We start from the raw sequence: 53,089 nt of genomic DNA on the forward strand, positions 1-53,089 counted from the left end.
GCCGCCGTGCCGCCCGCGCCTGACCCCTTCGTGGACCTGCTGCCCGCCTCCGGCGTCAAGCTCACGCCGCGCCACTACAGCTATCTCAAGATCTCCGAGGGCTGTAACCACAAGTGCCGCTTCTGCATCATTCCCGACATGCGCGGAAAGCTGGCCTCGCGCCCGCACCGCGCGGTGCTGCGCGAGGCCGAGAAGCTGGTCGAGGCCGGCGTGAAGGAACTGCTCGTCATCAGCCAGGACACCTCGGCCTACCTGACCGACCGGGAGCGGCTGGGCGCGGAGGCGCCGATCACCCGCCTCGCCCGCGATCTGGGGAGCCTCGGCGCCTGGGTGCGGCTGCACTACGTCTACCCCTACCCGCATGTCCGCCAGCTGATCCCGCTGATGGCGGAGGGGCTGGTGCTGCCCTACCTAGACATTCCGTTCCAGCACGCCCATCCCGAGACGCTGAAGCGCATGGCGCGCCCCGCGGCGGCGGCGCGCACGCTGGACGAGATCGCGGCCTGGCGCGCTGTCTGCCCGGAGATCGCGCTGCGCTCCACCTTCATCGTGGGCTATCCCGGCGAGACGGAGGAGGAGTTCCGGACGCTGCTCGACTGGCTCGACGAGGCGCAGCTCGACCGGGTCGGGTGCTTCAAGTACGAGAACGTGGCCGGCGCGCGGTCCAACACCCTGCCCGGCCATGTTCCCGAAGAGGTGAAGGAGGACCGCTGGCACCGCTTCATGGAAAAGGCGCAGGCGATCTCCGAGGCGAAGCTCGCCGAAAAGGTGGGCTTGCGGCTGGAGGTGATCGTCGATGCGGTGGACGCCGAAACCGCCACCTGCCGCACGAAGGCGGATGCGCCCGAGATCGACGGCTGCCTCTTCATCGACGAGGGGCACGAGGGGCTGTCGCCGGGCGACATGCTGACCGTCGAGGTGGACGAGGCGGGCGACTACGATCTCTGGGGCCGGCGCGTCTGACCCTTTCCATGCGGCGCAGGCCGCTTACCTTTCGGCACGGACCAGCCATCGCAAGGAGAGCCCGATGTCCGACGCCCCCGAGATCGCGCAGAAAGCGCCCTACCCCGTCGAGGTGACCGCGGGAAAGAACTATTTCTGGTGTGCCTGCGGGCGTTCCTCCATGCAGCCCTTCTGCGACGGAAGCCACAAGGGCACGGACTTCGCCCCCATCCGCTACACTGCGGAAAAGGACGGCAAGGTCTTCTTCTGCGGCTGCAAGGCGACCGGGAACTCGCCGCTGTGCGACGGGTCGCATTCCCGCCTCTGAGCCTGCGACGGCGCGCCACTGGACCGGGCGGCACGGCCGGCTAGATCCTCGATCATGGCCGACGACGACGATATCCGCGTGCTCTACAACGGCGAATGTCCGATCTGCTCCGCAGAGATCGGGCACTACAAGGGCTATGCCGAGCGCAAGCGCCTGCCCATCCGCTTCGACGACCTGAACGGCCCCGCGCGCCGCGACTGGGGCATGACCGAGGACCGGGCCGCCCGCCGCCTCTACGTCCGGAAGGACGGCGAGGTGCACGGCGGCATCGACGGCTTCCTGCTGCTCTGGCGGGCGATGCCGCGCTACCGCTGGCTGGCGCGTATCGTCGGCCTGCCGGGGCTTCGACCCCTCGCCGCGCTGACCTATGACAAGGTGCTGGCGCCGCTCATCTACCGCTGGCACCTGCGGCGCAAGGCGCGGGCGCGGGCGCGGGCCTGAGCGAGCGGGTCCGAGCGATGCCGCCTTGCACCGGGACGCGGGGCGCGCCATCAAGCGCGCATGGCGAAGCTCTATTTCCACTATTCGACAATGAACGCGGGCAAGTCGACATTGCTGCTGCAGGCGTCCTACAACTACCGTGAACGGGGGATGAACACCTGCCTGCTGACCGCGGCGATGGACACGCGGGCGGGCGCAGGGAAGATCGGTTCACGCATCGGCATCGATGCGGAGGCCGAGGGCTTCGATGCGCAGGACGATCTCTTCGACCGGATCGCGAGACGACTGGAAAGGGAACCGCTTGCCTGCGTCTTCGTCGACGAGGCGCAGTTCCTGACGCCCGGACAGGTCTGGCAACTGGCCCGCGTCGTGGACGACCTCGACGTGCCGGTCATGTGCTACGGGTTGCGGGTGGACTTCCGTGGCGCGCTTTTTCCCGGATCCGCCACGCTGCTGGCGCTGGCCGACGAGATGCGCGAGGTGCGCACCATCTGCCACTGCGGCAAGAAGGCGACAATGGTGGTGCGCCGCGGCCCGGACGGCCGTGCGCTGCGCGAAGGCGCGCAGGTGCAGATCGGCGGGAACGAGACCTATGTGCCCCTCTGCCGCCGGCACTGGCGCGAGGAAATCGGGGACAGGATGCCAGGCTGAGCCGGGAACCAGGGAGCAGGGGAAACCGTTTTCCTTCCCGAAGCAAGGAGGAACGCCATGGATCGCCTCAGCCTCTACATCAGCATGCTCACCGGCTCCGTGCTCACCGGGGGCCTTGCGATCGCGGCCTTCAGTCTGGGCTACTACAACTGGATCGCGGTCGCGATATCTGCGGTTATCGGCTTCGTGCTGGCATGGCCGGTGGCTTATGTCATCTCGCAGCGGATCAAGAAACAGGATCCTGAATGGGATCCCGAAGCCGAACCGGGCGACTACGGTTACATCCCGCCGCGTGACGCGCCCGAGGTGTGACGGCGCAGAAGAATTTTCGATCGAAAATTCTTCGCAGCCATCCGGTCAGGGAAAGCGCGAATTTTCGGTCGAAAATTCGCGCCGCTCACACGGGGTTCGGCACAGGATTCCCGTCGAAAAACGCGATCAGGTTATCCACCGCCATCTGTCCCATGGCTTCGCGCACCTCGAGCGCCGCAGTGCCGAGATGCGGCAGGAGCGAGACCTGCTCCAGTTCCAGCAGGTCCTGCGGAATCTGCGGCTCGTGTTCGTAGACATCGAGACCCGCGCCCGCGATCTCTGCCGTCCGCAGCGCGTGGATCAGCGCCGCCTCGTCCACGATGTCACCGCGCGCCACGTTGACGAGGCGCGCATGCGGCGGCATCGCCTCGAAGATTTTCGCACCGATCATGTGGCGCGTCTCGGCACCGCCGGGAAGCGTCACCACCAGCACGTCGGCCCAGGCGGCGAGGTCCGGCAACTCGTGGCGCACGGCCGGAAAGTCCACCTCCCGCGCACGCCGGTTGAAATAGCCCACTTCCATGCCGAAACCGGCGTGACAACGCCGGCCGATCGCCTGCCCGATCCGGCCGAAGCCCACGATGCCCACGCGCTTGCCGGTGACGTGCAGCCCCAGAAGCTGGGTGGGATGCCAGCCTTCCCAGCGGCCCGCGCGCACCAGCCGCTCGCCCTCTGAGGCGCGGCGGCAGGCCATCAGGATCAGCATCATGCCGATGTCGGCAGTGGCATCCGTGACTGCGCCGGGCGTGTTCGTCACTGTAATGTCGCGCGCCTTCGCCGCGGCCACGTCGATGTGGTTGTAGCCCACGCCGAAGTTGGCGAGGATCCGGCAGCGCGGTTCGTCGAACTCGGCGAAGATCGCCTCGGAGAAGCGGTCGCCCAGCGTGGGCAACACCCCGTCGAAGAGCGCCAGCGCCGAGCGCATCTCCGACTCGCTCATCGGTTGAGTGCGCTCGCGCAGCTCGAGGTCGAAATGCTCTGCGGCCCGCGCGACGACCCGCTCGGGCAGCGGGCGGGTGATCAACACGCGGGTCATTGCAGCCGCGCACCGTCCGGCACCCGGCGGTCGGGGCCGATCAGCACGATCTCGCCGTTCTCGTCCGCGAAGCCCAGCACAAGCACCTCCGAGACGAACCTGCCGATCTGGCGCGGCGGGAAGTTCACCACCGCGGCCACCTGCCGGCCCTTCAGCGTATCGGGCTCGTAGTGGCCGGTGATCTGGGCCGAGCTTGTCTTCTCGCCGATCCCGGGGCCGAAATCGATCCAGAGCTTGATCGCGGGCTTGCGCGCCTCCGGGTAGGGCTCCGCCCGGCGCACGGTGCCCACGCGGATGTCGACCCTGAGGAAATCGTCGAAACCGATCTCAGCCATCGCGCAGCTCCCGCGACCGGCGCGCCGCCGCCGCGACGGTCCGGCGCATCAGCGGCGGCAGGCCGTGGTCCGCGTCCATCAGCACCTCGAGGCCTGCCTGCGTGGTGCCATTGGGGCTGGTGACGTTGCGGCGCAGGTGCGCGGGATCCTCGCCGGAAGTCTCGGCCAGCGCGCCTGCGCCTGCCACGGTGGCCCGCGCCAGTTGCAGCGCCAGGTCCGGCGCCAGCCCCTCGGACGTGCCCGCCGCCGCCAGCGCCTCGATCATGTGAAAGACATAGGCCGGGCCCGAGCCGCTGACCGCGGTGACGGCGTCCATCTGGTCCTCGGAGTCGAGCCGGACCACCTGCCCGACGGCCGACAGCAGTTCTTCGGCGAGGTCCAGGTGTGCGCGTGTCGCCGCGGCGTTGCCGACGATCGCGGTGATCCCGCGGCCCACCGCGGCGGGCGTGTTGGGCATGGCGCGCACGACCGGGGTGCCTGCGCCGAAGGCGCCCTCGAAGCGCGCCAGCGGTGTGCCGGCGGCCACCGAGATCATCAGCGTGCCGCTGCCGCCGAGAGCCGCAAGGCGCGGCAGCGCATCGCCCATCATCTGCGGCTTGACGGCAATCAGCGCCACGGCCGGTTCGTCCGGCAGCCCATCGTTCAGATGCACGCCCTGCGCGGTCAGCCAGTCCGAGGGCCGTGGCTCGATCACGCCAACCGAGGCGGGCGGTAGCCCGCGGGCCAGCCAGCCCTCCAGCATGGCGGACCCCATCTTGCCGCATCCAAGAAGCAGCAGCCCGCGCCGGGCGATGTCGTCGAATGGCATGGTCCCTCCCGCCGTGCAGGGATCCGGGCCAGTGTTACGCGCGGCCGTAGGCCTCTGCAATGGCGACCTGCAGCGCCTCTTCGGGGCTGCGCCCGCCCCAGGCGACGAGCTGGAAGGCCGGATAGTAGCGCTCTGCCGTGAGCACGGCCGCGGCGATCATGGTGTCGATCTGCTCCGCGCTGGCCATCTGCCCGCCGGCCAGCACGAGGCCGTAACGCCAGATCATCAGCTTCTGCTCCGCCCACCAGGTGAAGGCGCCTGCCCAGCAGCGGTCGTTCACCGCGTTCAGCGAGGCGACGAGCGCCTCTTCCCGGTCCTCGGGCGGCTCCATCTCGAAGGTGCAGATCAGGCGGAGCGTCTCGTCGTGGGCGGACCACGCGAGGGTCAGCGAGTAGGTGCGCCACTGCCCCTCGACCGCCATCGCGATCTGGTCGTCGCCCACGCGGTCGAAGTCCCACGCGTTGTGCTCGGCCAGATGCTCGACGATGTCGATCGGGTGCAGATCGTCCTCGATGTACTGCTCGGCTGCGGACATGGCGCCACCTCTCTGCCTGTGCGCGGAGGGCGGAAGCGCCCCCCAAGCGCTTGGTGCCTGCTCAAGGAGCGGCGGGTCGTTGCCCCGCTCCTTACAAGATATGGTGCTGTGCCGGGGACGCACTGTAAAGCGATATTTTCGTGACTCCTGCAAAGTATTGTGTTGGCGGACGACGACGCCGCCAGATCGGGCGGCGCTCATCGGCCCTTTCCGGCCTCTTCGCGACGGCGAAGCGAGGACGGCCCGCGCGGGCCGGAGGAGCGGGCAGGCTCAGGCCGGCGCAGGAGCCGCCGAACGCGCCGGGCGATCCGCGCGCTTCTCGCCGAGCATCAGCAGCGCGGGCGTCACGACCAGCGTCAGCACGGTCGCCACCACCAGCCCGCCCGCAATGGAGGAGGCAAGCTCGGTCCACCACTGCGTCGAGGGTGCACCATAGACCACCTCGCGCCGGAAGAAGTCGATCGAGACGCCGATCACCATGGGCATCAGGCCAAGCGCGGTGGTGACCGAGGTCAGCACCACGGGCCGCAGGCGCTGCGCGCCCGCGCGCAGCGCGGCCTCGAAGGGGGTCTGCCCCTCCCGTCGCAGGAGGTTGTAGGTGTCGATCAGGACGATGTTGTTGTTCACCACGATTCCGGCCAGCGCGATCACCCCGATGCCGCCCATCACCACGCCGAAGGGGCGGCCTGTGACCAGCAGCCCCAGCATCACGCCCGCGACCGAGAAGACGATCGCGGACATCACGACAAGCGCCTGGAAGTAGCTGTTGAACTGCAGGACCAGCACGGTGAACATCAGGACCACCGCAACGACGAAGGCCACGGCGAGGAACTGCGCCGCATCCTGCTGCTCCTCCGCCTCGCCCGCGAAGCTCCAGCTCACGCCCTCCGGCAGGTCGGTGTCCTGCAGCGCGCTTCGCAGCGCGGCGATCTGGTCGTTGACCAGCAGCCCGGGCGCCACGTCGGCGGCGATGGTGACCACGCGGCGCTGGTCGATGCGGTTGAGCGTTCCGGTGCGCGGCACGGGCTCGAAGCGCACGAAATTGCCGATCGGCACGAGGCCCTGCGCAGTGGGAACCCGCAGGCTGCGCAACTCCTCGAGGCTGCGGCTTTCGGAGGGAAAGCGCACGCGGATGTCCACCGAGCCGTCGGCATAGGACGGACGATAATCCGCCACCGTGATGCCGCGCGTCAGCAGTTGCACCGCCTGTCCCAGCAGCGTCACGTCGGCGCCGAAGCGCGCGGCCTGGCTGCGGTCGACCTGCAGGCTCCATTCGACGCCCGGAAGCGCGCGGGTGTCGGTGATGTCGGTGAACCCGCCGATCCGCTTCATCTCGGCCAGCACCTGCTCGACCGCAGCCTCCTGCGTGCCGGGGTCGGCGGCGCGCAGTTCCAGCTGCACGGGCTTGCCCTGTGCCGGGCCCTGCTGCTGCGACTGCACCTGCACCTCGATGCCGGGGATGCGGCCCATCTCGTCGCGGATGTCGGCGCCGATCTGCTCGGCCGGGCGGCGGGTGTCCCACGGCGCAAGCTCCAGCTGGATGGTGCCGATGATCTCCTCGTCCTGGCGCTGCGTGTTGCCGGTGCGGGCATAGACCGAGTCGATTCCCGCAAAATCCATCAGCCGGCGCTCGACCTCGCGCACCAGGGTGTCCTGCTCGTGGATCGAGAAACTGTCGCGCGCGCGCACCGTGACCTGCATGAAGTCGGGCTCGACCTCGGGGAAGAAGATCACGCCGCGCCCGTATTCGGCGTAGGCGGCGACCGAGCCGATCAGCAGCGCCACGGCCAGGCCCAGCACGGCCAGCGGGCGCACCACAGCCCATTCGACGAGCCGTGCGTAGCGCCCCGTCCAGCCGCCCGCACGGCGCGGGTCGCCCTGTTCGGATTCGTAAAGCACGCGCTTGGCCGCGGCGGTCTGCGGCTGGGCGCGGCCGATGAGGCCGCCGAGGACGGGAATGAAGATGAGCGCCATCGCAAGCGAAGCGGTGAGCGTCAGGATCACGGTCAGCGGCAGGAAGCGCATGAACTCGCCAACCGTGCCGGTCCAGAACAGCAGCGGAAAGAACACGCTCAGCGTCGTGACGGTCGAGGCGATGATGGGCAGGGACATCCGCCTGGCGGCCACGGCATAGGCCGCGGGCGGCGCGAGCCCCTCCTGCAGCTTGCGGTCGGCAAGCTCCACGGTGACGATGGCGCCGTCCACCAGCATCCCCACCACCATGATGAGCGCGAAGAGCACGACGATGTTCATCGTCTCGCCCATCGCCCAGAGCGCGCCGACCCCGGTCAGGAAGGCGCCGGGGATGGCGAGCCCCACCAGCAGACCGGGCCGCCAGCCCAGCGCCCAGATCACCACGATCATCACCAGCAGGATCGCGGCGATGACGTTGGCCTCGAGGTCGCTGAGGATGTCGCGCACATAAACGGACTGATCCTGCATGTAGTCCACGCGCACCGAGTCGGGCCAGTCTTCGGCCGCCTCGTCGATGCCGGCCTTGGCGCGTTCGACCGTCTCGATGATGTTGGCGCCGACGCGCTTCTTGATCTCCAGCGCCAGCGCCGGCTGCCCGCCGATCCGGGCAAAACCGGACGGATCCTCGAAGCTCCGTCTGATCGTGGCAACCTCGGAGAAGGTGACGACCGTGTCGCCACGCACCTTGACGGGCAGCTCCATGACGTCCTCTGCGTCCTCGATCAGCCCGGGCACCTTCAGCACGATGCGCCCCGCCCCGGTCTCGATCGCGCCCGCGGCGATCAGGCGGTTGTTGCGCTGGATCTGTCCGATCAGTTCGTCGAATGAGATGTCGTAGGTCTCGAACACCGTGGGGTCGATGACGACTTCGAGCAATTCGTCGCGCGCCCCGCCGATGTCCACCTCCAGCACGCCGGGCAGCGCCTCGAGCCGGTCCTGCATCTCGGTGGCAAGCTGGTTGAGCGTGCGTTCCGGCACCGGGCCCGACAGGATAGCCGTCAGCACGGGGAAAAGCGCGGTGTTGACCTCGTTCACCGTGGGTTCGGTGGCATCGTCGGGCAGGTCGCGGCGGGCGCGGTCCACCGCCTCGCGCACGCTGTCGAGCGCCTCGTCGCTGTCGAAGCCCGCGTCGAACTCCAGCGTGACGGAGGCGGAGCCCTCGCGCGCGGCGGCGCTCATCTCCGTCACGCCGGTGATGCTGGCAAGCTCGGTCTCCAGCGGCTCGATCAGAAGGCGTTCGGCATCCTCGGGCGAGATGCCCTCGAGCGTGGTGATGACGTAGATCACCGGAATCGGCACCTCGGGCGCCGCCTCCTTCGGGATCTGGATGTAGGCGACGGTGCCGAAGGTCAGCAGGAAGAGCAGCACCATCACGACCACGCGGGCGCGCGAAAAGGCGGCGTCGATGACCCCGTGCATCACTGGCTCTCCGGTGCGGCAGGCGTGTCGAGCAGCCGCTCGCGCATCCGGCCGATGTCCAGCTCGCTTTCGGGCCGCGGTTCGACCGTCTCTCCGTCCGAGACGAAACCCTGGCCCACGGTGATGATGCGCGCCGGGTCGGGCAGCCCGGTGACCCAGATGCCCTCCGTCCCCGCGCGCACGATCGTCACGGGATGGAACTCGACAGTGTTCTCGTCCGTGACCGTCTTGATGCCCAGCCGGCCCGCCGGGTCGAGCGACAGGATCGCGGGCGAGAGGAAATGCGCCTCGACCTCCTCGCGGGGGATGCTGACCTGCGCGCTGATGCCTGCGGGGATCGCCCGGTCGTCGTTGGCGACCTCGATCTCGGCGGCAAAGGTGCGCGTCTGTGGATCGGCGGCGGCACCGACGAAGGCGACCGTGCCGTCCCGCGTCTCGCCGGTGATGAAGCGGACCTCGGCCTCCTGGCCTTCGCGGATGCCGCGCAGCTCCTGCTGCGGGATCCGCACGGTGACGCTGAGCGGCGTAAGATCGACGAGGCGCGCGGCCGGGTTGCCGCCGCTGATGAACTCGCCCTCCTCGATCTCGAGCGATTCGATCCGCCCGGCAAAGGGGGCGCGGATGGTCGTGTCCTCCAGCGCCTCGCGTGCATTGGTCAGCTGTGATTCGGCCGCCGCCAGCGCCGCGCGCGCCTGCGCCAGCCGGTCCGCCGTGGCCACGCCGCGATCGAGCAACGTCTGCGCGTTCTCGAACTCCCGCAGCGCGCGGTCGTACTCTTCCTGTGCGCGGTCGAGCTCGGCCTGCGCGCGCGCAGGCGCGATCCGGCCGATGACCTGCCCGGCCTCGACAAGGTCGCCCTTGTCGACGGGCACCTCGGCGATGCTGCCGGTCGCTTCGGCCAGCACGCGCGTGTCGCGCTCGGGCTCCGACTGTCCTTCGGCGACGAAGACCTGGCGCACGGGCTCTGCGGCGGACTCGCGCACCGCGACCTGGACCGGGGCGATGGTGCCGTCGTTGCCGGAGGCTGCCTGTTCGTCTTCGGGCGGCAGGATGAGTGCGCTGCCCAGCCACGCGGCAAGCGCCAGAGCCGCGACAAGCGCGATCCACCTCGATCGCCCGGCGCCGCGGTCGCCCTCGAACCGCAGCGGCTCGGGGCGCTCACGACCGGAGGCCGGGTCCGATTCGCCTGACATGCTCATCCTCCGCACCCTGCGTCGTCCCTGACTAGCATCGGCGCAAAACGATGTCACAACGACGGTGCCCCGAAACGCGTCCGGCAGCCGCGGTCAGGGACGAGAACGGGCCGGCCCGGCGGCCGGCCCGGCGGTGGTGGTCCCGCGTGCGGCGCGGGTGCGAGTCGACCTCAGTCCTCGCCTTCGTCCGCGGTGGAGGCGTTGAGCAGGCCGTATTTCTCCTCGCCCAGCTTCTCGATCAGATCGAACTGGGTCTCGAGGAAGTCGATGTGCCCCTCCTCGTCCGCGATAAGCTCCTCGAAGAGGTTCTTGGTCACGTAGTCGCCCACGCTGTCGCAGTGGTTGCGCGCCTCGATGTAGAGGGTGCGCGCCTCGTGTTCGGCCGCCAGATCGCACTCCAGCGTTTCCTTGAGCGTCTGGCCTATCCGCAGCGCGTCGAGCTTCTGCAGGTTCGGGTGCCCCTCAAGGAAGATGATCCTCTCGATGAGCCGGTCGGCGTGGTGCATCTCCTCGATGCTTTCCTCGCGCGACTTGGCTGCCACCTTGCCGTAGCCCCAGTCCTCCTGCAGCCGGTAGTGCAGCCAGTACTGGCTGACCGCGGTCAGTTCGCTGCGCAGCGCCTTGTTGAGATATTCGATGACCTTGTCGTCGCCCTTCATCATGCCCTCCTTACGCGCGTTGCCGCGTGAATGGGCCATAGAAGGAAGAGGCGCAAGCAAGAAGTGCCCGCATCGCGACGGCTGCGGGACGCTCCTGAAACAGTGTGGCGGGGCGAACCGGGGCGCTCCCCTATTTCGTGCCGGCGGCCGCCCTGGCCTTGCGAAGCCCGCGCAACTGGGCAGGCACCCCCGTGGCCGGATGCGATTCGAGGGTATTCATGAAGAGCGGCAGACAGCCGCCGCAGTCGGCCTTCTTGCCGAGGGCGCGATAGACCTTGCCGGGGGTGACGAGCGTGTCGGGGTCGGATGCGCGCATCCAGTCCACCGCGCGGCGGATTTCATCCTCCGAGATGTTCATGCAGTGGCAAACGATCATCCGGCTCTCCCTTGCGGCCCTGCGGCCCCGTCGTCTGGCCTGCGGCACCCACAGCCGCAGGAAAACTCGTCGCGCTCCCGATCCGTTCCGACCTTGATGAAGATCAAGGCGGCCCGGCGCGCTCCTGCGTTTTCTCTGCAAAACAGCGAGTCGCGCTGCCGGTCGAGGCAAATCTGACTACGGCAGTCGGAAAAGTCAATCCCGACTTATTCGCTCGGAGATCGCCGGCGACCCGAAGCCCGCAGCGCCGCGTGCGACAAGGCCGGCAGGGCGCAAGGGGGGGGCGGCATGGCGAAGTGGCTGATCGTCACCGATCTGGACGGCACCCTGCTCGAGCACGAGACCTATTCGCACGCCCCGGCGGAGGCCACGCTTGACCGGTTGCGCGCGGCCGGCGTGCCCGTGGCCTTCGCGAGTTCCAAGACCGCGGCAGAGATCGTGCCGCTGCGCGCCGAGCTGGGCTTTGCCCATGTTCCGGCCATCTGCGAGAACGGCGGCGGGCTGGTGCCGCCGGGCAGGGATGCCCTGCCGGATCGTTCCCGCCACGCCCGCCTGCGCGCCGCGCTCGCTGCGCTGCCCGCCGCGCTCCGCGCTCCGTTCCGCGGCTTTTCCGACATGGACGTGGACGCTGTCGCCGCGGCGACGGGCCTGCCGCCCGACGCAGCCGCCCGCGCGCGCGACCGCGCCTTTACCGAGCCGGGCCTCTGGACGGGAACGCAGGCGGACCGCGGCGCGTTCATCGAGGCATTGGCGGCGCAGGGCGTGACGGCGCGCGAGGGGGGCCGCTTTCTCACTCTCGGGTTCGGACACACCAAGGCGGAACGGATGCACCAGATCGCGGACGAGATGGGATGCGAGCGTCTCCTCGCGCTGGGCGATGCGCCCAACGACATCGAGATGCTGGAGGCAGCGGACCGCGCCGCCATCGTCGCCAACCCGCACCGCGCGCCGCTGCCCGCCCTGGGCGGCGAAGCCACGGGACGCATCCTGCGCACCGACCTGCCCGGCCCGGCGGGCTGGTCGCGGGCGGTGGAACGGATACTATCGGAAGAAGGCGTCGCCTTCTGACGCCCGCATTTCAGAAAGATTTCAGGAGCCCGGCCTTGGCGGATTTTCACCAGAACGGACAGGTGGCCACCCTGCACGACCTGCGCAGCGTCTCGCCTGACGCGCTCACCCATGCCGTCACCACCTTTTCGCGCGACCGTCCCGCGACGCTGATCCTGCCCTCGCTCTATTCCGAGCTTGAGGGCAATGCGCTGCCGCTCATCCTCGACGAGTTGGCGCAGGTGCCCTATCTGAAACGCATCGTCATCGGCCTCGATCAGGCGGATGCGGCGCAATTCGCCCACGCCGTGCGCTACTTTTCCCGGCTGCCGCAGGATCACGTCGTGATCTGGAACGACAGCCCCCGCCAGCGCGCGCTGGGCGACCGGCTGAAGGCGCACGGCCTCTACCCCTCCGAGCCGGGCAAGGGCAAGAACGTCTGGTCCTGCATGGGCTACATGCTGGCCCGGCGCGACACATGGGTCGCCGCGGTGCACGACTGCGACATCCTCACCTACTCGCGCCACATGCTGACGCGGTTGATCTACCCGGTGGTGAACCCGAACTTCTCCTACCAGGTGTCCAAGGGCTTCTACCCCCGGCTGGGCGAGGGCAAGATGAACGGGCGGGTCACGCGCCTGCTGGTCTCGCCGCTGCTGATCGCGCTGCGCAAGGTGGTGGGGGACAGCGACTATGTCGATTTCCTGCGCAGCTTCCGCTATCCGCTGTCGGGCGAGGTGGCGCTGCGCACCGCCATCCTGCCCGATCTGCGCATCCCCTCGGACTGGGGCCTCGAGATCGGCATGCTGAGCGAGGCCTGGCGCAACCTGGCGCCCAAGTCGGTCTGCCAGGTCGAGATCTCGGATGCCTACGACCACAAGCATCAGGCGCTTTCGCCCGAGGACGCGGCCACGGGGCTGAACCGCATGTCCACCGACATCTGCAAGGCGATCTTCCGCAAGCTCGCCGCCGACGGCACCGTGTTCACCCAGAACACCTTCCGCACGCTCAAGGCGGTCTATTACCGCTCGGCGCTCGACATGCTGGAAAGCTACTACAACGATGCCGCGATGAACGGCCTGACCATGGACCGCCACAAGGAGGAGCAGTCCGTCGAGCTTTTTGCCGAGAACATCATGCGCGCCGGACAGGCCTTTCTCGACAACCCCTTCGAAACTCCCTTCATTCCCACCTGGTCGCGGGTCAACGCCGCCGACCCGGAACTGCTGACCGACATGCTGCGGGCGGTGGAGGAGGATCTGGCGGAGGTGCGCTGAGCGGATCGTCCGAAGCCCGGCCTTTGCCATGCCCCGCCCCCCACAGCGTCCCGCGTTCCACTACCTGCCCGGCAAGACCGTCTGCCCGGACCTCTTCCGCCGACCGGACGGGACCTTCGGCTTCGAGGAATACCGGCGCGAGCCGGAGGACGGGCGGGGCCGGTTCGTGATCGGGCATCACGGGCACCGGGTCTCCGACAGCGAGGCCGCGGCGCTTGCGGCGGCGCGGCGGGACATGGCCCGGCTGGACAGGCTGCCGGGCTGACCGGCGCAGGACCGCCGATTTCTGACAATATTGCTCAGGTATGCTTGACAGGAGGCCTTGTGCGGGATTATCCGACTGAAACACTAGGCTTTGGCGCGCAGCGCGAACCCAAGCCGCCTCAACCGAAGGAAGCAGAGATGACCGCAATCAGATCCCTGATCGCCACCGCCGCCCTGGGGCTGTCGGCGCTCGCCGCCACGGCCGACGAGGACGATGTGCAGCACTACGCCATTGAGCCCTCCGAGACGCTGGAGCAGGCGCTGACCAACTTCACCGAGTACAACGCCAAGGTCCGCGACGTGCTGGAGCGCGAGGATCTTTCCGTCGCCGACATGGAGGAGATACACGAATACACCTACACGATCGAGGCGGCGCTGGCGAAGATCAACGAGGAGTTCGGCGCCCTGCCCGAGACGCTGGAGGCGCTGCACCTGGCCTCCGAGGCGCACGACGCCGACGAGGTGCGCAGCCTTGCAGAGACCTACTTCGAGACGGCAGGCGAGCTTTCGGAGTGACACCCGGACGCCGGATCAGCCCCGATTGCTGATCCAGCGGCACTGGTAGGGGGCGAGGCGGATCGCAGGCCCCACGGATGCGATCCGCTCGCCCGACAGCAGGTCGCACCAGTCCTCGCCGTCGATCAGGTTGATGGCCGAGGGCTCTATCTCGACCGTCTCGCCGCTGACGTTGTGCAGCGCAAAGACCGACTGGCCGCGGTCGAGGCTCTGCCGCCACAGCCCGAACACGCGCTCGTCGAGTTGCAGGGTGAACTGCGTGGCGTTCGGGTGGAAGGCCGGCTGCCGGCGGCGCACGCCCATGCGCCGCCGCAACTCGCCCAGCGCGCGGGCCTGGCGGCTTTCGGGATCGTCGAGCCGCGTCTGCAGATCCGGATAGTGCCAGCGGTGGCGGTTGATCGCGCGTGCGACACCCGTCTTCTGCACCCCCGCGTGGTCGTTGCCCGTGGCAAGCAGCGCATGGATGTAGAAGGCCGGGATACCCTCCAGCGCCATGACGATGGTCTGCGAGCACAGGAAGCGCTCCATGTGATGCGCCGTCTCGCCCGCGCAGGTGGCGCCCATCGCGTCGAACCAGGTGATGTTGATCTCGTAGGGCGTCTCGCTCCTGTCGGGAGCGGTGCGCATCGACACGAGGCCCCCCTGCCCCGTCGCGCAGTCGATGCTGCGCGCCACCTCTTCGGGGGGCAGGATGCCTTCGGCCGGGCGCATCCCGATCCCGTCGTGGCTGGCCGAGAAGTTCAGATAGGCGCAGCCCAGCTGCGCGGGCGGCATCCCCTGCTGCCAGCGGATCAGGTAGCGCGCGGTTCCTGACTGCAGCGCGTGCAGCAGCAGCGGCGGCAGCGAGAAGTTGTAGACGACATGCGCCTCGTTGCGGTTGCCGAAGTAGCTGAGGTTCTCGGCCTTCGGCACGTTGGTCTCGGTCACCAGGATCACGGGCTCGACGGCGTAGTCGCACAAGAGCCGCATCAGCCGCACGATCGCGTGGGTTTCGGGCAGGTGGATGCAGGGCGTGCCCACGACCTTCCACAGGAAGGCCACGGCATCCAGCCTCAGGATGCGCACCCCGTTGTCGATGTGCAGCCGCATGATCGCCAGGAATTCCAGCAGCACCTCGGGATTGCGGAAATCGAGGTCGATCTGGTCGTGGCTGAAGGTGCACCAGACGTGGGCGGGGCCGGCCGCCGTCTCGACCCGGCGCAGCAGCGGATGGGTGCGCGGGCGGACGACAAGGCTGAGGTCCTCGCCCGGATCGGCCTCCATGAAGAAACGGTCGTAGGGCGAATGGCCCTGAAGATAGGCGGTGAACCAAGGCCCCTGGCTCGAGACATGGTTCAGCACCAGGTCGGACATCAGCTTGAACTCGGCCGCGATGCGCCGGATGTCCGACCAGTCGCCCAGCGTGGGATTGACTGCGCGGTAGTCGGTCACGGCAAAACCGTCGTCCGAGGTGAAGGGAAAGAACGGCAGGATATGCACACCGTCCACCGTGCCGCGCAGGTTTCGGTGCAGGAAGTCGCGCAACAGGTCCAGCGGCTTGTGCACCCCGTCCACGATGGAGTTGCCGTAGGTGATGAGCAGCGCGTCCCTTTCCGACCAGAAGTTGTTGGAGGGCACGCGCGCCCGGCGCCGGCGCGGGCGCTCGCCGGGCCAGAAGGCCTGCGTGATGCGCGCGGCCAGATCGGCGCGGTCGGCTCGCGGATAGATCGCCGCGATCAGGTCGTGAAGGCGGGCCTCGAAGCTCAGGGACATGCGGTGTGCGGGCTCGGTCTGCGGATCGCTGGCCAGCATAGTGCTTCCGTCACCAAGCCCAAGCCCCCGTTGCGAATTTCATTGGCGCACAGGGATTGATCAAAAGACCCTGAAACCGCTGCCCGTTTCGGCAGGATACCCCGTCCCGACCGGCACCAGCATTTTCCTCGGCGCGGGGCGACGGCTTGATGTGCGGGGGAAGCGGGGACTGCGATGACGAACGCCTTCAACGAGATGTACGCCGGCGGCGCCCTGCGCGCGCCCTATCGCGCGCTGGAGAACTGGCAACAGACCATGCCGGCCGAGTTGCGTCATCTCAAGCAGACCGAGGCAGAGGCCCTGTTCCGCCGCTTCGGCATCACATTCGCAGTCTATGGCGAGGGCGGCGACCCGGACCGCCTGATGCCCTTCGACATGTTCCCGCGGGTCTTTACCGCCCCGGAATGGCGGCGGCTGGAGCGCGGCATCAAGCAGCGGGCGCGCGCGCTCAACGCCTTTCTCGCCGACATCTACGACCGGGCCGAGATCCTGCGCGCGGGCCGCATCCCCGCCGGGATCGTGCACCGAAACGAGGCCTACGAGATCGCCGTCGCGGGCTTCCGCCCGCCGCTGGGCGTCTATTCCCATGTGGTCGGCATCGACATCGTGCGCACCGGACCGGACCGGTTCCATGTGCTGGAGGACAACTGCCGCACACCGTCCGGCGTGTCCTACATGCTGGAGAACCGCGAGATCATGATGCGGATGTTTCCGCAGCTCTTCCAGGAGATGCGGGTCGCGCCGGTGGACGGCTACGCGCGGCTGCTCAAGCGCACGCTCGCCTCGGCCGCGCCGGCGAAATGCACGGGCGACCCCTGCATCGTCGTGCTGACCCCGGGCGCCTACAACTCGGCCTATTACGAGCACAGCTTTCTCGCCGACCTGATGGGCGTGGACCTGGTCGAGGGGCAGGACCTGTTCGTCGAGGGCGATTTCGTCTGGATGCGCACGACGGAGGGGCCGCAGAAGGTGGACGTGATCTATCGCCGGATCGACGACGCCTTTCTCGACCCGCTGTGCTTCCGCCCCGACAGCGCGCTGGGCGTGCCGGGGCTGATGAACGTCTATCGCTCGGGCGGCGTGGCGATCTGTTCGGCCCCCGGCGCGGGCGTGGCCGACGACAAGGCGGTCTATGTCTACGTCCCCGAGATGATCCGCTTCTACCTCGGCGAAGAGCCGCTGCTGGACAACGTGCCGACCTGGCGCTGTTCGGAGCCCGACGATCTGGCCTATGTCCTCGACCGTCTGGGGGAACTGGTGGTCAAGGAGGTGCATGGCTCGGGCGGCTACGGCATGCTGATCGGCCCCAGGGCGGATACAGCCACGCGCGAGGCTTTCGCCGCCAAGCTGCGCCAGAACCCGGCGAACTACATCGCCCAGCCGACGCTGGCGCTCTCCACCTGCCCCACCTTCGTGGAGGAGGGGATCGCGCCGCGCCACGTGGACCTGCGGCCTTATTGCCTTGTGGGCGAGACGGTCGAACTGGTGCCCGGCGGGCTGACGCGGGTGGCCCTGACCGAGGGCTCGCTGGTGGTCAACTCCAGCCAGGGCGGCGGGGTCAAGGATACCTGGGTGATCGCGGAATGAGCCCATGCTGAGCCGCACCGCCGCCAATCTTTTCTGGATCGCCCGCTACCTCGAGCGCGCCGAGACCACCGCGCGGCTCATGGACGTGGGCCACCGCAACGCGCTGCTGCCCAATACCGGCGGCGGCTTTCGCAACGAATGGGGCGCCATCCTGCAGGCGATGGGCGCCGCCGGCCGCTTCGCCGAGAAATACGGGGACGAGACGCGGCAGCGCGACATCGAGACCTTCCTGTTCTTCGATCTCGACAATCCCGCTTCTGTGGGCAGTTGCCTGGGCGCCGCGCGCGAGAACGCGCGCATCGTGCGCACCGCGCTCACAACGCAGGTCTGGGACGCGATCAATGGCGCCTGGCAGGAATTTCACGCAATGCAGCGGCGCGAGCGGTCGCAGCTCGCCCTGCCCGACCTTGCCGACTGGACGCTGCGGATGACCGCGCTGGTGCGGGGCAGCATCGAGGCCACGCAGCTGCGCGACGACGGCTACCACTTCCTCAACATCGGTTATGCCATCGAGCGGGCGGACAACACGGCGCGCTTTCTCGACGTGAAATACTTCGTCCTGCTGCCGTCGATCAGCTACGTCGGCTCGGGCCTCGACACCTATCAGTGGACGACGCTCCTGCGCGCGCTCTCGGCGCACCGCGCCTACAACTGGGCCTACGGCGGCGAACTCACGGCATCGCGCATCGCGCATTTCCTGATCCTCAATCGCCTCTTCCCGCGCTCGCTGCTGAGTTGCGTGGGCACCGCCAACGACTGCCTCGACTCGCTGGCGCGCGGCTACGGCCGCGCCACGCCGGCACAGGACGCCTCGCGCCACCTGCTGGCCGGACTTGCAGAGGCCAAGGTCGAGGAGATCTTCGACGAGGGGCTGCACGAATTCCTGACCCGCTTCATCGCCGAGAATGCCGCGCTGGCGCAGGCGGTGCACGACGCCTACCTGACGGGGGAAGCGCGATGAGGCTCAGGGTCAGCCACGTCACGCGCTACCGCTTCGACGTTCCCGTGCGCGGCGTGGTGCAAAGCCACCGGCTGATCCCGGCCGAGTGCGAGGGGCAGAAAGTCCTCGACTGGCGGGTCGAGGTCGAGGGCGCGACCTGGGGCGCGGCGTTCCGCGACGGAGCAGGCGATCAGGTGCGCACCATGGTCCTGCGCGGCCCCGTCCGGGAGGTCGCGGTCGCCATCGCGGGCGAGGTCGAGACCACCGACACCGCCGGCGTCCTGCGCGGCCACCGCGAGGCGGTGCCGCCGCTGGCCTATCGCCGCACGACGCGCCGCACGCGGCCGGACAAGGCGATCGCGGCGCTTGTCCGCAGGGCACTGGAGGGATGCGACACGGCCCCCGATCTCGACCGCGCCCATGCCCTTGCCGCCGCCGTGGCCGACGCCATCGTCTACGCCCCCGGAGAGACCCACGCCCACACCACGGCCGCCGAGGCACTGGCGCAGGGTGCCGGCGTCTGTCAGGACCACACCCATGTCATGATCGCCGCGGCCAGCCTGGCCGGCATGCCCGCGCGCTACGTCACGGGCTATCTGCATGCCTCCTCGGAGGAGGGGGCGCACGAGGCCAGCCATGCCTGGGCCGAACTGCATGTCACGGGCCTTGGCTGGGTGGGCTTCGATGCCGCGAACAAGTGCTGCCCGAACGAACATTACATCCGGGTCGGCTCGGGCCTCGATGCCGAGGATGCGGCCCCCATCCGGGGCGTGACGCGCGGCGGCGCCGAAGAGTCGATGCAGGTCACGGTGGCGGTGGAGGCCGCGCAGCAATAGCGATTGCGGGACCGCGCGGGCGCGCCTAGCCTGCGCGTCAAAACGAGACCGAGAGGCGCGGGCGGAATGACCTATTGCGTGGGACTGCTGCTGAAGGCGGGGATGGTGCTGCTGGCCGATACCCGCACCAACGCGGGGCTCGACAACATCGCCACCTACCGCAAGCTCTTTACCTTCGAGGTGCCGGGCGAGCGGGTCCTGGCGATCATGACGGCGGGCAACCTGTCGGTCACCCAGACCACGCTGGCGCGGCTGACCGAGGCCGCAGAGCACCCCGAGGCGGACGAGACGCGCTCGATCCTCAAGGCGCCGACGCTGCTCAACGTGGCCGGCATCGTGGGGGATACGCTGTCCGATGTGACGGTCGAGCTTCAGGGCCGGATGGAGCGCATGGCGGGCCAGCAGGCCAGCGCCTCGATGATCCTGGCGGGCCAGCGCAAGGGCGGCCCGATGCGGATGTTCCTGATCTATCCCGAGGGCAACTTCATCGAGGCCACCGAGGATACGCCCTTTTTGCAGATCGGCGAGCACAAGTACGGCAAGCCGATCCTCGACCGCGTGGTGACGATGGACACCACGCTGGCCGAGGCGAAGAAGGCGGTGCTGCTGTCTATGGATTCCACCCTGCGCTCGAACCTCAGCGTCGGCATGCCGCTCGACATGGCCGTGATCGAGGTGGACGCACTGGCCGTGAGCGAACGCCACCGCATCGGCGCCAACGACGACCGCTTCGCGGCGATGAGCGCGGCCTGGAGCCAGGCCCTGCGGGACGCCTTCCAGCGGATCGCCTGGACCTAGTTCAGCCTCAGCCCCCGCGGCGCCGTCTCCTGCGGCAGGGCGGCCTCCTGCCACAGCGCCATGCCGGCCACTTCCGCCGCGGCGCAGATCGGCGCGGCGAGGTCCGCGCGCGCCAGGAGGCAGGCCATCAGCATCGCGTCCTCGCGCTCTCCGGCGCCGGCCGAGGCGATGATCCGGGCAAAGACCGCCTCGTCCGCGCCGACGCAGATGCAGCCCGCCGAGTGCCGCACCAGCGGGCGGCGCGGCTGCGTCAGGAGGAGCCGGCAGCAGGTGTCGAGCGCGCGGGTGCCGTCGGCGGCGCGCTTCCGGCCGATCTCGCGCTCCAGTTCCGTTGCATAGGCCGCCCATGACGCCGTGCCGTCGCACCACCGCCGCAGTCCGCGGACCGCACGCGCCTCGCCCGCGGTCAGACCGTCCAGCCGGCCCACCGGAACCCCGCCCGCGGCGCTCATCCGCGGCGCTCCCCGGACCAGCGGTCCAGCATCGTTTCCAGTGCCGGCGTGTCGGGCAAGGCCCCGTCCAGCGCCTGTGTCAGCACCTGTCCCCAGTCGGGCGGCAGGCGCGCCTCGCGCGGCGCGGCGGGACAAGGGTCTTTCGGTTCCCCATCGGTGGTCATGCGCGGTCTCCCGTTGGCGACGGTTGTACCCCAATGTCTGAGTGTTTCACTCGGACTTGTCAATCGCCATGGTGCAGGCGACGCCTTGCGGCGGCGGATACCGGCCGGAGCGCACAGGGAACGACCACATGCACGACGTCCGCGCACGGCCTTTTGCGGACGTCCGGCCACAGCGTCGGTCGGGGATCAGGAGGGCCTGGCAGGCTCCCGGGTTGCCTCGACAGCGGTGGGCGCGCGGCGGGACACGACCCAGTTCCAGCCAAGGATCAGCGCAATCGCCAGCGCGCCCGCGATCTCGAACCGGATATCGGGGTAGAAGATGCCGACGGTCGCGGGCACCATGGCCGCGCGCGAGACCCAGTCCATCCGGGTGAAGAGCCAGCCCTCGAGCGCGGCGGCGAAGGCCACCAGCGCGAGGATCGCGGTCAGCCCCGTCCAGAGCAACACGGGCAGCGGCCCGCCCTGGATGATCTCGGGGTTGTAGACCATGAAGAGCGGAATCAGGTAGAGGCCCTTGGCGAATTTCCACGCCTGCACAGAGGTCTCCAGCGGCTTCGCCCCCGCGATCGCCGCGCCCGCGAAGCCCGCAAGCGCGATGGGCGGCGTCACGTTGCTGTCCTGCGAATACCAGAACACCACCAGATGCGCGATCAGCAGCGGGATGCCGAACTCCTCCGTCAGCGCCGGCCCCACCAGGACGATCAGCACGATGTAGGCCGCCGTCACCGGCAGCCCCATGCCGAGCACGAGGCTCGCGAGCAGCACGAGGATCAGCGCAAGCAGCATGTTGCCGCCCGAGAAGGCCACCATCATCGACGAGAACTTCAGCCCCAGCCCGGTCAGCCCCACGACGCCCACGATGATGCCGGCCACCGCGCAGGCCATGCTGACCGCGACCGCGTTGCGCGCGCCGAGCGCGAGCGCGCCGAGGATCATCTGCACGCCGTTGCCCACCGCCTCCGTCACCCGCTCGACCGAGGCCGGCCTGCCAGCGCGCGGCTCGAACACGAAGATGTCGAGGCAGGCGCGCAGGCCCGCCACACCGATCACCGTCAGGATTGCCCAGAAGCCCACCCGCATGGGCGACAGGTTGTTGACCAGCAGCCAGACCAGCAGGAAGAGCGGGATGACGAACTGCCAGCCGTCGGCCATGACGCGGGCGAAGCGCGGAAGCTCGTCCTGCGGCACACCCTCCATCCCGCGCTTCATCGCCACGATGTGCACGAAGAGATAGACGGTCCCGAGATAGAGGATGGCCGGGAAGATCGAGAGCACGACGATGTCGATGTAGGGGATGCGCGTGTATTCCGAGATCAGGAAGGCGCCCGCCCCCATCAGCGGCGGCGTGATCTGCCCGCCGGTCGAGGCCGCGGCCTCGATGCCCCCCGCCTGCGCCGGGCGATAGCCCAGCCGCTTCATCAGCGGGATCGTGAAGGCGCCCGTGGTGACCACGTTGGCGATGGCCGAGCCCGAGATCGAGCCCATGCCGGCAGAGGCCAGCACCGCCGCCTTGGCCGGCCCGCCCGGCCGCTTGCCGGTGGCGGCATAGGCAAGGTCGATGAAGAACTTGCCCGCGCCGGTCACTTCCAGAAAGGCGCCGAAGAGCACGAAGATGAAGACATAGGTCGCCGCGACCCCCAGCGGCAGGCCGAAGATCCCCTCCTGCCCCAGGTAGAGCTGGCCCACCAGCCGCTCCAGCGAGTTGCCGCGATGCTCCAGGATGCCGGGCAGCCATTCGCCCAGCCAGGGCAATTCGCCCCGCGCGCCGGCCAGCGCGTAGAGAATCGCCACCACCCCGATGATCGTCATGCCGAGGCCCACGGCGCGGCGGCAGGCCTCCAGCACGGTGACGGTGGCGAGGATGCCCATCCAGATGTCGGTTTGCGACCAGAAGCCGGCGCGGTTGATGATCGCGTCGAGGTTCCACGCGATGTAGCCGCCCGAAGCCGCGCCCGCGGCAAGAAAGACGGCGTCCACCGCCCAGCCCAGCGGGCCGCGCGGTCGCTCGACCCCGGTCACCGGGTAGATCAGGAAGGCAAGGACAAGAATGAAGCTCAGGTGGATCGTGCGCTGGTAGAACAGGCCCAGCGGCTCGATCCCCGCACCGTAGAGCTGGAAGAGCGACAGCGCGATGCCGACAAGGAACACCGCAAGCGCCACCGCCCGCGGCTGGGTGCCTGTCGACTGGATCAGCGGGCCGCCTGTCGCGCCCGGTGGCGCAGCTGTCGGGGCGCTCTGGTTCATGCGCTCACTCCAGTCGCAGATAGACCCGCTTGCCCGCCGCCAGCGACGAAAGGCGATGCTGGCGGCCACCCAGGGTCAGCCGGTGGTCGGTCGAGGGTTGCCCGATCCGAACGGGCAGCGCGTCATCCGGCACCGGCTCGTCGATCCCCTCCAGCCAATAACCGCCCTCCGGCGCGTTCGCCAGCCGGCCGCCGCGGCCCTCGACCTCGCCCAGTCCGGCGGAGAAGTCGTGCAGGTAGGAGCGGGAAAGGATCATCCGGCCCTCGCGGTTCACGAAGCAGTCGGCGACATCGCCGCCCGTCACCGAATGGTTCCAGCTCAGGCACCACTCCGCGCCCTCGGGCGCGCGCTCGGTCAGCAGGACGCGCCTCTCCGCCGTCTCGACCGTCAGCGTGTCCGCCGCGGCCGGCAACGCCGTCAGGAGAAGGGCGGCCACCAGGGGCCGCCCTGCCCGTTTCCGCCTCACTCGCGGAGCCGGTCGGGGATCTCTGCCCCCGTCTCCTCGTAGTAGCGCAGCGCGCCCGGGTGCATAGGGATCGGCGTCGCGCCAAGCGCGAAGTCGACGGTGGTGTCGTTCGCCGCCGGATGCACCGCGATCAGCTCGTCCACGTTCTCGAACATGTTCATGGTGATCTGATAGGCCAGATCCTCGTCCATGTCGGCATGGACGACCAGCACGTTGGGCACCGCGATGGTCGGCACGGCCTCCTCGACGCCCTCGTAGATGCCGGCGCGGAGCGAGTAGGCCGCGAAGGTGCCATGCTGGTCGATGCCGGCCTGCACCTCCTCGTCCGAAAGCGGCACCAGCCGGATGTCGCGCGTGGCGGCAAGGTTCATGATCGACGAGGTCGGCGGCCCCACGGACCAGAAGCCCGCGTCGATGTCGCCGTCGCGCAGCGCATCCGCCGTTTCGTTGAAGTTCAGCCGCTGCGCGTCGATGTCGTCATAGGTGATGCCGTTGGCTTCGAGAATGCGGCGCGCGTTCACCTCCGTGCCGGAGCCCGGCGCCCCGACCGAGACGCGCTTCCCCTCGAGGTCCGAGAGGCTTTCCACGCCGCTGTCGGCCAGCGTCACGATCTGGATCGCGTTGGGATAGATCGAGGCGAGCGCGCGCGCGTCCACCGCGCGGCCCTCGAACTGGCCGTTGCCCTCGTAGGCGTCAACCACGGTGTCGGCCAGCGCGATGGCAAGGTCGCTGTCCCCGCGCGAGATCAGCGCCATGTTCTCGACCGAGGCGCCGGTCACTTCGGCGGTGGCCGAGGCCCCGTCGATGTGCTTGCCGATCAGCTCGGCCAGGCCGCCGCCGTAGGGATAGTAGGTGCCGCCCGTGCCGCCGGTCGCGATCGACAGGTCCTGCGCCTGCGCAGTCCCGCCAATCGCCACGGCCGCCGCCGCGGCGAGTATGAAGTGTCGCATGGGTATCCTCCCGTTTCTGGAAGCGGTCGCGCCGTGGCGCTCCTGCCCCTCGCCTTGTGCGCCCCTAGAACAAGACCCATGGCCCGCGATGTCAAGCGCGCGCCTCAGACGGCAAGCGGCCCGACCCGGTTCGCGATCTCGCGCCTGAGCGAATAGACCGTCGAGAGCGAGGTGCTCGCATTGCCGGAGGCCACGTTCTCGATCCGCATGGAATAGCGCGCCACGGGCGAGATCACCTCGTATTCATGGATGTTGTCGGGGGCCGCGGGATCGGCGACCAGCCGCGCGCGCGTCGCCTCGAATCCTGCGCCCGCCAGCGCCAGCGTCGCCGCCACGTTGGCGTTCTTCGGAAACTGCGCGGCGGCGCTGCGGGCGTTGCCCTCGAAGAAGACAGCCGGCTCCGTGAGCGCGTCGAGGTCCAGCAGCGTCTCGGCCGGCGTACCCTTCCACGCGGCGGGCGGCTTGGTGCCGGTATAGGTCACCTCCAGCCCGCCGGCGGGGGCGAGTGCGGCCAGAAGGTCGGTGCCGCCCACCGCGCCCGCCGGCAGGATCAGCCGCGCGCCGCCGTCCCCTGCGGCCGACAGAAGCGCGTCGTGCAGCCCCGCGTCGGCCAGCGCACCGACCGAGGCCAGCACCACGTCCAGCCCCGCCGCCAGGACGGGCGCGACATGGGCGCTGACGGCCCCGTGGCCTGCGCATTCGACCACGATGTCGGGGCGGGCGGCGATCAGCGCGGGCGCGTCGGTCACCACCTCCACCGCGTGGCCGGCCAGCGCCTCGCGCGCCGCATCCTCGCGGCCCGCGCGGGTCAGCACGGTGATCCGCTCCGCCCGCGGGCCGTGCTCTGCCAGAAGCTGCGCGAGCGTCGCCGCGATGGTGCCGTAGCCGATCAGTCCAAGGTGCATGGCTGCCTCCCTCTGCCGTGTGCCCTGCACGACAAACGCATCGGTGGCCCGGGCGCAACCCGGCCGCGCGTCATTCCGCCGGTGCGGCCACCTGTGCGCCAGAGCGCCGGGGCTCTGCCCGCGCCTCGGCCATCGCGGGGCGCAGGCGGCGCAGCCGCAGCGCGTTGGTCAGCACGAAGACCGAGGACAGCGCCATCGCCCCCGCCGCCAGCATGGGCGACAACAGCAGACCCGTCGCGGGATAGAGCACGCCCGCCGCGACCGGGATCAGCGCGGTGTTGTAGCCGAAGGCCCAGACCAGGTTCTGCCGGATGTTGCGCAGCGTGGCGCGCGACACGGTGAGCGCGTTCACCACGCCGGCAAGGTCGCCCGACATCAGCACAACGTCGGCCGACTCCATCGCCACGTCGGTGCCGGTGCCGATGGCGATGCCCACCTCGGCCTCTGCCAGCGCGGGCGCGTCGTTGATCCCGTCACCCACAAAGGCCAGCTTGCGCCCGCCCTTGCGAAGGTCGCGCACCGCGGCGACCTTGCCGTCGGGCAGGACGCCCGCGATCACCCGGTCGATGCCCGTGTCGCGCGCGATCGCCTGCGCGGTCTCTTCCCGGTCGCCGGTGATCATCGCGACCTCGAGGCCCATCTCGCGCAGCCGCGCGATGGCGGCGCGGCTCGTCTCCTTGACCGGGTCGGCCACGGCGATCAGCGCGGCGGGCCGCCCGTCCACGGCGGCGTAGAGCACGCTTTCGCCCCGTGCGGCACGCCGTGCGTCCTCGTCGGCGAAGGCCGAGAGGTCGAGGCCCGTCTCGCGCATGTGGCGCGCCGAGCCTACGGAAACCTCGCGCCCGTCCACACGGGCCCGGACGCCGCGGCCGGTCTCGGTCTCGAAGTCCTCGGCCTCGGGCAGCGAAACGCCCTCGGCCCGCGCCGCGCGCACCACAGCCGCGGCGATCGGATGCTCCGACAGCGCCTCGACCGCGGCGACGAGGCTCAGCGCCTCGTCCCGGTCCACGCCTTGGGCCGGGATCAGCGCCGCCAGTTCCGGGCGCCCCTCGGTCACGGTCCCGGTCTTGTCCAGCGCCACCACGTCCACGCCGGCCAGCGCCTGCAGCGCCTCGCCCTTGCGGAAGAGCACGCCCAGGTCGGCCGCGCGACCGGTGCCCACCATGATCGAGGTCGGCGTGGCAAGACCCATCGCGCAGGGGCAGGCGATGATGAGCACGGACACGCCGGCGACAAGCGCCATCGTCGCGGTCGGCCCCACCGCCAGCCAGATCAGCACCGTGACGGCGGCCACCGCCATCACGGCGGGCACGAACCACAGCGTCACCCGGTCCACGAGCGACTGGATCGGCAGGCGCGCGCCCTGCGCCTCCTCGACCATGCGGGTGATCTGCGCCAGCACGGTGTCCGCGCCCACCGCGGTCGCACGAAAACGGAAGCTGCCCGCGCCGTTCACCGTGCCGCCGGTCACGGAATCGCCCACCGACTTTTCGACAGGCAGCGGCTCGCCGGTGATCATGCTTTCGTCCACCTGCGCCGTGCCATCCGTGACGACACCGTCCGTGGGCAACCGCTCGCCCGGGCGTACGATCAGGATGTCGCCTTGCTGCACCTCGTCCACCGGCACCTCGACCGGCTCGCCCTCCCGCTCGACGCGCGCCGTGCGCGCCCGCAGGCCCATCAGGCGTTCGATCGCCGCGCCTGTCCGCCCCTTCGCGCGCGCCTCCAGCGTGCGGCCCAGCAGGATCAGCGTGACGATCACCGCCGCGGCCTCGAAATAGACGGCGCGCACGTCCGCCGGCAGCAGGTCCGGCGCGAAGGTGGCGACGGTGGAATATCCCCAGGCCGCCGCGGTGCCCACGGCGACAAGGCTGTTCATGTCGGGCGCCCCTTTGAGGAGCGCGGGCACGCCGCGCAGGAAGAACTCGCGCCCCGGTCCGGCCAGCACGGCGGTGGTGAGCGCGAACTGGATCAGCCAGCTTGCATCGTGCCCGATGGTGCGTCCGATCAGCCCGTGAAAGCCGGGGATCATGTGCCCGCCCATCTCCAGGATGAAGACCGGCAGCGTCAGCAGCGCGGCAATCAGCATGCGCCGCCCGGCCTGCCGCGCCTCTTCGGCCTTGCGCGCGGAGCGGTCGGCGCTGTCGTCGGCGCCGGCGGGTTTCGCGGGATAGCCGGCCCGGGTGACGGCATCTGCCAGTTGGCGCGGGTCCACCGCCCCCTCCAGCACCGTGACACGCGCCTCTTCCGCCGCCAGGTTCACCTCGGCCGAAAGCACGCCCGGCACGGAGCCGAGCGCCGAATCGACCCGCCCCACGCAGGAGGCGCAGTTCATGCCGGACACGGCCAGCGTGACCGTCCGCCTCCGCGCGGGATAGCCCGCCCGCTCGAGCGCGGCGGCCGCCTCGGGCGCGCGCCCGGGCGCGTCCGCTGTCACGCTGGCCGTTTCGTTGGCGAGGTTCACATGCACGTCGCGCAGGCCCTCCACGCCCTCCAGCGCCGCCGCCACATGGCGCACGCAGCCCGCGCAGGTCATGCCCTCGATCGCGAATGTGATGCGGTGTCCGTCGCTCATGACTGTCTCCGGTTGCCGGTCGTCCACCCCAGATGGGGCTTCCAGCAACTGGAAGGTCAAGAGCCTGTCAGAACACCTTGAAGGTCAGCGTCGTCAGGCTTCGCTCGATGCCCGGGATGTCGAGCAACCGTTCATTGATGTATTTGCCCACGTCCTCGCCCGCGGGGATGTAGAGCTTCATCAGAAGGTCCCATTCGCCGCTGGTCGAGTAGAGCTCTGACTGGATCTCGCGCAGGACGATCTCTTCGGCGACCTGGTAGGTGGTGCCGGGCTTGCAGCGCAGCTGGACGAAGACGAGCGTGGACATGGTTTGCGCCCTTTCGAATGGCCGGCGGCAGGCTGGCACAGCCGCCACGGCGGCGCAATGGGCGCGGGCCGGGCTTGGCGGCAGCCGCGCGCGGCGCTAGAAGGCAGGGGTTCCCAGGGAGACCGCAATGCGCAGCGCCCGCATCGACCGAAAGACAGCCGAGACCGACATCGCGCTGGAGATCGCCCTGGATGGCACCGGCGCGCGCGAGATCGCGACCGGCGTCGGCTTCTTCGACCACATGCTGGACCAGCTTGCGCGGCACGCGCTGATCGACATCACCCTGAAGGCGACGGGCGACCGGCACATCGACGATCACCACACCGTCGAGGACTGCGGCATCGCGCTGGGCCAGGCGCTGCGCGAGGCGCTGGGCGACAAGCGCGGCATCCGCCGCTACGGCGCTTTCACGCTGGTGATGGACGAGGCGCGCGTCGCCGCCGCGCTCGACCTCTCCGGGCGGCCCTTTCTGGTCTGGGACGTCGATTTCCCGGCCCAGAAGATCGGCAGCTTCGACACGGAGCTGGTGCGCGAGTTCTTCCAGGCGCTGGCCAGCCACGGCGGCATCACGCTGCACGTCACCCGCGAGGCCGGCGTCAACAGCCACCACATCGCCGAGGCCGCGTTCAAGGCCGTGGCCCGCGCCCTGCGGCAGGCCGTCGAGCCCGATCCGCGCGCCGGCGGCGAGGTGCCTTCAACCAAGGGCACGCTCTGAGCCGGAGATCCGCGAAAAGGGGCTGTCCGCCCCCCCGAGAGGAGTTGACCCCAAGAAAAAGGACTGTCGTGGGCGAACCACCGGTCCGGCGCACGATCCGCCCGGTCAGGAGTGCTCTTCCTCCGCCGTGGCCGCGAGCGCGCGGTTGTAGGCCTTGAGCGCGTCAACGTGGAAGAGCGCGCCCTGCAGTTCGGGCGACTTGCCAGCGCCGGTCAGGCGGACGACGGGGATGAAGGGCAGGCCCGACTTGTCGAAGATCGGCATCGCCGCTTCGAGCGTGGCGTTGGCGTCGACGTAGACGCCGTTGCCGATGAGATCCCAGAGGCGCGCCTCGTCGGGTGCGCGGTCGTCCAGCGGACCGCGCATCACGCTGGCCACGCGGAACATCTGCAGCAGGTATTCCTGCGGGCCGGCCGCGAGATGCACGCCACGCCGCTCGAGCTGGCTGAGAAAGAAGGAGCGGTCCACCAGCCGCGAGGCGAGCGCGGTGGAGGTGGAGACCGCGACCATCACGGCAAGGCCCGTCTGCCAGTCGCCGGTCAGCTCGAAGACGATCAGCGTGGTCGAGATCGGCGCGCCGAGAACGGCCGCCGCCACCGCGCCCATGCCGGCCAGCGCGTAGAGCGTGGGCGCGCCGGAGATGTCGGGAAAGAGCCCCGTGGCGACCAGGCCGAAGGCGAGCCCGGTGAGCGCGCCCAGCATCAGCGATGGAGAGAAGACGCCACCGCCCATGCGGCCTGCCATGGTGACGGCCACGGCAATCACCTTGACGATGCAGAAGACCACCGCCTCGTGCAGCAGCAGGTCGCCGGTCAGCGCGCGCGTCGTCGTCTCGTAGCCCACGCCGATGATGTGCGGAAAGGCCACGGCGATACCGCCCAGGAGCGCGCCGGTGACGGCCGGGCGCAGCCAGAGCGGCATCCGCGTGCGCGCCTGCACCAGGTTGCCCGCGTCCTCGCTCCAGAAGATTGCACGCATGGTGACCACCGCGACCAGTCCGCAGACCAGGCCGAGCAACAGGAAGGCCGGGATCTCGGCGTAGAATTCCAGCACCGAACCGCCGGGCAGGACAAAGTTGGTGACGTCGCCGAAGGCCATGCGCCCGATCACCGTGCCCGCGGCAGAGGCGATGACGATCGGCGCGAAGGCATGGAGCGCGAAGTGGCGCAGCACCACTTCCATCGCGAAGAGCGCGCCGGCGATGGGGGCGTTGAAGCTGGCCGAGACGGCGGCGGCCACGGCGCAGCCGAGCAGGTCGCGCCCGGTGACGCCGTCGGCGCGGATCGCGTTCGACACCCAGGACGAGAGCAGCGCGGCGAGGTGGACGACAGGCCCCTCGCGCCCCGTCGAGCCGCCCGTCGACAGCGTGATCAGCGAGCAGGCGGTCGAGGTGAGCCCCGCCTTCGTCTCGACCCGCCCGTCGTTGAGCGCCGCGCCCTCGATCACGTCGGCCACCGCGCGCACCCGTCCGTCCGGCGTGAAGAAATGCAGCAGGAGCCCGACCGCGAGGCCGCCCGCGATGGGCACGGCGACGATCCACCACCAGGCGAGCGTCTCGGCGAAAGTGTGCAGGCGGTGCAGGTCCTCTGCACCGTAGGCAGCCTCCTGCAGGGTCTCGATTCCCATGCGGAAGAGCACCGCGGCGCCGGCCGCCGCGATCCCGACGCCCAGCGCGATGAACCAGAACTGCACCTGTCCCGGCCCGCGGTGGCGCAGAAGCTGCCAGCCCCGGCGAAAGGCGTGTCGGGTGTGCACGATCTGCGCAAGCATCGGGTTGCGCGGTGGCGCCCTCACGACGGCGCCCTCATGACGGCGCACCGCGCTGCCCCGTCTTTTCCCCGCCGCCGCGCGGGAATAGGCTGGCGCTGAAACAGCGGGGAAAACACATGGCCCTTCGGGACGCTCTCGACGCGCTTTCTGACTTACTAGGCGAACGGCTGAGCCGGTCCAAGCCCGATCTGGAGGCGCACGGCCGGTCGGAGAGCCATTTTGGCCTGACGCCGCCCGATGCGGTGGCCTGGCCGGAGACGACGGCGGAGGTGCAACAGATCGTGCGGATCTGCGCGCGCCACGGCGTGCCGGTCGTGGGCTGGGGCGCGGGCACCTCGCTGGAGGGCCACGCGCTGGCGGTGCGGGGCGGCGTCGCGGTGGATTTCGCGCGCATGAACCGGGTGCTCGACGTGCGGCCCGAGGACATGGACGTGACGGTGCAGCCCGGTCTGACGCGCCGCGCGCTGGAGGAGGAGCTGCGCGCCACCGGCCTCTTCTTCCCGGTGGATCCTGGGGCCGACGCGAGCCTTGGCGGCATGGCGGCGACGCGCGCCTCGGGCACGACGACGGTGCGCTACGGGTCGATGCGCGACAACGTGCTGGGGCTGGAGGTGGTGCTGGCCGACGGGCGTGTGATCCGGACCGGCAGCCGCGCGCGCAAGTCCGCCGCGGGCTACGACCTGACCGCGCTGATGCTGGGCAGCGAGGGCACGCTGGGCCTGATCACCGAACTCACGCTGCGCCTGCACGGCCGGCCCGAGGCGGTGGCGGCGGGCGTCGCGGCCTTTCCCGGCATCGGCGGCGCGGTGGACTGCGTGATCGAGACGATCCAGATGGGCCTGCCGATGGCGCGCATCGAGTTCGTCGACGCGGCCTCCGCCGCCGCCTTCAACGCCCATGCGGGCACCGATCTGCCGGAGCGACCGCACCTTCTGGTGGAGCTGCACGGCTCGGAAACCGGCGTGGCCGAGCAGGCGGAGCTGTTCGGCGCGCTGGTGGCCGAGCATGGCGGCGATCCCTTCGAATGGTCCACGCGCGAGGAAGAGCGGCGCCACCTCTGGCGGATGCGTCACAACGGCTACTATGCGATCATGGCCGCCCACCCCGGCGCGCGGGCGCTGGTGACCGACATCTGCGTGCCGATCTCGCGGCTGGCCGAGGCGGTGGAGGAGACACAGGCCGACATCGCGGCAAGCGGGATGCCTGGCCCGATCCTGGGCCATGTGGGCGACGGCAACTTCCACGCCACGCTGATCGTGCGGCCCGATCATGCGGGCGATCTCGAAACCGCCAAGGATCTCGCGCACCGGATGGCCGAGCGGGCGCTTCGGCTGGGCGGCACCGTGACGGGCGAGCACGGGGTGGGCATGGGCAAGACCGGTTACATGGCCGGGGAGCATGGCGAGGGCTGGGCGGTCATGGGCGCGATCAAGGCGGCGCTCGACCCGCAGGGCATCCTCAACCCCGGCAAGCTGGTGCCGGGCAACTGAGCGCGGCGCCGTCCGGGGTCAGGCCGCCTGCGACAGCAGGATCGCGGCCTCGGACCGGCTGAGGCTGCGGCGTGCAAAGGGGCCGTAGCGGAACGGGTCCGTGTCGATTCCGGGCAGGCCCGCGACAAGGCGTGCGCGGTCGTCCGGCGCCAGTGCCTCCGGTTGCGTTCCCGCGGGGTGAAAGCTTTCGGTCTCTATCCCGTTGGCCCAGAGAACCTCGTGCTGCGGCAAAAGCAGATGGATGTAGGTCACCTCGCGCGCGGCGTGGTCGATGCGCACCTGTCGGTCGTCGATCAGGTCGCGCGCCGCGACCAGCACCTCGTCGGTGTTGAACAGCGCACGCGCCCGCGCGCCGCGCAGCACCAGCCGGTGCGCAGGCGAGACGCACAGCGTGGCATCGGGCTGACGCAGTCCCAGCGCCCCGGCCGAGAGCCGCACGGGCCGCAGGGACGGCATGGCGAAAAGCCGCGCGCCGCCGATGCGACGGCGCCCGATCCACAGGATTTCCTGCGGGCCGCTGTCCTTGGTCGCCACGCGATCCCCTTCGGCGAGGTCTTCCACCGGGCGCGGGCCGCACGGCGTGGCAATCCGCGTGCCGGGGGTGAAGCAGATCACCTGCTCGGGCGCGCGGCCGGGATCGGCGGGCGCGACCCCCGGAAGCGTGTGGTCCACCACCCAGAGGTCGGTCTCGCGCGGTGGCAGGGCGTCGAGGAACATCAGCAGGGGCGGCCGGCCTGGCGCCGTACCGATGAGCGTGACGGTGAAACTCCGCGCCCCGTCTGTCACGGTGAAGGCGTTCTCCGGCAGGTGCGTCTCTGCATCGACATGGGCGGGCTGGCCCGTGGCGGCATGATCGAGTGCCGCCCCCACCAGCCGGCGCACCATGCCCGCAGCGCGGCGGCGCATCTCCGCCTCGCCCAGTGCGCCGTCCAGCCGCAGGGGACCGCCGGGGCCGTCGACGCAGATCGCGTCGCCGCGCCAGGACCAGACCGAGCCGACCCTGAGCGCCGAGAGCGCCGGATCGTCCAGCCCGTCCACTTCCGTCTGCGACCAGGAAATGACGAATGTGCCGCGGAACCCCGCCTGCATCGCCCGTCGTCCCGCTCTTGCCTCGTGTTATCGTTGCGGCGGAAGATATCAGAGGCGATTCGCCCTGCAAAGAGTCGCGCGCTGGTTTTTCGCCTGCGGTCTGGCCCTTGCAACACCGAATTCAACTCGGGATTGCGCGGGCGCGCCCGGTCATCGGCGGCAGTGGTCCTGAGCCGTTATGACCCATAACTTTTTGGCGGACCCGCGCCTGAAAGATGATGCAACGCTGCAGCGACCTGCTAGAACTTGCGCCCAGATCGCCACGCATGGGGAGGAGTCCGGAATGTTCATCGATCGCAGACGCCTGATGGGGCTTGCCGGCGCGCTTGCCATCGGCGCGGGGCTGGGCACGGCCGCTGCCGCGCAGGAGGTGACGCTGCGCCTGCACCAGTTCCTGCCGGCGCAGGCCAACGTGCCGCAGCTCATACTCGATGTCTGGGCGGACAATGTGGAAGAGGACAGCGAGGGCCGCATCAAGGTGGAGCGCTACCCGTCGATGCAGCTGGGCGGCACGCCGCCCGAACTGATCGACCAGGCGATGGACGGCATCGTCGACGTGGTCTGGACCGTCGTGGGCTACACGCCCGGCCGCTTCCCCTCGACCGAGGTCTTCGAGCTGCCGTTCATGGTGGCCGACGCGCGCGCCGCCTCCTATGCCTACTGGAAGCTGTTCGAAGAGCACATGGCGGACAGGGAGTTCGCCGGCGTCAAGATCGTCGGCACCTGGGTGCACGGCCCCGGCATGTTCCACACCAAGGATCCCGTCGTGGTGCCCTCCGACCTGGAGGGCATGAAGATCCGCGGCGGCTCGCGGCTGGTCAACGAACTGCTGACGCTGGTCGGCGCGGAGCCCGTTGGCCTGCCGGTTCCCGCCATTTCCGAGGCGCTGTCCAAGGGCGTGATCGACGGAACCACCATCCCGTGGGAGGTGACGCCAGCCATCAAGGTGCAGGAACTCGTCTCGAACCACACCGAGTTCCAGGGGCCCGCGCTTTACAACCTGACCTTCGTGCTGGCGATGAACCAGGACCGCTACGACAGCCTGCCCGACGACCTGAAGGCGGCGATCGACCAGAACAGCGGCCTCGACTTCTCGGTCTTTGCCGGCGGCACGCAGGCCGATGCCGACGCGCCGGCGCGGCAGACCGCCGTGGACCGCGGCAACAACATCGTTACCGTGTCCGAGGACGACGCCAAGAAGTGGCTCGAGATCGTCGATCCGATCTACGAGAACTGGGTCGCCGACATGGAGGAGCGCGGCATCGACGGCCAGGCGCTGATCGACCAGGCGCGCGCGCTGATGGACGAGTATCACGACAGCTACGACGGCTCCTACAACTGAGCCGCAACCTCGCCACGCGGGCCGCGGCGGCATCCCCGCCGCGGCCCGTCCGTGACGGCCCGCCTCTGCACGGGGGAGTGACGTGCTGAGCCTTCATAGAATTTTCCTCGGCTTCGCCTGGGTCATGGCGATCGCGGGCGGCATCGTGCTGTCGGCCGCGATCCTGATCACCTGCGTCTCGATCGTCGGCCGCGAGGTCGGCCTGGGCGCCATCCGGGGCGATGTGGAACTGGTCGAGGCCGGCATGGCCTTTGCCATCTTCTCCTTCCTGCCGCTTTGCCAGATCACCGCCGGGCACGCCTCCGTCGACGTCTTCACCAACTGGCTGACCGGCCGCCCCTTCCGCCTGCTGGTCTTCACCATCGAGCTGCTCTTTGCCGTGGTGCTGATCTTCGTGGCGCTGCAGCTCTTCGAGGGCACGATGGACCGCTACAATCGCGGGCAGACCTCCTGGATGCTGCAGTTTCCGGTCTGGTGGGCCTATGCGGCGAGCCTTGTCGGCGCCACGGCGGCCGCGATCGTCGCCTGCTGGACCGCGCTGGTGCGCGGCTTCGAATTACTGACCAACCGCGACATAATCGCGGTCTACGCGGAGGCCCAGCAGTGACCAACCTGGAGATCGGCATCTGGTCCTTTCCCGTCCTGCTGCTGATGATCTTCGCGCGGGTGCCCATCGGGCTTGCCATGTTCGTCACCGGATTCGGCGGCCTGTGGCTTGTCATGGGCACGCCCAACATGGCGCTGGGCCGGCTCAAGACAGAAGCCTATACCACCTTTTCGAACTATTCGCTGAGCATCGTGCCGATGTTCCTGCTGATGGGCTACTTCGCCACGCTGGGCGGCATGAGCCAGGCGCTGTTCCGCGCCGCGGCCGGCTTTCTGGGCCACCGCAAGGGCGGCGTTGCCATGGCCGCCGTGGGCGCCTGCGCCGGCTTCGGCGCGATCTGCGGCTCGTCGCTGGCCACTGCCGCCACGATGAGCCGCGTGGCCCTGCCCGAACTCAGGCGCTTCGGCTACTCGGGCGGCTTCTCCACCGCCACGCTGGCCGCGGGCGGCACGCTGGGCATCCTGATCCCGCCCTCGGTCGTGCTGGTGATCTACGCCATCCTGACCGAACAGAACATCGCCAAGCTGTTCCTCGCGGCCTTCGTGCCGGGCATCCTGGCCGCGATCGGCTACATGGCCGCGATCTCGATCTATGTCCGCGTGAATCCCGGCAGCGCCGGCGTGGCGGAGCCCGTGCCGATGCGCGAGCGTTTCCGCGCGCTGGTCGACGTCTGGCCGGTTCTGCTGGTCTTCATCGCCGTCGTCGGCGGCATCTATGGCGGCATCTTCACGCCGACCGAAGGGGCGGCAGTGGGGGCGCTGGGCACCGGGATCATCGCGCTCGTCAATGGGGGCCTCACGCTGCGCACGCTGGGCGACAGCTTTACCGCAACGGCCAAATCGACCGCGATGATCTTCTTCATCGTCCTTGGCGCGGGCTTCTACAACGGCTTCCTTGCGCTGACGCAGGTCCCGCAGGAGATGGCGCGCCTGGTCGTCGAACAGGGCGTGAGCCCCTGGCTTGTGCTGGTCATCATCCTGCTGCTCTATCTGGTGTTCGGCTGCGTGATGGATTCGCTGTCGATGATCCTGCTGACGGTGCCGATCTTCTTTCCGGTGATCTCGGCGCTCGACTTCGGGATGTCGCCGGAGCATGTGGCGATCTGGTTCGGCATCCTGGTGCTGATCGTGGTCGAGGTCGGGCTGATCACGCCGCCGGTGGGGATGAACCTGTTCATCATCAACAACATGGACCGTGGGACGCCGATGTCGGCGACCTATCGCGCGGTGCTCTACTTCGTCGGCTCCGACATTGTCCGCGTGGCGATCCTGGTGATGTTCCCGGCGATCACGCTCTTCCTGATACCCGAGTGATGCGCACACGTGCGCGATTTTCGCGCGCGGATGCTTGCTCCGGGGTGGTTATGAGACATAACCCATCGACGCGACACGCGAGGCTTTGAATGTCCGAACCGCTGCCGATCGCCGAGACCGACGGGCCCTACATCATGATCCAGGCCATCGCGCGGATCGAGGACATGTCGAAAGCCGACGGGCTTTTCGCCGAAAGCCTCTGCGCCGCGGTGACGCAGACCAGCCCGGACGCGCACGAAGGACTGGCGGCCTTCCTCGAAAAGCGCGCGCCGCGCTTCCGCTGAGCCGATGGCCACGCGCAGCCCCACGGCCACGGACGCGCCTGCCGAGGGCGGCATCGACGCGGGGCTTCGGGTCTTCGCGGGCTATCACATGCGTCGCGCCATGGCCGCGATCCAGAAGGACCTGAACGCGACGCTGGCGCCCTTCGGCCTGCGCATGGTGCCCTTCTCGGTGCTGGTGACGATCGCGGACAATCCCGGCCTGCGCCCCTCGCAACTGGCCGGCGCACTGGCGATGGAGCGGTCGAACCTGGCGCCCGTCCTCGAGGGCCTCGCGCGCGACGGGCTGATCCTGCGCGAACCGGCCGCCGGGGATAGGCGCGCGAAGGCGCTCTCGCCCAGCCCGGAGGGCGCGCGGCTCGCCACGCGCGCCCGCACCGCGGTCGAGGCGCATGACGCCCGAATGACCGGGCATGTCGATCCCGACATGCGGCAGCGCCTGATCCGCATCCTGAACGAGATCGAGGCGCGCGGCCAGCGCGACGGCTGAACCCGGGACGCGGCAAGCGTTTGCGCGCCGTCACGCCGCATGCAACGCTTGCGACAGTTGCCGAGGGACCCGCCCATGCCGGAGATCGAGATCCGCCCACTGCAGCCCGCAGACGAAGCGGAGTGGCGCCGCCTCTGGCGCGCCTATCTCGCCTTCTACGAAACCGAGGTGCCGGAGGTGGTCCATGCCACGGCCTTCGCCCGCCTGCTCTCCGGGGCGCCGGGCGAGTTCCGGGGGCGCATCGCGACCGTGGACGGCGCGCCCCGCGGACTCGTCCATTTCCTGTTTCACCGCCACATGTGGAAGATCGAGAACGTCTGCTACCTGCAGGATCTCTACGTCGATCCGCAGGCGCGCGGCACCGGCCTTGGCCGCGCGCTGATCGAGACGGTCTATGCCGAGGCCGACGCGGCCGGCGCGCCCGCCGTCTGGTGGCTCACGCAGGAGCACAACGCCACCGCGCGGCGACTCTACGACCGGATCGGGATGAAGACGCCCTTCATCCGCTACAACCGCCCGATCTGAGCGGTCCGCTTTCCCCGCCGGGCAATTCGGTCTAGAGCCCCGCACATGACGACGCGGAGAGTCCGATGATGCGCGCCACGCCCGAGGCGACCCACGACATCGTTCTGGTGGGCGGCGGCCACACCCATGCGCTGGTGCTGCGCCGGTGGGGCATGGCCCCCCTGCCCGCGGTACGGCTGACGCTGATCAACCCCGGCCCCACCGCCCCCTATTCGGGAATGCTGCCCGGCCATGTCGCCGGCCACTACCCGCGCGAGGCACTGGAGATCGACCTCGTCCGGCTGGCGCGCTTCGCCGGCGCGCGGCTGATCCTGGGCCACGCCAGTACGCTCGACCCCGACCGGCGCGAGATCACGGTGGGCGAGCGGCGCATCGGCTACGACATCGCCTCCATCGACATCGGCGTCACCTCTGCGATGCCGGACCTGCCCGGCTTTGCCGAGCACGCCGTGCCCGCCAAGCCGCTTGAGGGGCTCGCGCGGCGCTGGGCGGCTTTCCTCGACACGGCCGCGGCGGGCCATGCCGCGCCGCGCGCGGCGGTGATCGGCGGCGGGGTCGCGGGGCTGGAGTTGTCGATGGCGATGGCCCATGCGCTGCGCGCGCGCGGCTGCGACGCGCAGGTCACGGTGATCGAGGCCGCGCCCGACCTGCCCGCCCCCGGCGGCGCCGGCCCCCGCCTCTCCGCCGCGCTCGCGCGGCAGGGCGTGACGCTCCGCCTGGGCGCTGCGGCAGCAGAAGTGACCGCAGAGGGCGTCGTGCTGGAAGGGGGCGAGATCGTCGCGGCCGGCTTCGTGGCCGGCGCCGCCGGCGCCCGCCCGCAGCCCTGGCTTGCCGAGACCGGCCTGCCGACCGAGGCGGGCTATCTGCGCGTGGGGCCGGAGCTGCGCGTCGAGGGGCGCGAGGAGATCTTCGCCGCGGGCGATTGCGCGCATCTCACCCACGCGCCGCGTCCCAAGGCGGGTGTCTATGCCGTGCGCGCGGCGCCCGTGCTGCACGACAACCTGCGCGCCGCCGTGGCGGGCCGGCCGCTGCGCCCCTATCGGCCGCAGCGCGATTACCTCAAGCTCATCTCGCTGGGCGAGAAATCCGCGCTGGCGGAAAGGGGCGGCCTCGCGGTCGAGGGGCGCCTGCTCTGGCGCCTCAAGGACCGGATCGACCGCGACTTCATGGACAAGCTGCGCGACCTGCCGCAGATGATACCGGCCCCGACCGGGGCGGCAGATGCACCCGCCGCGCCGCTCTGCGCCGGCTGCGGCGCAAAGCTGGCGCCCGCCGCGCTGGCCCGCGCCACCGCCGTGCTGCCCCTGCCCGCGCGCGACGACGTGCTCACCACGCCCGGCGACGATGCGGCGGTGCTGCGGGTGGGCGAGGCGCTGCAGGTCGTCACGACCGACCACCTGCGCGCCTTCACCGAGGATCCCGCGCTGCTGGCGCGGATCGCGGCGGTGCACGCGATGGGCGATGTCTGGGCGATGGGCGCGACGCCGCAGGCCGCCCTCGCCACCGTGATCCTGCCGCGCATGACCGAGCGGCTGCAGGCGCGGATGCTGGACGAGATCCTGACCGCGGCGTCTGAGACCTTCCGCGCCGCGGGGGCCGAGCTTGCCGGCGGACACTCGACCATGGGGGCGGAGACGACGCTGGGCTTTACCGTGACCGGCCTGCTCGACGGTCCGGCGGTGACGCTGGGCGGCGCCCGGCCGGGCGATGTGCTGATCCTGACCCGCCCGATCGGCAGCGGCACGCTGCTGGCCGCCGAAATGCGCGGCGAGGCCAGCGGAGAGGACATCGCCGCCCTCTGGCACGCCATGGCGCAGCCGCAGGGCAGGGCCGCCGCGCTCCTGCGCGGCGCGCACGCGATGACGGATGTCACCGGCTTCGGCCTTGCCGGGCACCTCATGGCGATCTGCACCGCCTCCGGCGTGGCGGCAGAGATCGACCCGGCGGCAGTCCCCCTCTACCCCGGCGCCGAGGCGCTGGCCGCCGCGGGCATCCGCTCGACCCTGTGGGAGGCGAACCGCGCCCATGCGCCCGTGACGGGCGCCGAAGGGCCGCGCGGCGCCCTGCTGCACGACCCGCAGACCGCCGGCGGCTTCCTCGCTGCGCTGCCGGAGGCAGAGGCGGCGCATATTCTGCCGCGCCTCGCCCGGGCCGGGGTGGCGGCACATCGCATCGGCCGCGTCATGGAAGGCCCACCGGGGATCGCCTGCGTGCCGGGCGCGGCGGGCTGACAGCGCCCCCGTCCGCACTCAACGGCCGACCGTCTCGACAATGCGCCGCGCGGCCTGCGCGAAGCCCTCGGCGTCCAGCCGGTCCAGCCGCTCGACCGTCACCGGCGCGCCCCGGCGCGCGGCGGATTTGGCATAGCGGGGATCGTAATGCGCCTCGATCAGCTCCCCCGCCAGCGTGGCGAAAGCCCCCTGCGCCGCCAGCGCCTGCCATGCCTCGACCTGCGCGCGCCCGTGGTAGGGCACCAGCTTCTCCAGCACGCGGGCCAGCGCCGCGCGGTCCGCGGTGAGATCGGCATAGGCCCGCGCCAGATAGGCCGCGCGTTCCGCGACCGGCGCCTCCAGCCGGAGATGCGCCGCCCGCTTCATCGCGGCCCAGAGCGAGGGCGGCAGGATGCGCGCGCCCACCTTGGCGCTTTCCGCCTCGACGAAGACGGGGCGCGCGGGGTCCAGCCGCGCAAGCTGCATCGCCAGCCGCGATTCGAACAGCTTCTGCGGCGGCTGCCCGCCCGGCATCGCCCCGAAGACCGAACCGCGATGCGCCGCCAGCGCCTCCAGGTCCACGAACTGCCCGCCCGCCTCTGCCAGATGGGCCAGCATCCCGGTCTTGCCGGTGCCGGTCATCCCGTCCACCAGCACCACCCGAAAGGGCAGAGGATCGTCGTAAAGCGCGCGCACCACCAGCCGGCGAAAGCTGCGGTAGCCGCCCTGCAGCAGTTCCACCCGCCAGCCGATCTGTTCGAGGATCGAGGCGAAGCTGCCCGACCGCTGCCCGCCCCGCCAGCAATAGACCAGCGGCCGCCAGCCGCCGTCCCGGTCCGCGAGCGGCCCCTCGAGGTGCGCCGCCGCGTTCCGCGCCACCAGCGCCGCGCCGAGTTTGCGCGCGAGAAAGCGGTCCTGTTGGACATAGATCGTGCCGACGCGCGCGCGCTCCGCATCCGTGAGCACGGGCAGGTTGACCGCGCCCGGCAGATGATCCTCGGCGTATTCCGCGGGCGAGCGGACGTCGACGATCTCGTCGACGCCGAGCCGGTCCAGATCGGCAAGGGAGGCAAGCTCGACCGCCATGCGCCTCAGTAGGGCATCGGGTGCGCGCGATGCACCTCGTCGAGCGCCGCAAGCAACTCGTCCGACAGCACCACCTCCGCCGCGCCCAGCGCATGCTCGAGTTGCGCAAGTCGCGTGGCGCCGAAGATCGCCGAGGCGACGAAGGGCCGCCGCGCAGCCCAGGCAAGCGCCATCTGCACCGGGTCGAGACCGAAGCGCCCCGCCACCTCGTGACAGGCCGCCACCGCGCCGAAGACCCGCGGCGTGATCCGCCCGCCCAGGTTTTCCACATGGCTGCGGCGTGAGCCGGGCGGAATCGCGCCGCCCTGATACTTGCCCGTCAAGAGCCCCGCCGCGAGCGGCGAGAAGGGCAGGAACCCCACGTCCTCGTTCACGCAAAGCTCCGCCAGATCGGTATCGGCCATGCGGGCCAGCAGCGAATACTCGTTCTGGATCGAGGCCGCGCGCGGCCCCCCGGCCGCCTCCGCCACGCGCAGCCACTGCGCGGTGCCCCAGGCGGTCTCGTTCGACAGGCCGAAGGCGCGGATGGTGCCCCGCTCGACCTCGCGCGCGAGCGCACCCAGCGTGTCCTCCATGTGCGCCAGCGTCTCCACGCGGTCCTGTCCCGACGGGTCGTAGCGCCAGTTCTTGCGGAAATGATAGGAGCCGCGGTTGGGCCAGTGGAACTGATAAAGGTCGATGCAGTCGATCTTCAGCCGCCGCAGCGAGCCCTCGACGGCGACAGGAATGGTGTCCGGGGTGATCGGCGCGCCGCCGCGGACGTGCCTCATCCCCTCGCCCGAATGCTTGGTCGCCACCACCCAGGCGTCGCGCCGCCCGGCCCTGGCGACCCAGGTGCCGACGATCTCCTCGCTCAGTCCCACCGTCTCTGCCCGCACCGGGTTGACCGGATACATCTCGGCGCAGTCGAGGAAGTTTATCCCCGCCTCCAGCGCGCGGTCCATCTGCGCATGGGCCTCGTCCTCCGGCGTCTGGCTGCCGAAGGTCATGGTGCCGAGGCAGAACTCGCTCACCTCGATGCCGGTGCGGCCCAGCGGGTTTCGGCGCATGGGGATCCTCCTTGCGGGACGGGCGCACCCTAGTCCCGCGGGCGGCGGGCGCAAGGCGTGCCGGGCGGGGCGCCACCCGGCGGCTTCCTCTTGCCGGAAATACCCCGGGGGTGAACTGGCCGCAGGCCAGGAGGGGGCAGCGCCCCCTGCGCGGCGCCCGGAATCGCGCAGGATTGAGAACATTTCGCGAACACTGTAACCTGCCACGCATGACCCGGGCTCTTCTTTCCCGCGTGCCGGAACGGGCGCGCCCCGCCCTCGCCCTGCCCGCCGGCTTCCGGCTCGACCGGGGGCGGGTGCACGAGGCCTGCGGGCCGGGCCGCCATGTCTTCGCCGCCCTCGCCGCCGGCGCGGCGCAACAGGCGGGCGGCGGCGATGTCCTGTGGATCGCGCCCGAATGGGAGCGCGACCGCCCCAACCCGCAGGGGCTCTGCCGCTTCGCCGATCCGGGGCGGCTGCTCTTCGCCACGCCCCGGCGGGAAGAGGACATCCTGTGGTGCGCCGAAGAGGCGCTGCGCGCGGGCTGCCTGCCGCTGGTGGTGGTCGAATGCGTGACCCTGCCCGCGCTCACCCCGGTGCGGCGGCTGCAGCTCGCCGCCGAGGCCGGGATGGCCGCGCCGGGCCCCGCGCCCCTGGGCCTGCTGCTCACGCCCGGGGCGGGCGGAACACGCGGGGCCGAGACGCGCTGGCACATGGCGCCGGCACACAGGCCGGGGGCCGAAGGCTGGCTGCTGGAGCGGCTGCGCGCGCGGCGCGACCCGCCCGCGCGCTGGCAGCTGGGCTGGGGGCGCGGGGGCCTCGACGCCATCTTGCATCCTCGCGGCACCTGACCTTCATCAAGGCGGGGCAAGCCCGAAGCTGCCAGACAGAGCCCGAGTTTAACACGCAAAGGAGAACAGGATGGACATCCGATTCGACGGCAAGACCGCGCTGGTGACCGGCGCAGGACAGGGCATCGGCGCGGCCATCGCGCAGGAACTCGCCGCAGGCGGTGCAACCGTGGTGGTCGCCGATCTGGACGAGGACGCCGCGAAATCCGTTGCGGCCGAGATCGGCGCCGCGGGTGGCACGGCACACGCCACGAAGGTCGACACCGGCGACGCGGCGCAGGTCGAGGCGATGGTGGACTTCGCCATCGAGACCACCGGCGCGCTGCACCTGCTGGTCAACAACGCCGGCATCGGCGGGGAGCGCGAGGCGATCGCGGACTACCCGCTCGACGCCTGGCACAAGGTGATCGACGTCAACCTGCACGGCGTCTTCTACGGCATGAAATTCGCGATCCCGAAGATGCTGGAGGCCGGCGGCGGCGCCATCGTGAACATGTCGTCGATCCTGGGCAGCGTGGGCTTCGCGCAGTCCTCGCCCTATGTCGCGACCAAGCACGCCCTCGTGGGGCTCACCCGCAACGCGGCGCTGGAATACGCGGCGCAGGGCATCCGGGTGAACGCGGTCGGCCCGGCCTTCATCGACACGCCGCTGCTCTCGGCGCTCGACGACGAGATGCGGGCCGGGCTCACGTCGCTCCACCCCATCGGCCGGCTGGGCCGGCCCGAGGAGGTGGCCGCGCTCACCGTCTTCCTGCTGTCCGAGCGTGCCGCTTTCATCAACGGCAGCTACCACCTGGTCGACGGCGGCTACACCTCGCAATAGCGCCCTGCCGAAGAAAGACCGCCGCGCGTCGGGAACCGGCTTGCGCGCGGCGGTCGGGATGCGAAGCTGGGCCGCGTCATGCGCACGCTCCTGTCCTTCGCGGCCCTCTTCCTCTCGATCATCCTTCTGCAGCTTTCCTCGGGGGCGGTGGCACCGCTCGACGCGCTCTCGGGGCTGCGGCTGGGCTTCACCACGCAACAGATCGGCCTTCTGGGTTCGGCGCATTTCATCGGTTTCTTCATCGGCTGCTGGTGGGCGCCGCGGCTGATGGGCAGCGTGGGCCACGCGCGCGCCTTCGCGGCCTTCACCGCGATGGGCGCGGTGGGCATCCTGATGCACATGCTGATCCTGGATCCTTATGCCTGGGCCGTCATGCGGGTGGCGCAGGGGCTGTGCATCGCGGGCTGCTTCACCGTGATCGAGGCCTGGCTTCAGGCCAAGGTCACCAACGCCACCCGCGGCCGGACGATGGGCGCCTACCGTGTCGCTGACATGGGCGCCTCGCTGGTGGCGCAGCTGATGATCGGCGTGCTGGAGCCCGCCTCCTACGTCTCCTACAATATCCTTGCGCTGTTCTGCTGCGCGGCCCTGCTGCCGCTCACGCTGACCACCGTGCGCCCGCCCGAGACGCCCGCGGCGCCGCGGCTGAAGCCGGGCCTTGCACTGGCGATCTCGCCGCTTGCGGTGGCGGGCGTTCTGGTGGCGGCGGTGTCCAGCGCGGCCTTCCGCATGGTGGGCCCGGTCTACGGCCGACAGGTGGGGCTGGAGGTGGACCAGATCGCCTTTTTCCTCGCGGCCTTCGTCGCGGGCGGGGCGCTCGCGCAGTATCCGGCCGGCTGGCTCGCGGACAAGCTCGACCGGCGCTGGGTGCTGATCGGCTTTTCGGCGGCCGCTATTGGAAGCTGCGTCATCACGGTGGCCGCGCAGGGGGTGGGCACCGCGGGCATCCTGCTGATCGCGGGGCTGTTCGGGCTCACGACCTTCCCGATCTACTCGATCTCCGCGGCCCACGCGCATGACTTCGCCACCTCCGATCAGCGGGTGGAACTGTCGGCGGCGCACATGTTCTGGTTCGCGACAGGCGCGATCTTCGCGCCCTGGCTCTCCTCGGCGCTGATCGACGGCTTCGGGCCGCCCGCGCTGTTCGTCATGGTGGCGGTCGCGCACGCGCTGCTCGTGGTCTTCGGCCTTGTGCGGATGCGCGCGCGCCCGGTCTCGGAGCGGCGCACGCCCTATGTCTGGGTGCCGCGGACGTCCTTCGTGATCGGCCGTCTGATGGCGGCGGTGCGCGAGGGGACGAACGGGCGCCGGCGCGAGGATCGCGACCGCGACGCAGGCCCCTAGCCCCTGCCGCGCCCCTGCGCTAGAGACGCGCGGGCGGCAGGGCAGCGAGGCGCGCATGGCACGGCATCTGATCACCTCGGCGATCCCCTACATCAACGGGGTCAAGCATCTGGGCAATCTGGTGGGCTCGCAGCTGCCTGCGGACTTGTATGCCCGCTACCTCCGCGCGCGCGGCCACGAGGTGCTGTTCCTCTGCGCCACGGACGAGCACGGCACGCCTGCGGAACTGGCCGCCGCGAAGGCGGGCAAGCCGGTGGCAGAGTATTGCGCGGAGATGCACGGCGTGCAGTCGGAGCTTGCGCGGGGCTTCCGCCTGTCCTTCGACCATTTCGGGCGTTCCTCCTCGGACCAGAACCGGCGGCTGACCCAGCATCTTGCCGTGAAACTCTTCGAGGCCGGGCTGATCGAGGAGCGAAGCGAGCGGCAGGTCTATTCGGTGGCGGACGGCCGCTTCCTGCCCGACCGCTACATCGAGGGCACCTGCCCCAACTGCGGCTACGACAAGGCGCGCGGCGACCAGTGCGAGAACTGCACCAAGCAGCTCGACCCGACCGACCTGATAAACCCGCGCAGCGCGATCTCGGGCTCGACCGAGCTGGAGGTGCGGGAAACCAAGCACCTCTACCTGATGCAGTCGAAGCTGCGCGACCGGCTGGCGGCCTGGATCGACGAACAGGAAGACTGGCCCGTGCTCACCACCTCGATCGCGCGGAAATGGCTCTTCGACGGCGAGGGGCTGCAGGACCGGGGCATCACCCGCGATCTCGACTGGGGCATCCCCGTGCAGTTCGAGGGCGCGCCTTGGACGGGGATGGAGGGCAAGGTCTTCTACGTCTGGTTCGACGCGCCCATCGAATACATCGCCTGCGCCGCCGAATGGGCCGAGGCGCAGGGGAAACCCGACGCCCAATGGGAACGCTGGTGGCGCACCGGGCGCGGCGCGGACGACGTGCGCTATACCCAGTTCATGGGCAAGGACAACGTGCCCTTCCACACGCTGAGCTTTCCCGCCACGCTGATCGGCTCGGGCGAGGACTGGAAGCTGGTCGATTACATCAAGTCCTTCAATTACCTCAATTACGACGGCGGCCAGTTCTCCACCAGCCAGGGGCGCGGCGTCTTCATGGACGACGCGCTGGAGCTGCTGCCGGCGGATTACTGGCGCTGGTGGCTGCTGTCGCGCGCACCGGAAAACTCGGATTCCGAGTTCACATGGGAGAATTTCCAGGGCGGCGTGAACAAGGATCTCGCCGACGTGCTGGGCAACTTCGTCAGCCGCGTGACGAAGTTCTGCCGCTCGAAGTTCGGCGAGGCGGTGCCCGAGGGCGGCGACTGGGGCGATCCGGAACGGCAGCTGATCGCCGACCTGTCCGAAGGGCTGGCGCGCTACGAGGCGGCGATGGAGGCCATCGCCGTGCGCCGGGCGGCGCAGGAACTGCGCGCGCTCTGGGTGCTGGGCAACGAATACCTGCAGCAGGCCGCGCCCTGGGCCGCCTACAAGGAGGATCCCGCGCGCGCGGCGGCGATCATCCGCCTCGCGCTGAACCTGATCCCGGTCTATGCGGAGCTCTCCGCCCCCTTCATCCCCGATGCGGCCGACACGCTGCGCGCCGCGATGAAGAGCAAGGCCGGTTGGCCCGCGGACATGGAGGCCGCGCTGCGCACGCTGCCCCCGGGCCACGGTTTCGAGGTGCCGGAGATGCTGTTCCGCAAGATCACCGACGAGGAGCGCGACACTTGGCAGGCGCGCTTCGCAGGTGGGCGCGGCTGAGCGCAAAAGCGAACACAAACGAAAACACAGCTTGACGTTTTCTTTCGGTTGGGGTGTTCTCCGCACGAGCGTGACGGAGACCGCACCCATGCCTGCCCAGACTTTCGACGCGCCCTGCGATCTCTTCGTGATCGGCGGGGGGATCAATGGCTGCGGCATCGCGCGCGACGCGGCCGGGCGCGGGCTGACGGTCACGCTGGCCGAGAAGGGCGATCTTGGCGGCGCGACCTCCTCGGCCTCGACCAAGCTCTTTCACGGCGGGCTGCGCTACCTGGAGTATTTCGAGTTCCGCCTGGTCCGCGCGGCGCTGGCCGAGCGCGAGGTGCTGCTGGACGCGATGCCGCATATCGCCTGGCCGCTGCGCTTCGTGCTGCCGCTGGCGCCCGACATGCGCTTCGAGACCGAAACGCCGGCGGGCCGCCTGATCGCGCGCGTCCTGCCCTGGACGAAGGGGCGGCGCCCGGCGTGGATGATCCGCGCGGGGCTGTTTCTCTACGACCATCTCAGCCGCCGGCGCCTCCTGCCAGGGACCGAGCCGCTGGACCTGACGCGCGCACCGGAGGGCGCACCGCTGCGCGAGGGGCTCACCCGCGCCTTCGCCTATTCCGACGTCTGGGTCGATGACGCGCGGCTGGTGATCGCCAACGCGCGCGACGCGGAAGCTCTGGGCGCGACCATCCTGCCCCGCTGCGAGGTGCTGCGGGCCGAGGTGCAGGGCGGCCTCTGGCACGTCACGCTGCGCGACGCGGAAACGGGGCAGACGCAGCATCGCACCGCCCGCGCGCTGGTGAACGCCGCGGGGCCCTGGGCGGGAGAGGTTCTGGGCCGCGCCGTCGGGCGCAACGCCCGCGCCCGCGTGCGGCTGGTGCGCGGCAGCCACATCGTGACCCGCCGCCTCTTCGACCACGACAGCGCCTATATCCTGCAGGGGCCGGACGGGCGCGTGGTCTTCGCGATCCCGTATGAGCGCGACTTCACCCTGATCGGCACCACCGACGCGCCGCATCCCGATCCCGACACCGCGCCGCGCTGCACCGACGAAGAGGCAGACTATCTGCTGGGTTTCGTCAACCGATGGCTCAGGCGCCCGCTGGGCCGCGACGATATCGTCTGGCGCTTCGCGGGCGTGCGGCCGCTCTATGACGACGGGGCGAGTTCGGACACCGCGGCCACCCGCGACTATGTGCTCGAGCGCGACACCGGTGCCGGCGCGCCGCTGCTGTCCGTCTTCGGGGGCAAGATTACCACCTATCGCCGGCTGGCCGAGGACGCGCTGGGCGCGCTGGCGCCCGACCTCCCGGGGCTTGCCGCGCCATGGACAGCCGGCGCTCCGCTGCCGGGCGCGGGTTTCGCGCCGCAGGCGTTAGAGGCCGAGATCGCCGCCCTGCGCGCCGCCTACCCCTTCCTGGGCGAGGACTGGGCCCTGCGCCTGTTCCGCGCCTATGGCCGCGAGGCGCAGGAGATGCTTGGCGATGCGACCGGGCCGGCCGATCTGGGCCGCGATTTCGGCGCCACTCTGACCGAGGCGGAACTGGACTGGATGGTGCGGCGCGAATATGCCCGAACGGCGGAGGACGCGCTCTGGCGCCGCAGCAAGCTGGGCCTGCGGTTGGGTGCCGGCGCACAGGCGGCGGTGGCCGACTGGATCGCATCGGCGCGCGCGCTTCGGGCGGCGGCGGAATAGCGCCCCTCCGCACGACAGGGAGGGACGCATGAGCTACATTCTGGCGATAGATCAGGGCACCACCTCGAGCCGCGCCATCGTCTTCGACGGCGATCTGCGGCCGGTGGCGCAGGCCGGCCGCGAATTCGAACAGCACTATCCCTCGCCCGGCCGGGTCGAGCACGACGCCGAGGAACTCTTCGAGACCTGCGTGCAGAGCGCGCAGGCGGCGCTGGCGCGCGCAGGCATCGGGGCAGGCGATCTGGCCGGCATCGGGATCACCAACCAGCGCGAGACGGTGGTGCTGTGGGAGCGCGCGACGGGCCGCCCGGTGCATCGCGCCATCGTCTGGCAGGACCGCCGCACCGCCGAAACCTGCCGCGCGCTGGCAGAGGCGGGGCACGAGCCGGAGGTGACCGCGCGCTCCGGCCTGCTGCTCGACCCGTATTTCAGCGCGACGAAACTCGCCTGGCTTCTGGACCGCGACCCGGACCTGCGCGCGGCGGCAGAAGCGGGCCGGCTTGCCTTCGGCACGGTGGACAGCTGGCTGATCTGGCGGCTGACCGGCGGGCGCGTGCATGCGACGGATGCCACCAACGCGTCCCGGACGATGCTGTGGGATATCCGTGAAAACCGTTGGTCTCCAGAGCTTTGCGCGCTCTTCCGCATGCCCCGGGCGCTGCTGCCGGAGGTCCGCGACTGCGCCGCGGACTACGGCACGACGGACCCCGGCGTGCTGGGCGCGGCGGTGCCGATCCGGGGCGTCGCGGGCGATCAGCAGGCGGCAGCGATGGGGCAGGCCTGTTTCCGGCCGGGGATGCTGAAGGCGACCTACGGCACCGGCTGCTTCGCGTTGCTCAACACGGGGGAGGTCGCCGTGCCCTCCTCCAACCGGCTGCTGACGACGGTTGCGGCGCGGCTTGACGGGCGGACGACCTATGCGCTGGAGGGCGCGATCTTCGTGGCCGGCGCCGCGGTGCAATGGCTGCGCGACGGGCTGGGCCTGCTGGGCCGCGCGGCAGAGGCCGACGCGCTGGCCGCGCGGGCGGACCCGGCGCAGGAGGTGCTGATGGTGCCCGCCTTCACCGGTCTCGGCGCGCCCTGGTGGGCGCCCGAGGCGCGCGGCGCGCTCTTCGGCCTGACGCGCAACGCGGGGCCCGCGGAGCTTGCCCGCGCGGCGCTGGAAAGCGCAGGTTACCAGACGCGCGACCTTATGGACGCGATGCGCGCCGACTGGCCCGAGGCGCCCGAGGCCGTGCTGCGCGTCGACGGCGGCATGAGCGCAAGCGCGCATGCCATGCAGTTCCTCTCCGACATCCTGGGCGCGGCGGTGGAACGGCCCGAGGTGCTGGAGACCACGGCGCTGGGCGCGGCCTGGCTCGCCGGGCGGCAGGCGGGGCTCTACCCGACGGAGGCCGAAATGGCCGCGCGCTGGTACGCCGAGCGGCGCTTCATCCCCACGATGGCCACCGAGGACCGTGACCGCCGCCACGCGCGCTGGCGCCGCGCCGTCGCGGCCGTGCTGGCGGTCTGACGCGCCGCTCCTCGGTCCCTGCGGTCCCTCTTCGCGAGGACCGACCGGAGGGAGGGACGAGCGCCCTAACCGGCCGGGCAGTCCCCGACCGGCCAGTCCCAGACCGCGCGGCAGGCCAGCGTCCGGTCCATCAGCCGCGCCCGGTCGGCCAGCAGCGCCTCTGCCGCGGCGAGGCGCGCGCCACGCAGCGCCGGGTCGCAGGCCCTGCCGCAGGTGGAAGCCGGGCAGCACGCCCTCGAACGTCCTGCGCGCCGGGTCGCGGGGGGCGACGTGGCGCGGATCGGGCGCGGTGTCGGTGTAGCCGAAGAGCGTGGGCAGGTAGCCCGCCCGCCGCGCGGCCAGCGCAAGGGTGTCGAAGCGCGCATCAAGCCCCGCACCGTTCCAGACGACGCGGTGATTCATCTGGTAAAGCCCGGTGTGCAGCGAGGCGCGCGCCGGCGAGCAGGGCGCGCAGGGCGCGTAGTGACGGGCGAACAGGGTGCCCTCGGCGGCGAGCGCATCGAGCGCGGGCGTCTGCACCGGAAAGCCCAGCGCGCCCAGCCAGTCGCCCCGCCACTGGTCCGCCGTGATGAGCAGGATGTTGGGCCGCATTGCCAGGTTTCCTTGTCCGCCGCTGGCTGCCGCGGCGCAGTCTTCCGAGACTGCCCCCGGAAATCCAGCCGCCGCAAGGGGCTTGAGAGCAGGATTTGCTTCGGGATGCCGGCCACGATGCCTTGCCCTGCCCAGAGGGCGCGCCGTGCCGCGCGCTCCTGCAGTCCGCGCAGGATGCCCGGGGCCGGCAAGCAGCGCCATCGCAGGAACGCCGTGCCCGGGATCGAGGCGGCGGGGGACGGCTGCACGCACTCAGCGCCCGGCGTCGGCGAACCGGTGCTGTGCACGCCCCGCCGCCTTTGAGGCATAGAGCGCGCGATCCGCGTCCGCCAGCATCTGCGCCAGGTCCGGCCGGGCATAGGCCCAGGAGAGCGCGCTGCCCGCGCTGGCCGAGATCCGGGCAAGTTGTCCCTCGAAGGGCACCGGCTCCTCGATCCGGCGAATGAGCCGCTGCGCGATGCGCTCGACGGTGGCCCGCGCGCCCGGGTCGTTCAGCAGGATCACGAACTCGTCGCCGCCCACGCGCGCGACGGTATCGGCATCGCGGGTTTCGTCCACGAGGATGCGCGCGACCTGTTGCAACACGTGATCGCCCGCCGCATGGCCCATGGTGTCGTTGACCGCCTTGAAGAAATCGAGGTCCACCTGCATCAGCGCGAAACGCGCGTTGCGCGCGATCAGCCGGGTGAGAACGTGGTTCAGCGCGCGGCGGTTCTTGAGCCCCGTCAGCGTGTCGGTAAAGGCCTGTTCCTCGGCCGCGATCATCGCGCCTTGCAGGCGCAGGTTCAGGGTGCGCGACGCCTCCATCGCGGCGGATTTCGCCTCGACCAGATAGAGCATTTCCATGGCAAGGTCGGTGGCCGCGAAATCGGCATTGGTGAGGTCGTAGTCGCGCACCGCGTCGAGGATCGAGATGCCGAAGGAGAGGTTGAGAATGGCCCCCTGCCCGCCCGGCATCGGCACCAGCACGCCCTTGAGCTTTGTCTGTGGCGCATCGCGAAGCCGAAGGTGCAGGCGCATCCGGGCATGGGCGAGCAGCGCCTCGATGCCGTCCACAGCGCGCGGGCGGAACACCTCGATCACGTCGAAGGCGTAGCGCCCCGCGAGCGTCCGTTCGGTAAAGAGCTTCGACAGGGTGGGCCCGACATGCGCGATGCGCCCCTCCATGTCGAGGATCGCGTGCATCGGGCAAAGCGCGTCGAGAACGTCGGGACAGGCCCCCATCGCTCACCCCGCTCCGCCGCCCAGCTCGAAGCGGCGGCCCTCTGCATAAGCGGTCTCGTAAACCGTGATTCCGATAGCGGCGCGGCCCGGCCCCTCGCGCCGCATCTCGGTCAGCACCAGCGCGCCGTAATCGTCCGCCATCGCCCGCAGGATCCCCAGCAGCACGGGGCCGAAGCCGTCCTGCTCCGCGACGACCCTCAGGGTATAGCGGCCGGGGCGATGTTCCTCGAGGTCGAGCGCAGGCAGGATCAGGTCCGAAACGGCGAGGCGCGCGCGCTCCGGCAGGTCGTCGAGCGAGTGCAGGAAATCGACGAAGTTCACGCCGCCGAAGCGCAGCAGGCGGCGCACCGCCTCGGCCTGCGGGTGAGAGACGAGATAGGTGCCGATATCCTCGAGCAACTCGTCGGGCGCCTTGTCGAGTTCCCGGCAGGCGGCGTCGAGCACCCGCGGCGTCACCTCCTCGGGGTAGATCATCATCGCCTCGAACTCGGTGAAGCCCAGATCGGCACGATGGACGACCGCGATCCAGGCCTCACGGCCATATGTATCGGCCACGAAGCACTGGATCGCCCTGTTGATCAGACCGTGCATGCCCTGCGTCTCCCGGTTCGGGCCACAGTCTTGCAGGCCTGCGTTAAGAGGTTCTCAATATTCTCAATTCGCCGGGTTTTCCGCGGCCATGCCTAGAAATCGGTCGGCGCGCCGCCCTCGGCCTTGCGGCGGCTGACGAAGGCTTCGAGCTCCTCGCGCACCGCCTCGTCCATCGCCGGCGGCTCGAAGCTTGCCACGATCTCCTTCCAGACGCGGTGCGCGCGCTCGGCGGTCCAGACCGCGCCGGCCGATTCCCAGGCCTCATAGTTCTTCCAGTCGCTCAGGAAGGGCTGGTAGAAGGCGCTGGCGTAGCGGTCCTGCGTGTGCTGCGTGCCGAAGAAATGCCCGTCGTGGCCCACGTCGCGGATCGCGTCGAGCGCGATGTCCTCGGGCGTGGTCGCCCAGAGCGCGGGCTCCATGTAGCGCTGGATCTGCCGGATCACTTCGCAGTCCATGACGAATTTCTCCGGGCTCGCGATCAGCCCGCCCTCGAGCCAGCCGGCGGCGTGATAGACCATGCTGGCGCCCGCCTGCACGGCCGACCACAGGCTGTTCGAGGTCTCCCACATCGCCTGACCGTCGGGCACATTGGCCGCGCAGACGCCCGAGGCGCGCATCGGCAG

52 protein-coding genes and 1 pseudogene are annotated in these 53,089 nt (G+C 70.1%); 28 read left to right on the forward strand and 25 right to left on the reverse strand.

The window, feature by feature from the left end; all coding sequences use genetic code 11:
* The 5 genes from rimO to ACLFOB_RS01135 all read left to right on the forward strand — a co-directional run.
* The coding region (rimO, locus tag ACLFOB_RS01115; protein ID WP_410924419.1) for a 30S ribosomal protein S12 methylthiotransferase RimO at positions 1–963 on the forward strand (963 nt) is incomplete at its 5' end.
* A gap of 64 nt (positions 964–1,027) precedes the next feature.
* Positions 1,028–1,270, forward strand: coding sequence for a CDGSH iron-sulfur domain-containing protein (locus ACLFOB_RS01120; RefSeq protein ID WP_410916471.1), 243 nt, complete (start codon positions 1,028–1,030; stop codon positions 1,268–1,270).
* Positions 1,271–1,324: 54 nt separating this feature from the next.
* Positions 1,325–1,711 (forward strand): thiol-disulfide oxidoreductase DCC family protein, encoded by a 387-nt coding sequence (locus tag ACLFOB_RS01125; protein WP_410916470.1) that lies wholly within the window; start codon positions 1,325–1,327, stop codon positions 1,709–1,711.
* Between the two features lie 60 nt (positions 1,712–1,771).
* Positions 1,772–2,362 carry a thymidine kinase gene (locus ACLFOB_RS01130; protein WP_410916469.1) on the forward strand — a complete coding sequence of 197 codons (591 nt, stop codon included), beginning with the start codon at positions 1,772–1,774 and terminating at the stop codon, positions 2,360–2,362.
* A gap of 57 nt (positions 2,363–2,419) precedes the next feature.
* On the forward strand, positions 2,420–2,674 hold the full coding sequence (locus ACLFOB_RS01135) for a hypothetical protein (protein ID WP_410916468.1): 255 nt from the start codon (positions 2,420–2,422) through the stop codon (positions 2,672–2,674).
* A gap of 85 nt (positions 2,675–2,759) precedes the next feature.
* On the opposite strand, the gene ACLFOB_RS01140 is transcribed toward ACLFOB_RS01135, so the two are convergent.
* The 8 genes from ACLFOB_RS01140 to ACLFOB_RS01175 all read right to left on the reverse strand — a co-directional run bounded on the left by ACLFOB_RS01140 (position 2,760) and on the right by ACLFOB_RS01175 (position 11,009).
* Complete coding sequence (locus ACLFOB_RS01140; RefSeq protein ID WP_410924421.1) at positions 2,760–3,710, reverse strand: 2-hydroxyacid dehydrogenase; 951 nt, start codon at positions 3,708–3,710, stop codon at positions 2,760–2,762.
* Positions 3,707–4,045 carry a tRNA-binding protein gene (locus ACLFOB_RS01145; protein WP_410916466.1) on the reverse strand — a complete coding sequence of 113 codons (339 nt, stop codon included), beginning with the start codon at positions 4,043–4,045 and terminating at the stop codon, positions 3,707–3,709. Before ACLFOB_RS01145 ends, ACLFOB_RS01140 begins: the two co-directional genes overlap by 4 nt.
* Positions 4,038–4,853 (reverse strand): pyrroline-5-carboxylate reductase, encoded by an 816-nt coding sequence (proC, locus tag ACLFOB_RS01150; RefSeq protein ID WP_410924422.1) that lies wholly within the window; start codon positions 4,851–4,853, stop codon positions 4,038–4,040. The genes ACLFOB_RS01145 and proC overlap by 8 nt, the downstream gene beginning before the upstream one ends.
* 34 nt (positions 4,854–4,887) lie before the next feature.
* Positions 4,888–5,388, reverse strand: coding sequence for a YbjN domain-containing protein (locus ACLFOB_RS01155; RefSeq protein WP_410916464.1), 501 nt, complete (start codon positions 5,386–5,388; stop codon positions 4,888–4,890).
* Between the two features lie 270 nt (positions 5,389–5,658).
* Complete coding sequence (locus ACLFOB_RS01160) at positions 5,659–8,781, reverse strand: efflux RND transporter permease subunit (protein ID WP_410924424.1); 3,123 nt, start codon at positions 8,779–8,781, stop codon at positions 5,659–5,661.
* Complete coding sequence (locus ACLFOB_RS01165; protein WP_410916462.1) at positions 8,781–9,980, reverse strand: efflux RND transporter periplasmic adaptor subunit; 1,200 nt, start codon at positions 9,978–9,980, stop codon at positions 8,781–8,783. The genes ACLFOB_RS01160 and ACLFOB_RS01165 overlap by 1 nt, the downstream gene beginning before the upstream one ends.
* 164 nt (positions 9,981–10,144) lie before the next feature.
* The gene (gene bfr, locus ACLFOB_RS01170) at positions 10,145–10,633 is read right to left on the reverse strand and encodes a bacterioferritin (protein ID WP_410916461.1); all 489 of its coding nucleotides are present in this window, start codon (positions 10,631–10,633) and stop codon (positions 10,145–10,147) included.
* Positions 10,634–10,763: 130 nt separating this feature from the next.
* Positions 10,764–11,009 carry a bacterioferritin-associated ferredoxin gene (locus tag ACLFOB_RS01175; protein ID WP_410924425.1) on the reverse strand — a complete coding sequence of 82 codons (246 nt, stop codon included), beginning with the start codon at positions 11,007–11,009 and terminating at the stop codon, positions 10,764–10,766.
* Between the two features lie 288 nt (positions 11,010–11,297).
* On the opposite strand from ACLFOB_RS01175, the gene ACLFOB_RS01180 reads away from it, so the two are divergent.
* From ACLFOB_RS01180 to ACLFOB_RS01195, 4 genes are all read left to right on the forward strand, one after another.
* Positions 11,298–12,077: an HAD-IIB family hydrolase gene (locus ACLFOB_RS01180; RefSeq protein WP_410916459.1), complete on the forward strand. Its 780-nt coding sequence runs from the start codon at positions 11,298–11,300 to the stop codon at positions 12,075–12,077.
* 35 nt (positions 12,078–12,112) lie between these two features.
* Complete coding sequence (locus tag ACLFOB_RS01185) at positions 12,113–13,333, forward strand: glycosyl transferase (protein ID WP_410916458.1); 1,221 nt, start codon at positions 12,113–12,115, stop codon at positions 13,331–13,333.
* A 28-nt stretch (positions 13,334–13,361) separates the two neighbouring features.
* Positions 13,362–13,598, forward strand: a complete 237-nt coding sequence (locus ACLFOB_RS01190; RefSeq protein ID WP_410924427.1) for a hypothetical protein — start codon at positions 13,362–13,364, stop codon at positions 13,596–13,598.
* A gap of 137 nt (positions 13,599–13,735) precedes the next feature.
* On the forward strand, positions 13,736–14,113 hold the full coding sequence (locus ACLFOB_RS01195; protein WP_410916455.1) for a DUF6746 family protein: 378 nt from the start codon (positions 13,736–13,738) through the stop codon (positions 14,111–14,113).
* Between the two features lie 15 nt (positions 14,114–14,128).
* Here ACLFOB_RS01195 and ACLFOB_RS01200 read toward each other — a convergent pair whose 3' ends face one another.
* A complete protein-coding gene (locus ACLFOB_RS01200; protein ID WP_410924429.1) occupies positions 14,129–15,904 on the reverse strand; it encodes a sugar phosphorylase in 1,776 nt (591 codons plus the stop codon).
* A 174-nt stretch (positions 15,905–16,078) separates the two neighbouring features.
* Between ACLFOB_RS01200 and ACLFOB_RS01205 the strand changes: the two genes are divergently transcribed.
* The 4 genes from ACLFOB_RS01205 to ACLFOB_RS01220 all read left to right on the forward strand — a co-directional run bounded on the left by ACLFOB_RS01205 (position 16,079) and on the right by ACLFOB_RS01220 (position 20,065).
* Positions 16,079–17,491, forward strand: a complete 1,413-nt coding sequence (locus ACLFOB_RS01205; protein ID WP_410924431.1) for a circularly permuted type 2 ATP-grasp protein — start codon at positions 16,079–16,081, stop codon at positions 17,489–17,491.
* Between the two features lie 4 nt (positions 17,492–17,495).
* A complete protein-coding gene (locus ACLFOB_RS01210) occupies positions 17,496–18,452 on the forward strand; it encodes an alpha-E domain-containing protein (protein WP_410924433.1) in 957 nt (318 codons plus the stop codon).
* The gene (locus ACLFOB_RS01215; protein WP_410924435.1) at positions 18,449–19,267 is read left to right on the forward strand and encodes a transglutaminase family protein; all 819 of its coding nucleotides are present in this window, start codon (positions 18,449–18,451) and stop codon (positions 19,265–19,267) included. Before ACLFOB_RS01210 ends, ACLFOB_RS01215 begins: the two co-directional genes overlap by 4 nt.
* A gap of 66 nt (positions 19,268–19,333) precedes the next feature.
* Positions 19,334–20,065 (forward strand): peptidase, encoded by a 732-nt coding sequence (locus ACLFOB_RS01220; RefSeq protein WP_410917379.1) that lies wholly within the window; start codon positions 19,334–19,336, stop codon positions 20,063–20,065.
* On the opposite strand, the gene ACLFOB_RS01225 is transcribed toward ACLFOB_RS01220, so the two are convergent.
* The 8 genes from ACLFOB_RS01225 to ACLFOB_RS01260 form a co-directional block, all read right to left on the reverse strand.
* Positions 20,062–20,517 carry a hypothetical protein gene (locus tag ACLFOB_RS01225; RefSeq protein ID WP_410917380.1) on the reverse strand — a complete coding sequence of 152 codons (456 nt, stop codon included), beginning with the start codon at positions 20,515–20,517 and terminating at the stop codon, positions 20,062–20,064. The genes ACLFOB_RS01220 and ACLFOB_RS01225 overlap by 4 nt on opposite strands.
* Positions 20,514–20,681, reverse strand: a complete 168-nt coding sequence (locus tag ACLFOB_RS01230) for a hypothetical protein (RefSeq protein ID WP_410917381.1) — start codon at positions 20,679–20,681, stop codon at positions 20,514–20,516. Before ACLFOB_RS01230 ends, ACLFOB_RS01225 begins: the two co-directional genes overlap by 4 nt.
* Positions 20,682–20,867: 186 nt before the next feature.
* Entirely contained in the window at positions 20,868–22,925 is a 2,058-nt protein-coding gene (locus ACLFOB_RS01235; protein ID WP_410917382.1) for a TRAP transporter permease, read from the reverse strand.
* Positions 22,926–22,929: 4 nt separating this feature from the next.
* A complete protein-coding gene (locus tag ACLFOB_RS01240; protein WP_410924437.1) occupies positions 22,930–23,361 on the reverse strand; it encodes a DUF1850 domain-containing protein in 432 nt (143 codons plus the stop codon).
* Positions 23,362–23,387: 26 nt separating this feature from the next.
* On the reverse strand, positions 23,388–24,341 hold the full coding sequence (locus tag ACLFOB_RS01245) for a TAXI family TRAP transporter solute-binding subunit (protein ID WP_410924439.1): 954 nt from the start codon (positions 24,339–24,341) through the stop codon (positions 23,388–23,390).
* A gap of 104 nt (positions 24,342–24,445) precedes the next feature.
* Positions 24,446–25,246, reverse strand: coding sequence for an aspartate dehydrogenase (locus ACLFOB_RS01250; RefSeq protein WP_410924441.1), 801 nt, complete (start codon positions 25,244–25,246; stop codon positions 24,446–24,448).
* A 70-nt stretch (positions 25,247–25,316) separates the two neighbouring features.
* Complete coding sequence (locus ACLFOB_RS01255) at positions 25,317–27,821, reverse strand: heavy metal translocating P-type ATPase (RefSeq protein ID WP_410924442.1); 2,505 nt, start codon at positions 27,819–27,821, stop codon at positions 25,317–25,319.
* 67 nt (positions 27,822–27,888) lie between these two features.
* Positions 27,889–28,128 (reverse strand): Lrp/AsnC ligand binding domain-containing protein, encoded by a 240-nt coding sequence (locus tag ACLFOB_RS01260; protein ID WP_410918469.1) that lies wholly within the window; start codon positions 28,126–28,128, stop codon positions 27,889–27,891.
* Positions 28,129–28,255: 127 nt separating this feature from the next.
* Here ACLFOB_RS01260 and hisB point away from each other — a divergent pair, with 127 nt between their 5' ends.
* On the forward strand, positions 28,256–28,843 hold the full coding sequence (hisB, locus tag ACLFOB_RS01265) for an imidazoleglycerol-phosphate dehydratase HisB (protein ID WP_410924443.1): 588 nt from the start codon (positions 28,256–28,258) through the stop codon (positions 28,841–28,843).
* Positions 28,844–28,948: 105 nt separating this feature from the next.
* Here hisB and ACLFOB_RS01270 read toward each other — a convergent pair whose 3' ends face one another.
* Positions 28,949–30,613 (reverse strand): chloride channel protein, encoded by a 1,665-nt coding sequence (locus ACLFOB_RS01270; protein ID WP_410924468.1) that lies wholly within the window; start codon positions 30,611–30,613, stop codon positions 28,949–28,951.
* Between the two features lie 116 nt (positions 30,614–30,729).
* Between ACLFOB_RS01270 and ACLFOB_RS01275 the strand changes: the two genes are divergently transcribed.
* A complete protein-coding gene (locus tag ACLFOB_RS01275; protein ID WP_410924445.1) occupies positions 30,730–32,103 on the forward strand; it encodes an FAD-binding oxidoreductase in 1,374 nt (457 codons plus the stop codon).
* Positions 32,104–32,121: 18 nt separating this feature from the next.
* On the opposite strand, the gene ACLFOB_RS01280 is transcribed toward ACLFOB_RS01275, so the two are convergent.
* Positions 32,122–33,192 carry a Hint domain-containing protein gene (locus tag ACLFOB_RS01280; protein WP_410924447.1) on the reverse strand — a complete coding sequence of 357 codons (1,071 nt, stop codon included), beginning with the start codon at positions 33,190–33,192 and terminating at the stop codon, positions 32,122–32,124.
* A gap of 307 nt (positions 33,193–33,499) precedes the next feature.
* Here ACLFOB_RS01280 and ACLFOB_RS01285 point away from each other — a divergent pair, with 307 nt between their 5' ends.
* The 7 genes from ACLFOB_RS01285 to selD all read left to right on the forward strand — a co-directional run bounded on the left by ACLFOB_RS01285 (position 33,500) and on the right by selD (position 39,981).
* On the forward strand, positions 33,500–34,534 hold the full coding sequence (locus ACLFOB_RS01285; protein WP_410917817.1) for a TRAP transporter substrate-binding protein: 1,035 nt from the start codon (positions 33,500–33,502) through the stop codon (positions 34,532–34,534).
* 82 nt (positions 34,535–34,616) lie between these two features.
* Positions 34,617–35,141, forward strand: a complete 525-nt coding sequence (locus ACLFOB_RS01290; protein WP_410924449.1) for a TRAP transporter small permease — start codon at positions 34,617–34,619, stop codon at positions 35,139–35,141.
* A complete protein-coding gene (locus ACLFOB_RS01295; RefSeq protein WP_410924451.1) occupies positions 35,138–36,454 on the forward strand; it encodes a TRAP transporter large permease in 1,317 nt (438 codons plus the stop codon). Before ACLFOB_RS01290 ends, ACLFOB_RS01295 begins: the two co-directional genes overlap by 4 nt.
* Positions 36,455–36,543: 89 nt before the next feature.
* Complete coding sequence (locus ACLFOB_RS01300; protein ID WP_410917812.1) at positions 36,544–36,738, forward strand: hypothetical protein; 195 nt, start codon at positions 36,544–36,546, stop codon at positions 36,736–36,738.
* 4 nt (positions 36,739–36,742) lie between these two features.
* A complete protein-coding gene (locus ACLFOB_RS01305; protein ID WP_410917811.1) occupies positions 36,743–37,225 on the forward strand; it encodes a MarR family winged helix-turn-helix transcriptional regulator in 483 nt (160 codons plus the stop codon).
* Positions 37,226–37,300: 75 nt separating this feature from the next.
* Positions 37,301–37,750, forward strand: coding sequence for a GNAT family N-acetyltransferase (locus ACLFOB_RS01310; RefSeq protein WP_410917810.1), 450 nt, complete (start codon positions 37,301–37,303; stop codon positions 37,748–37,750).
* Between the two features lie 68 nt (positions 37,751–37,818).
* On the forward strand, positions 37,819–39,981 hold the full coding sequence (gene selD / locus ACLFOB_RS01315; protein ID WP_410924470.1) for a selenide, water dikinase SelD: 2,163 nt from the start codon (positions 37,819–37,821) through the stop codon (positions 39,979–39,981).
* Between the two features lie 18 nt (positions 39,982–39,999).
* Here selD and mnmH read toward each other — a convergent pair whose 3' ends face one another.
* Positions 40,000–41,046 carry a tRNA 2-selenouridine(34) synthase MnmH gene (mnmH, locus tag ACLFOB_RS01320; protein ID WP_410924452.1) on the reverse strand — a complete coding sequence of 349 codons (1,047 nt, stop codon included), beginning with the start codon at positions 41,044–41,046 and terminating at the stop codon, positions 40,000–40,002.
* Between the two features lie 5 nt (positions 41,047–41,051).
* Entirely contained in the window at positions 41,052–42,095 is a 1,044-nt protein-coding gene (locus tag ACLFOB_RS01325) for an aldo/keto reductase (RefSeq protein WP_410924454.1), read from the reverse strand.
* 209 nt (positions 42,096–42,304) lie between these two features.
* On the opposite strand from ACLFOB_RS01325, the gene ACLFOB_RS01330 reads away from it, so the two are divergent.
* The 6 genes from ACLFOB_RS01330 (at position 42,305) to glpK (ending at position 50,060) form a co-directional block, all read left to right on the forward strand.
* Positions 42,305–42,925, forward strand: coding sequence for an ImuA family protein (locus ACLFOB_RS01330; protein WP_410924455.1), 621 nt, complete (start codon positions 42,305–42,307; stop codon positions 42,923–42,925).
* Between the two features lie 70 nt (positions 42,926–42,995).
* The gene (locus ACLFOB_RS01335) at positions 42,996–43,748 is read left to right on the forward strand and encodes an SDR family NAD(P)-dependent oxidoreductase (RefSeq protein ID WP_410924457.1); all 753 of its coding nucleotides are present in this window, start codon (positions 42,996–42,998) and stop codon (positions 43,746–43,748) included.
* A 78-nt stretch (positions 43,749–43,826) separates the two neighbouring features.
* Complete coding sequence (locus ACLFOB_RS01340) at positions 43,827–45,092, forward strand: MFS transporter (RefSeq protein WP_410916729.1); 1,266 nt, start codon at positions 43,827–43,829, stop codon at positions 45,090–45,092.
* A 55-nt stretch (positions 45,093–45,147) separates the two neighbouring features.
* On the forward strand, positions 45,148–46,863 hold the full coding sequence (gene metG / locus ACLFOB_RS01345; protein ID WP_410924459.1) for a methionine--tRNA ligase: 1,716 nt from the start codon (positions 45,148–45,150) through the stop codon (positions 46,861–46,863).
* 88 nt (positions 46,864–46,951) lie between these two features.
* Positions 46,952–48,547 carry a glycerol-3-phosphate dehydrogenase gene (gene glpD, locus ACLFOB_RS01350; protein WP_410924461.1) on the forward strand — a complete coding sequence of 532 codons (1,596 nt, stop codon included), beginning with the start codon at positions 46,952–46,954 and terminating at the stop codon, positions 48,545–48,547.
* Positions 48,548–48,575: 28 nt separating this feature from the next.
* Positions 48,576–50,060, forward strand: a complete 1,485-nt coding sequence (gene glpK, locus ACLFOB_RS01355; RefSeq protein WP_410924462.1) for a glycerol kinase GlpK — start codon at positions 48,576–48,578, stop codon at positions 50,058–50,060.
* A gap of 285 nt (positions 50,061–50,345) precedes the next feature.
* Here the strand turns inward: glpK and ACLFOB_RS01360 are convergent.
* From ACLFOB_RS01360 to ACLFOB_RS01375, 4 genes and pseudogenes are all read right to left on the reverse strand, one after another.
* Positions 50,346–50,852: pseudogene (locus ACLFOB_RS01360) on the reverse strand (sulfatase-like hydrolase/transferase); the annotation flags it as partial.
* A gap of 51 nt (positions 50,853–50,903) precedes the next feature.
* Positions 50,904–51,875, reverse strand: a complete 972-nt coding sequence (locus tag ACLFOB_RS01365) for a GGDEF domain-containing protein (RefSeq protein WP_410916721.1) — start codon at positions 51,873–51,875, stop codon at positions 50,904–50,906.
* A 3-nt stretch (positions 51,876–51,878) separates the two neighbouring features.
* Positions 51,879–52,466 (reverse strand): heme NO-binding domain-containing protein, encoded by a 588-nt coding sequence (locus ACLFOB_RS01370; RefSeq protein ID WP_410924464.1) that lies wholly within the window; start codon positions 52,464–52,466, stop codon positions 51,879–51,881.
* Between the two features lie 92 nt (positions 52,467–52,558).
* A partial coding sequence (locus tag ACLFOB_RS01375; RefSeq protein WP_410924466.1) for a trimethylamine methyltransferase family protein occupies positions 52,559–53,089 on the reverse strand: 531 nt, incomplete at its 5' end.

The organism is Rhodosalinus sp., assembly GCF_046542825.1.
Classification (GTDB): domain Bacteria; phylum Pseudomonadota; class Alphaproteobacteria; order Rhodobacterales; family Rhodobacteraceae; genus Rhodosalinus.

Excerpts from the sequence above, each read along its gene's own strand:
- ACLFOB_RS01215 (WP_410924435.1), top strand. The coding sequence starts at position 18,449 with ATGAGGCTCAGGGTCAGCCACGTCACGCGCTACCGCTTCGACGTTCCC.
- ACLFOB_RS01225 (WP_410917380.1), bottom strand. The coding sequence starts at position 20,517 with ATGAGCGCCGCGGGCGGGGTTCCGGTGGGCCGGCTGGACGGTCTGACC.
- ACLFOB_RS01335 (WP_410924457.1), top strand. The coding sequence starts at position 42,996 with ATGGACATCCGATTCGACGGCAAGACCGCGCTGGTGACCGGCGCAGGA.
- selD (WP_410924470.1), top strand. The coding sequence starts at position 37,819 with ATGCGCGCCACGCCCGAGGCGACCCACGACATCGTTCTGGTGGGCGGC.
- ACLFOB_RS01370 (WP_410924464.1), bottom strand. The coding sequence starts at position 52,466 with ATGCACGGTCTGATCAACAGGGCGATCCAGTGCTTCGTGGCCGATACA.
- bfr (WP_410916461.1), bottom strand. The coding sequence starts at position 10,633 with ATGAAGGGCGACGACAAGGTCATCGAATATCTCAACAAGGCGCTGCGC.
- ACLFOB_RS01245 (WP_410924439.1), bottom strand. The coding sequence starts at position 24,341 with ATGCGACACTTCATACTCGCCGCGGCGGCGGCCGTGGCGATTGGCGGG.
- ACLFOB_RS01235 (WP_410917382.1), bottom strand. The coding sequence starts at position 22,925 with ATGAACCAGAGCGCCCCGACAGCTGCGCCACCGGGCGCGACAGGCGGC.
- ACLFOB_RS01205 (WP_410924431.1), top strand. The coding sequence starts at position 16,079 with ATGACGAACGCCTTCAACGAGATGTACGCCGGCGGCGCCCTGCGCGCG.
- ACLFOB_RS01365 (WP_410916721.1), bottom strand. The coding sequence starts at position 51,875 with ATGGGGGCCTGTCCCGACGTTCTCGACGCGCTTTGCCCGATGCACGCG.
- ACLFOB_RS01340 (WP_410916729.1), top strand. The coding sequence starts at position 43,827 with ATGCGCACGCTCCTGTCCTTCGCGGCCCTCTTCCTCTCGATCATCCTT.
- mnmH (WP_410924452.1), bottom strand. The coding sequence starts at position 41,046 with ATGGCGGTCGAGCTTGCCTCCCTTGCCGATCTGGACCGGCTCGGCGTC.
- ACLFOB_RS01155 (WP_410916464.1), bottom strand. The coding sequence starts at position 5,388 with ATGTCCGCAGCCGAGCAGTACATCGAGGACGATCTGCACCCGATCGAC.
- ACLFOB_RS01125 (WP_410916470.1), top strand. The coding sequence starts at position 1,325 with ATGGCCGACGACGACGATATCCGCGTGCTCTACAACGGCGAATGTCCG.
- ACLFOB_RS01300 (WP_410917812.1), top strand. The coding sequence starts at position 36,544 with ATGTCCGAACCGCTGCCGATCGCCGAGACCGACGGGCCCTACATCATG.
- hisB (WP_410924443.1), top strand. The coding sequence starts at position 28,256 with ATGCGCAGCGCCCGCATCGACCGAAAGACAGCCGAGACCGACATCGCG.
- ACLFOB_RS01200 (WP_410924429.1), bottom strand. The coding sequence starts at position 15,904 with ATGCTGGCCAGCGATCCGCAGACCGAGCCCGCACACCGCATGTCCCTG.
- ACLFOB_RS01220 (WP_410917379.1), top strand. The coding sequence starts at position 19,334 with ATGACCTATTGCGTGGGACTGCTGCTGAAGGCGGGGATGGTGCTGCTG.
- ACLFOB_RS01145 (WP_410916466.1), bottom strand. The coding sequence starts at position 4,045 with ATGGCTGAGATCGGTTTCGACGATTTCCTCAGGGTCGACATCCGCGTG.
- ACLFOB_RS01280 (WP_410924447.1), bottom strand. The coding sequence starts at position 33,192 with ATGCAGGCGGGGTTCCGCGGCACATTCGTCATTTCCTGGTCGCAGACG.
- ACLFOB_RS01255 (WP_410924442.1), bottom strand. The coding sequence starts at position 27,821 with ATGAGCGACGGACACCGCATCACATTCGCGATCGAGGGCATGACCTGC.
- ACLFOB_RS01275 (WP_410924445.1), top strand. The coding sequence starts at position 30,730 with ATGGCCCTTCGGGACGCTCTCGACGCGCTTTCTGACTTACTAGGCGAA.
- metG (WP_410924459.1), top strand. The coding sequence starts at position 45,148 with ATGGCACGGCATCTGATCACCTCGGCGATCCCCTACATCAACGGGGTC.
- ACLFOB_RS01250 (WP_410924441.1), bottom strand. The coding sequence starts at position 25,246 with ATGCACCTTGGACTGATCGGCTACGGCACCATCGCGGCGACGCTCGCG.
- ACLFOB_RS01175 (WP_410924425.1), bottom strand. The coding sequence starts at position 11,009 with ATGATCGTTTGCCACTGCATGAACATCTCGGAGGATGAAATCCGCCGC.
- glpD (WP_410924461.1), top strand. The coding sequence starts at position 46,952 with ATGCCTGCCCAGACTTTCGACGCGCCCTGCGATCTCTTCGTGATCGGC.
- glpK (WP_410924462.1), top strand. The coding sequence starts at position 48,576 with ATGAGCTACATTCTGGCGATAGATCAGGGCACCACCTCGAGCCGCGCC.
- ACLFOB_RS01230 (WP_410917381.1), bottom strand. The coding sequence starts at position 20,681 with ATGACCACCGATGGGGAACCGAAAGACCCTTGTCCCGCCGCGCCGCGC.
- ACLFOB_RS01140 (WP_410924421.1), bottom strand. The coding sequence starts at position 3,710 with ATGACCCGCGTGTTGATCACCCGCCCGCTGCCCGAGCGGGTCGTCGCG.
- ACLFOB_RS01210 (WP_410924433.1), top strand. The coding sequence starts at position 17,496 with ATGCTGAGCCGCACCGCCGCCAATCTTTTCTGGATCGCCCGCTACCTC.
- ACLFOB_RS01325 (WP_410924454.1), bottom strand. The coding sequence starts at position 42,095 with ATGCGCCGAAACCCGCTGGGCCGCACCGGCATCGAGGTGAGCGAGTTC.
- ACLFOB_RS01195 (WP_410916455.1), top strand. The coding sequence starts at position 13,736 with ATGACCGCAATCAGATCCCTGATCGCCACCGCCGCCCTGGGGCTGTCG.
- proC (WP_410924422.1), bottom strand. The coding sequence starts at position 4,853 with ATGCCATTCGACGACATCGCCCGGCGCGGGCTGCTGCTTCTTGGATGC.
- ACLFOB_RS01130 (WP_410916469.1), top strand. The coding sequence starts at position 1,772 with ATGGCGAAGCTCTATTTCCACTATTCGACAATGAACGCGGGCAAGTCG.
- ACLFOB_RS01135 (WP_410916468.1), top strand. The coding sequence starts at position 2,420 with ATGGATCGCCTCAGCCTCTACATCAGCATGCTCACCGGCTCCGTGCTC.
- ACLFOB_RS01165 (WP_410916462.1), bottom strand. The coding sequence starts at position 9,980 with ATGAGCATGTCAGGCGAATCGGACCCGGCCTCCGGTCGTGAGCGCCCC.
- ACLFOB_RS01120 (WP_410916471.1), top strand. The coding sequence starts at position 1,028 with ATGTCCGACGCCCCCGAGATCGCGCAGAAAGCGCCCTACCCCGTCGAG.
- ACLFOB_RS01190 (WP_410924427.1), top strand. The coding sequence starts at position 13,362 with ATGCCCCGCCCCCCACAGCGTCCCGCGTTCCACTACCTGCCCGGCAAG.
- ACLFOB_RS01180 (WP_410916459.1), top strand. The coding sequence starts at position 11,298 with ATGGCGAAGTGGCTGATCGTCACCGATCTGGACGGCACCCTGCTCGAG.
- ACLFOB_RS01270 (WP_410924468.1), bottom strand. The coding sequence starts at position 30,613 with ATGCTTGCGCAGATCGTGCACACCCGACACGCCTTTCGCCGGGGCTGG.
- ACLFOB_RS01330 (WP_410924455.1), top strand. The coding sequence starts at position 42,305 with ATGACCCGGGCTCTTCTTTCCCGCGTGCCGGAACGGGCGCGCCCCGCC.
- ACLFOB_RS01305 (WP_410917811.1), top strand. The coding sequence starts at position 36,743 with ATGGCCACGCGCAGCCCCACGGCCACGGACGCGCCTGCCGAGGGCGGC.
- ACLFOB_RS01260 (WP_410918469.1), bottom strand. The coding sequence starts at position 28,128 with ATGTCCACGCTCGTCTTCGTCCAGCTGCGCTGCAAGCCCGGCACCACC.
- ACLFOB_RS01310 (WP_410917810.1), top strand. The coding sequence starts at position 37,301 with ATGCCGGAGATCGAGATCCGCCCACTGCAGCCCGCAGACGAAGCGGAG.
- ACLFOB_RS01160 (WP_410924424.1), bottom strand. The coding sequence starts at position 8,781 with ATGCACGGGGTCATCGACGCCGCCTTTTCGCGCGCCCGCGTGGTCGTG.
- ACLFOB_RS01285 (WP_410917817.1), top strand. The coding sequence starts at position 33,500 with ATGGGGCTTGCCGGCGCGCTTGCCATCGGCGCGGGGCTGGGCACGGCC.